The organism is Pseudomonas palleroniana (assembly GCF_022836895.1).
In the GTDB taxonomy this organism is placed as follows: domain Bacteria; phylum Pseudomonadota; class Gammaproteobacteria; order Pseudomonadales; family Pseudomonadaceae; genus Aquipseudomonas; species Aquipseudomonas palleroniana.
The window spans coordinates 5,682,553-5,738,620 of record NZ_CP092411.1 but is presented as its reverse complement, the minus strand read 5'-3'; the positions used below and the strand labels follow the sequence as shown (position 1 = coordinate 5,738,620).

Sequence of the window (56,068 nt, the reverse complement as noted above, 5' to 3'; positions counted from 1 at the left end):
CAGTGTGTTGAGCAGTTCGCCGGTGAGCTTGGACAGCGCCGGGAAGTCCGCGCTTTCCAGGCGCAGTTCGGCGCGCTCGCGCCAGCCGGTGATCTTCTGGTTCTTGCTGTCGTAGATCGGGTAGCTGTTGCGGCTGCCCTGGCGCAGGGTCACGCCCTTGACTTCGCGGGCCTGGCCCAGGGCGGTGTTCAGGGTCGTGGTGATTTCGGCAGCGAGTTTGGCGGGGTCGCTGTTTTGCGATTCGGTGTAGAGGGTGACGATCATCTTGTCGCGGGCAACCTCCTGGCTGGCCTCGGCGCGCAGGGAAATCTGGTTGTAGTTCAGCCCTTCGGCGGCCACGGCCGGAAGGCTGGCCAGGGTGGCGACACCGAGGGTGATAACAGCTGCACTGCGAGTCAAACGTGACATGTAAATTCCTTGAGAGAGTCGTGTTGGGATACTCGTGTTCGGTATGACTGTAGACGGCGGCGTCGGGTTCTTCGGGTTTACACATTCGCTACAAGTTGGGGAATGGCGACGAACGGTCATTTGCCCGGCCTGCGTCAAAGAGCCACAGATGCCGTGCCGGGCGGTCCGCTTCGTTTATACTCCTGCCGATCCGCCTGCTGCGCTCATCGGGAGAGCTCATGCTCGCCGCCGTAAAACTGACTTCCGCCACCCGCCAGAACCTCTGGCGCCTGACGTTCATTCGTACCTTGGTGCTGGCCGCCCAGGCCGGCTCGGTCGGGCTTGCCTACTGGTTCGACCTGCTGCCGTTGCCGTGGCTGCAATTGGCCGTGACGCTCGGTTTCTCCACGGTGCTGTGTGCGTTCACCGCGATCCGGTTGCGCACCACGTGGCCTGTGACCGAGCTTGAATACGCCCTGCAACTGGCCTGTGACCTGTTTATCCACAGTGTGTTGCTGTATTTCTCCGGCGGGTCCACCAACCCGTTCGTGTCGTATTACCTGGTGCCGCTGACCATTGCCGCCGTGACGTTGCCGTGGCGCTACTCGGTGGTGCTGTCGGGCATTGCGCTGACGCTCTACACCTTGTTGCTGGCACAGTTCTATCCGTTGCAAACCTTCCCCATCGCCCGGGAAAACCTGCAGATCTACGGCATGTGGCTGAGCTTTGCATTGTCCGCCGCGGTCATCACCTTCTTTGCGGCACGCATGGCCGAGGAGCTGCGCCGCCAGGAAGAACTGCGCGCCATTCGTCGTGAAGAGGGGCTGCGTGACCAGCAATTGCTGGCGGTCGCCACCCAGGCGGCCGGTGCGGCTCATGAGCTGGGCACGCCGCTGGCGACCATGAGCGTGCTGCTCAACGAGATGACCCAGGATCACCACGACCCCGCACTGCAAGAAGATCTCGGTGTGCTGCGCGAACAGGTCAAACAGTGCAAGCTGACCTTGCAACAACTGGTGCGCGCTGCCGAAGCCAATCGTCGCATGGCGGTGCAAATGCAGGATGTGACCCAGTGGCTCGACGAGGCTCTGAACCGCTGGCACTTGATGCGCCCCGAAGCCAGTTACCGTTTTCATCTGCTGGGGCAGGGCAGCGTACCGCGCCTGGCGCCACCGCCGGACCTGACCCAGGCGCTGCTCAATCTGTTGAACAATGCGGCCGACGCCTGCCCCGAGGGCTTGGGCGTACAGTTGGATTGGGATGCGGAAAACGTGACCATCAGCATTCGTGACCACGGTGCGGGCGTGCCGCTGGCCATTGCCGAGCAGATCGGCAAACCCTTCTTTACCACCAAGGGCAAAGGTTTCGGCCTGGGCCTGTTTTTGAGCAAGGCCAGCGTGACCCGCGCGGGCGGCTCAGTGAAGCTCTATAGTCATGAGGAAGGTGGCACGCTTACCGAGCTGCGCCTGCCGCGTGTCGCACGAGGAGATATCGATGAGTGACGAGATCCAAGTCGAAGGCGAAGAACTGCCACACCTGTTGCTGGTAGATGACGACGCTACCTTTACCCGCGTCATGGCGCGGGCCATGAGCCGTCGCGGTTTTCGCGTGAGCACCGCCGGTTCCGCCGAGGAGGGCCTGACCATTGCCCAGGCCGACCTGCCGGACTACGCCGCGCTCGACCTGAAAATGGACGGCGATTCCGGCCTGGTGCTGCTGCCCAAGCTGTTGGAACTCGACCCGGAAATGCGCGTGGTGATCCTCACCGGTTATTCCAGCATCGCCACCGCCGTCGAGGCGATCAAGCGCGGCGCCTGCAACTACCTGTGCAAACCGGCGGACGCCGACGACGTGCTGGCGGCCTTGCTCTCCGAGCACGCCGACCTCGACACCCTGGTGCCGGAAAACCCGATGTCGGTGGACCGTTTGCAGTGGGAGCACATCCAACGTGTGCTGACTGAGCACGAAGGCAATATTTCCGCCACTGCCCGCGCCCTGGGCATGCATCGCCGGACCCTGCAGCGCAAATTGCAGAAACGCCCGGTACGGCGCTGAACAAAGTCTGAACAATCTTCTTCAGGCTGCACGGAGCCCTGAACCGATCGTCTAAGATCGGTTCAAACGCCTGTCATTTTTTCCTACCGAGCCTGAACAATGAACCAGAACGCTGAGTATTGCGCGGTCAACGACGCGGTGCGTGGGCATTTTTTTCGCCGAACCTGGGCGATGATCACGCCCTATTGGCGCAGTGAAGAGAAGGGCAAGGCCTGGCTGTTGCTGGCTGCAGTTATCGGCCTGTCGCTGTTCAGCGTGGCCATCTCCGTGTGGATCAACCACTGGTACAAGGATTTCTATAACGCTCTGGAGAAGAAGGACACGGCAGCCTTCTGGCAATTGATCGGCTATTTCGGCGGCATCGCCGCCGTGGCGATTCTTGGCGCGGTGTATCGGCTGTACCTGACTCAGATGCTGACGATCCGCTGGCGTGCCTGGCTGACCGAAAAACACTTCGCACGTTGGCTCGCCGACAAGAACTACTACCAACTGGAGCAGGGCGGTTACACCGATAACCCGGACCAGCGGATTTCCGAAGACCTCAACAATTTCACCTCCAGCACCTTGAGCCTGGGCCTGGGCCTGCTGCGCAACGTGGTCAGCCTGGTGTCGTTCTCGATCATCCTGTGGGGGGTGTCGGGTAGTATCGAAGTGTTCGGCGTCACCATCCCCGGCTACATGTTCTGGTGTGCGCTGCTGTACGCCGCCGTCGGCAGCTGGTTGACGCATCTGATCGGCCGTCGCCTGATCGGCTTGAGCAACCAACAACAACGCCTCGAAGCGGACCTGCGTTTCTCCATGGTGCGCGTGCGCGAGAATGCCGAGAGCATCGCCTTGTACAACGGCGAGCCGAATGAAAATCAACGCTTGAGCGCGCGCTTCGGCAAGGTCTGGCATAACTTCTGGGACATCATGAAAGTGTCCAAGCGCCTGACCTTCTTCACCGCCGGTTACAGCCAGATTGCAATCATCTTCCCGTTTATTGTCGCCGCACCGCGCTACTTCGCCGGCAAAATCGAGCTGGGCGAGCTGATGCAAATCAACTCGGCGTTCGGCAATGTGCAAGAGAACTTCAGTTGGTTTATCAGCGCGTATTCGGAACTGGCGTCGTGGCGCGCCACCAGCGACCGTCTGCTGAGCTTCCACCAGGCGATGAGTGATAACGAGCAACGTACGCCCGCTATCGATGTACGCCCCGAAGGTGAACGCTTGGTGGTGAAGAACCTGGGCATGGACCTGGCCGATGGCCGTCACCTGCTCACTGATGCGGATATGACCGTGGAGCCTGGCCAGCGCGTCATGCTCAGCGGGCGTTCCGGCAGCGGTAAAAGTACGCTGTTGCGGGCCATGGGCCACCTGTGGCCGGCGGGCCACGGCAGCATTCTCCTGCCGGCCGCACGTTACTTGTTCTTGCCGCAAAAGCCCTATCTGCCGATTGGCACGCTCAAGGCCGTACTGAGTTATCCACAGGACGACAGCGTCTACTCGCCAGAACGTTATGCACAGGTGCTGCAAACCTGCCGCTTGCCGCATCTGGTCGACCGCCTTGATGAAGCCAACCACTGGCAGCGCATGCTTTCACCGGGTGAGCAGCAACGCCTGGCCTTTGCCCGCGCCTTGTTGTTCGCCCCGCAATGGCTGTACATGGACGAGGCGACCTCGGCCATGGATGAAGAGGATGAAGCGACGCTTTATCAAGCGCTGATCGATGAACTGCCGGGCCTGAGCATCGTCAGCGTCGGCCACCGCAGCAGCCTCAAGCGATTCCATGGGCGGCATGTGCGGATCGAGGCTGGCCAATTGCGGGAGCAGCAGCCCGCTTAAGGTTATGCGCGGTTCATGTGGGAGGGGCGGTGCGACGATTCGACTTGCTCCCGATAGCGGCATGTCAGTCACCGAATGCACTGACTGACACACTGCAATCGGGAGCAAGCCCCCTCCCACATGAGGGTGATGATAGCCAACAAAAAGCCCGGCTGATCATCGATCAGCCGGGCTTTTTGTGTGCTTGAAAAATGACTTATTTCTTCAAGCCATAATGCTCATCCAGCATGCCGGGAGCGTTCGGCGATTTTGGCGCGTAGTCCCGTGGCGGCTCCTGGTTTTCCCGTGGCGGGGTCAGGCGCTCGCGTGGGGCTTGCGGCGCATCGGAATGCAGCGCGGCCAGCAGACGCTGACGGGTGATGTCGTCGAGGGCCAGGCGGTTGGCGCCATCGGCGAGGTGATCCTGTACTTCCTGGTAGCTCTGGGTGAGCTTCTTGACCAGGGTCGCGGTGCTGTTGAAGTGGGTAACAACCTCGTTCTGATAACTGTCAAAACGTTCCTGAATGTCATCCAACTGACGCTGCGTGCGGTTAGGCGCGGCATTCGGCAGCAGGCGAGCAACCAGGAATCCAATGGCGACACCGGCAACCAGGGCGAGAGTCGGCAACAACCAAACTAAGAGCGAGTGTTCCACGAGTCCTTCCTCTATAAACGGCTTTGCTTTACGTTAACGGCTCGGACCTGCGCTGTATACCGCGATTAAGCTCGCAATGATGCCATGCACAGACTTTTAGCTAGACGAGTCGACCCTTTGAGAGGTCACGGAGTTCATCCTTGCTCATGCGTGAAACCCCCGTTTTGATCGATGGCCCGGCGGGTCAATTGGAAGCCTTGTACCTGGATCACCCCGAGCCACGTGGCCTGGCGCTGATCTGCCACCCCAACCCGGTGCAGGGTGGGACCATGCTCAATAAAGTCGTGTCGACCCTGCAACGCACAGCCCGCGATGCCGGTTTGATTACTTTGCGTTTCAATTACCGGGGTGTCGGTGCCAGTGCGGGCACCCACGACATGAGCACCGGTGAAGTGGATGATGCCGAAGCGGCCGCTGCCTGGCTGCGGGAAAAGCACCCGGACTTGCCGATCACGCTGCTCGGTTTTTCCTTCGGCGGCTATGTGGCCGCCAGCCTCGGTGGGCGCCTGGAAGCCAAGGGCGAAAAGCTGGCGCACTTGTTCATGGTGGCGGCTGCGGTGATGCGCCTGCGCGATACCGACCTGCTGCCGCTGGGCTGTCCGCTGACCCTGATCCAGCCGGAAACCGACGAAGTGGTCGACCCGCAGGTCGTCTATGACTGGTCCGCTGCCCTCAAACGCCCCCATGAGCTGCTGAAAGTGGCAGAATGCGGACACTTTTTTCATGGCAAGCTGACCGATCTCAAGGATCTGGTGCTGCCGCGCCTCTCGAATTGATAGCAGTCTGATAAGCGATTACCCATGACGACTCGTACCCGTATCCTCACCGGCATCACCACCACCGGCACGCCGCACCTGGGCAACTACGCCGGCGCGATCCGTCCGGCGATCCTCGCCAGCCAGGACGCCAATGCCGATTCCTTCTACTTCCTGGCCGACTACCACGCCCTGATCAAATGCGATGACCCGCAACGCATCCAGCGCTCGCGTATGGAAATCGCCGCGACCTGGCTGGCCGGCGGCCTGGATGTGAACCGGGTAACGTTCTACCGCCAGTCCGATATCCCTGAAATCCCCGAACTGACCTGGCTGCTCACCTGCGTCGCCGCCAAGGGCCTGCTCAACCGTGCCCACGCCTACAAGGCCTCGGTGGACAAGAACGTGGAAGCCGGCGAAGACCCGGATGCGGGCATCAGCATGGGCCTGTATAGCTACCCGGTACTGATGGCGGCGGACATCCTGATGTTCAACGCGCACAAGGTGCCGGTCGGCCGCGACCAGATCCAGCACGTGGAAATGGCCCGCGATATCGGCCAGCGCTTCAACCACCTGTTCGGCAACGGCAAAGAGTTCTTCACCATGCCCGAGGCGCTGATCGAAGAGAGCGTCGCCACCTTGCCGGGCCTGGATGGCCGCAAGATGTCCAAGAGCTACGACAACACCATCCCGTTGTTCACCAGCGCCAAGGACATGAAGGATGCGATCTCGCGCATCGTCACCGATTCCCGTGCCCCCGGCGAAGCCAAAGACCCGGACAACTCGCACCTGTTCACCCTGTACCAGGCGTTCGCCAGCAAGGCGCAGGAAGAAGAGTTCCGCGCTGAATTGCTGCAAGGGCTGGGCTGGGGCGAGGCGAAGAACCGTCTGTTCCAACTGCTGGATGGCCAGCTGGACGAAGCCCGTGAGCGTTACCATCAATTGATGTCGCGCCCGTCCGACATGGAAGACCTGCTGCTGATCGGCGCCAAGAAAGCCCGTGCCGTGGCGGCGCCATTCCTGGCTGAGTTGCGTGAAGCGGTGGGCCTGCGTTCGTTCGTCAATCAAGCGGCAGCGCCGGTGGCGGCCAAGAAGAAAGCTGCTAAAGCCGCGCGCTTCGTGAGCTTCCGTGAAGATGATGGTAGCTTCCGCTTCCGCCTGCTGGCCGCCGATGGCGAGCAACTGCTGCTGTCGCGCAACTTTGCCGACGGTAAAGCCGCTGGCGCGGTGACCAAGCAACTGCAAAGTGGCGACGCCCTGGACGTGCGCACCGAAGCCCTGGGTTTCAGCGTCTGGCTGGACGGCGTGGCCGTGGCCGACAGCGCCGAGTTCGCCGACGAACAGTCGCGCGATGCGGCCATCGCGGCCTTGCGCGTCGCGCTGACCCCCCTCGAGGATTAACCCGACCAAGGGTTGATTGCCATTATCCGGGGCCGTCGCTACAGTGACGGCCCGTTTTTGTTGCCTTGCTAACGAAATTATGACGCCCCTAGAACGATATCAAGCTGATCTGAAGCGCCCTGAATTCTTCCATGACGCAGCCCAGGAAACCGCGGTGCGTCATTTGCAGCGCCTGTACGACGACCTGCTCGCGGCCTCGCAAAGCAAGCCAGGGATGCTCAGCAAGCTGTTTGGCAAAAAAGACCGCACGCCGGTCAAGGGCCTGTACTTCTGGGGCGGCGTCGGCCGGGGCAAGACCTACCTGGTCGACACCTTCTTCGAAGCGCTACCGTTCAAGGAAAAGGTCCGTACCCACTTCCACCGCTTCATGAAGCGCGTGCACGAAGAGATGAAGACCCTGCCGGGCGAGAAGAACCCGCTGACCATCATCGCCAAGCGCTTCTCCGAAGAAGCGCGGGTGATCTGTTTCGATGAGTTCTTCGTCTCCGACATCACCGACGCCATGATCCTCGGCACCCTGATGGAAGAGTTGTTCAAGAACGGCGTGACCCTGGTCGCCACTTCGAACATCGTGCCCGACGGCCTGTACAAGGACGGCCTGCAACGTGCGCGCTTCCTGCCGGCCATCGCGCTGATCAAGCAGAACACCGAGATCGTCAACGTTGACAGTGGCGTCGACTACCGCCTGCGTCACCTTGAGCAAGCTGAGCTGTACCACTTCCCGCTGAACGAAGCGGCCCACGAGAGCCTGAAAAAGAGCTTCCGTGCGCTGACGCCGGAATGCACCCAGGCGGTGGAAAACGACAAGCTGATGATCGAGAACCGCGAAATCATCGCGCTGCGCACGTGCGATGACGTGGCCTGGTTCGACTTCCGCGCACTCTGCGATGGCCCGCGCAGCCAGAACGACTACATCGAGCTGGGCAAGATTTTCCATGCGGTGATCTTGAGTGGCGTGGAGCAGATGAGCGTCACCACCGACGACATCGCGCGGCGCTTTATCAACATGGTCGACGAGTTCTACGACCGTAACGTCAAGCTGATCATTTCGGCTGAGGTCGAGCTCAAGGACCTGTATACCGGTGGCCGCTTGAACTTCGAATTCCAGCGTACCTTGAGCCGCCTGCTGGAAATGCAGTCCCACGAATTCCTGTCGCGCGGACACAAACCTTAAGAACGCTATACACACACACAAACTGTGGGAGGGGGCTTGCTCCCGATAGCGGTGTATCAGTCAATCTATACAGTGACTGGCACCCAGCTATCGGGAGCAAGCCCCCTCCCACATTTGCCTTGTGCGTATCCTTGATTCAGGCCGCTTGCTGGAACTGCTGGCGATATTGGTTCGGCGACAGCTCCGTGTGCTGCCTGAACAACCGCGCAAAGAAACTCGCATCGTCGTAACCCACCTCGTAACTGATGGTCTTGATGCTCTTGCGGCTGCCCGAGAGTAGGCCTTTGGCCGTCTCGATTCGCAGGCGTTGCAGGTAATGCAGCGGCTTGTCACCGGTGGCGGTCTGGAAGCGGCGCATGAAGTTGCGGATGCTCATGCCGTGCTCCCTTGCGACATCTTCAAAGCGGAACTTGTCGGCGAAGTGTTCTTCGAGCCAATGCTGGATCTGCAGGATGATCACGTCCTGATGCAGCTTCTGCCCACCAAAACCGATGCGCCCCGGCGCGTAGCTGCGCTGCACTTCGTAGAGGATATCGCGGGCCACGGCTTGGGCGATGTTGGCGCCGCAGAAGCGTTCGATCAGGTAGATGTAGAGGTCGCACGCCGAGGTGGTGCCGCCGGCGCAATAGAGGTTGTCGGCGTCGGTGAGGTGTTTGTCCTGGTTGAGTTGGACCTTGGGGAAGCGCTCGCTGAAAGCGTTGAAGAAACGCCAGTAGGTGGTCGCCTCCTTGCCATCGAGCAGGCCGGCCTCAGCGAGCCAGAACACCCCGGTGGCTTCGCCGCAGAGCACGGCGCCGCGGGCATGTTGCTCGCGTAGCCAGGGCAGCACTTGCGGATAGCGGGTGCACAGGGCGTCGAAATCATCCCAGAAAGCCGGCAGCACAATGATGTCGGCGTTTTCCAGGCCGCCATCCACCGGCATGATCACGTCGCTGAAGCTGCGCACCGGTTGCCCGTCGGGGCTGACCAGGCGCGTTTCGAACGCTGGGGTCAGGCCCAGGCCCTGCTGTTTGCCATAGCGCAGGCTGGCGAGGTGGAAGAAATCCTTGGCTTGCATGAGGGTAGAAGCGAATACCCGATCAATGGCCAAAATGCTGACGCGCCGCAAGGGCGTGGAGATTTGGTTAGACATAATTTCATTTATTCTTATAGGGGAAAGTGGTCACCAGACGGCTGGATCGTCTTATTTTTTGTCGCATGTGTCCAGTGTCCCGTGACGCCATCGGGGCATAGTCTCTGGGGTCTCGTCCTTGTCCGACAATTCTTGCAGGTGACCCATGATTCCCAGAACCTTGTTCAGTCCCGAGCACGAACTCTTTCGCGAGAGCGTGCGCACCTTCCTCGAAAAAGAGGCGGCGCCATTCCACAGTCAATGGGAGAAGCAGGGCTATATCGACCGCAGCTTGTGGCGCAAGGCAGGGGAGGCAGGGATGCTGTGTTCCCATCTGCCGGAGACCTATGGCGGGCTGGGCGCGGACTTTCTCTACAGTGCGGTGGTGATCGAGGAGATCAGTCGCCTGGGGTTGACCGGCATCGGTTTCTCTCTGCATTCGGACATCGTCGCGCCCTACATCCTGCATTACGGCAGCGAGGTGCTGAAGCACAAATACCTGCCCCAATTGATCTCGGGCGAGATGGTCACGGCCATTGCGATGACCGAACCGGGTGCCGGTTCCGACCTGCAGGGGGTCAAGACCACAGCGGTTCTGGACGGCGATGAGTACGTGATCAATGGCTCCAAGACCTTCATCACCAACGGCTTCCTGGCCGAGTTGGTGATCGTCGTAGCCAAGACCGACCCCAAGGCCGGCGCCAAGGGCACCAGCCTGTTTCTGGTGGAGGCCGATACGCCTGGCTTTGACAAGGGCAAGCGTTTGGAGAAGGTGGGCATGAAGGCCCAGGATACGTCGGAGCTGTTTTTCCAGGACGTGCGCGTGCCCAGGGAAAACCTGCTGGGCCAGGCGGGCATGGGGTTCGCTTACTTGATGCAGGAGCTGCCCCAGGAGCGATTGACCGTGGCGATTGGCGCCCTGGCGTCCGCCGAGGCCGCGTTGGAATGGACCTTGGAATACACCCGTGAGCGCAAAGCCTTCGGCAAGGCCATTGCGGATTTCCAGAACACCCGCTTCAAACTGGCAGAGATGGCGACCGAGATTCAGATCGGCCGTGTATTCGTCGACAAGTGCATGGCGTTGCATCTGGAGGGCAAGCTTGATGTGCCTACGGCGGCGATGGCCAAGTACTGGGCGACCGACCTGCAATGCAAGGTGCTCGACGAATGCGTGCAGTTGCATGGTGGCTACGGTTTCATGTGGGAATACCCGATTGCACGGGCCTGGGCGGATGCGCGGGTGCAGCGGATCTATGCGGGGACCAACGAGATCATGAAGGAAATCATTGCGCGGGCGCTTTGAGGGTGTGGCGTCGTTGAGGGCCCCATCGGGAGCAAGCCCCCTCCAACATTTGAGTGTATTCACAGATCAAAATGTGGGAGGGGGCTTGCTCCCGATAGCAGTCTAAAGGTCAATCAAGGCGCAGGATTCGGATGATCCTTCTGAATCACCTCAATCCCTTCCAGCACCTCTTTGGACAGCTTCAGGTCAGCGCTGGCGATGTTGCTGTCCAGTTGCTCCAGCGACGTAGCCCCGATGATGTTGCTGGTCACGAACGGCTGCTGTGTCACGAACGCCAGCGCCATCTGCGCCGGGTCCAGGCCATGCTCGCGCGCCAGCGCCACATAACGGCTGCATGCCGCCTCCGACTGCGGGTTGAAGTAGCGGCTGAAACGGCTGTACTCGGTCAGGCGTGCCTTTGCCGGGCGTGCCCCGCCTTCGTACTTGCCGCTGAGCATGCCGAAGGCCAGGGGCGAGTAGGCCAGCAGGCCGCACTGTTCGCGAATGGCGACTTCGGCCAAGCCCACTTCGAAGCTGCGGTTGAGCAGGTTGTAGGGGTTCTGGATCGACACCGCACGGCTCCAGCCGCGCGCTTCGGCCAGGGCCAGGAACTTCATGGTGCCCCACGGGGTTTCGTTGGACAGGCCGATGTGGCGGATCTTGCCGGCCTTCACCTGTTCATCCAGTGCCTCGAGGGTTTCCTCAAGGGGGGTGAGGTCGTCTTCGTCCTTGTGCTTGTAGCTCAGTTGGCCGAAGAAATTGGTGCTGCGTTCCGGCCAGTGCAACTGGTAGAGGTCGATCCAGTCGGTCTGCAGGCGCTTGAGGCTGGCATCCAGCGCCAGGGCGATGTGCTTGCGGTTGTGGCGCAGGTAGCCGTCGCGGATGTAGTCGATGGTGTTGCCGGGGCCGGCGATCTTGCTGGCCAGGATCCAGTCAGCCCGGTCGCCGCGACTCTTGAAGTAGTTGCCGATGTAACGCTCGGTGGTGGCGTAGGTGTCGGCCTTGGGTGGCACCGGGTACATCTCGGCCGTATCGAGGAAGTTGATCCCCGCGGCCTTGGCTCGTTCGATCTGCGCAAATGCCTCTGCCTCGCTGTTCTGCTCGCCCCAGGTCATGGTGCCCAAGGCTATCGCGCTCACGTTCAGATCCGTACGGCCCAGCTGTCGATAATCCATCGGGTACTCCTTCAGGGAAAACAATCATAAAAGCAGGTTGAATTTTTTTTCGCAATCTGCATAATTGCCCACCTCTTTCTGCAGTGGAAGTGATGCGCCGCCTGCCGAAGAATCTTGCCGTTGAACGGACGCGCCGACCCGAGCCCCCGATAGCGTCTGTATCCGGCTGCCTTTGACCTTGTCAAAGTACGCACTATTCAGTAAGATCCGCCGTCTAATTTACAGGCGGCCCCTGAGGCTATTAAAGAATGACAACTTTTACTGCAAAACCGGAAACAGTTCAGCGCGACTGGTTTGTCGTCGACGCCGCTGGTCAGACCCTGGGTCGTCTGGCCACTGAAGTCGCCAGCCGTCTGCGTGGCAAGCACAAGCCTGAGTACACCCCGCACGTTGATACCGGTGACTACATCGTGATCATCAACGCTGAGCAGGTTCGTGTAACCGGCAACAAAGCAAGCGACAAAATGTACTACCGTCACTCCGGTTTCCCAGGCGGTATCAAGTCTTCCAACTTCGAAGGCCTGATTTCCAAGAAGCCTGAAGCCCCGATCGAAATCGCGGTCAAAGGCATGCTGCCGAAGGGCCCACTGGGTCGCGATATGTTTCGCAAGCTGAAAGTCTATGCGGGCGCAGCTCACCCTCATGCTGCTCAGCAGCCCCAAGAACTGAAGTTTTAACGGAATAGTTCATTATGTCGGCGACTCAAAATTACGGCACTGGCCGTCGCAAAACCGCAACCGCACGCGTTTTCCTGCGTCCGGGCACTGGTAACATCTCGATCAACAACCGCTCCCTGGACAACTTCTTCGGCCGCGAAACTGCCCGCATGGTAGTTCGTCAGCCGCTGGAACTGACCGAGACCGTTGAAAAGTTCGACATCTACGTCACCGTTATCGGTGGCGGTGTAAGTGGTCAAGCTGGCGCAATCCGCCACGGCATCACTCGCGCTCTGATGAGCTACGACGAAACCCTGCGTAGCGCTCTGCGCAAAGCTGGCTTCGTTACTCGCGATGCCCGTGAAGTTGAACGTAAGAAAGTCGGTCTGCGTAAAGCGCGTAAGCGTCCGCAGTACTCGAAGCGTTAATTCGCTTTACGTTCCACAAAAACGCCCAGTCTCCTCACGGAGCTGGGCGTTTTTTATTGCCTGCGATTTATGCAGAAATTTTACCGTGACAACTTGCCACATCCGTAGACCCCCTATACTACAAGGCTTGGAGAGGGAGCCCCGGGCAATTCCCTTGTCATACGTGGGGCTTTTCATTACCATCCGTCAAAATTTTTATAAGTAAAGATTCAACACTTAGTAGACGCCTGATTTAACAGGCCAAAAAGCTGATGGGAGAGGACTGAATGAGCAATGACGGCGTGAATGCAGGCCGGCGTCGCTTCTTGGTAGCAGCCACATCCGTGGTGGGTGCTGCAGGAGCGGTGGGGGCTGCGGTCCCGTTCGTGGGGTCATGGTTTCCCAGTGCCAAGGCGAAAGCCGCAGGTGCACCGGTGAAGGTGAATGTCAGCAAGATCGACCCAGGCCAGCAAATGATTGCTGAGTGGCGCGGTCAGCCAGTATTCATCGTTCGTCGTACCGAGGAAATCCTGGGGAATCTGAAAAAAATCGAAGGTCAACTGTCTGACCCCGACTCGAAGAATTCCGACCAACCCGCTTACGTCGATAAGGAAATCCGTTCGATCAAGCCAGAAATCCTGCTGCTGATCGGTATCTGCACCCACCTGGGCTGCTCGCCTACTTTCCGTCCTGAAGTTGCTCCCGCCGACCTTGGCAAAGACTGGGTAGGTGGCTACTTCTGCCCTTGCCACGGCTCTCACTACGACCTGGCCGGTCGCGTCTACAAGGCACAACCCGCACCCTTGAACCTGCCGGTTCCGCCCCATCACTACGAGACTGACAGTGTCATTGTCATTGGTGTCGACCAAGGGGAGAAAGCCTGATGAGCAAGTTCATGGATTGGGTGGATGCACGCTTCCCCGCGACTAAAATGTGGGAAGACCATCTCAGCAAATATTACGCACCAAAAAACTTCAACTTCTTCTACTTCTTCGGTTCCCTGGCACTGCTGGTGCTGGTCAACCAGATCGTCACCGGCGTCTGGCTGACGATGAGCTACACCCCGTCGGCGGAAGAGGCGTTCGCCTCCGTCGAGTACATCATGCGCGACGTCGAGTACGGCTCGATCCTGCGCCTGCTGCACTCCACCGGCGCATCGGCGTTCTTCATCGTTGTCTACCTGCACATGTTCCGTGGCCTGCTCTACGGTTCGTACCAGAAACCCCGCGAACTGGTCTGGGTCTTCGGCATGCTGATCTATCTGGCGCTGATGGCCGAAGCCTTCATGGGTTACTTGCTGCCTTGGGGCCAGATGTCGTACTGGGGAGCCCAGGTGATCATCTCGTTGTTCGGCGCGATCCCGGTGATCGGTAACGACCTGACCCAGTGGATTCGTGGTGACTACCTGATCTCCGGCATCACCCTGAACCGCTTCTTTGCTCTGCACGTCGTAGCCTTGCCGATTGTGATTCTCGGCCTGGTAGTACTGCACATCCTGGCGCTGCACGAAGTGGGCTCCAACAACCCCGATGGCGTGGATATCAAGAAGCACAAAGACGAAAATGGCGTACCGCTGGACGGCATTCCATTCCATCCGTACTACACGGTAAAAGATATTGTCGGTGTGGTCGTCTTCCTGTTTATCTTCTGCTCGATCGTGTTCTTTTTCCCGGAGATGGGCGGTTATTTCCTGGAGAAACCCAACTTCGAACAGGCCAACGCCTTCAAGACGCCTGAGCATATTGCGCCGGTCTGGTACTTCACGCCGTTCTACGCCATCTTGCGGGCGATCCCCGACAAACTGATGGGTGTCATGGCGATGGGGGCTTCGATCGCGCTGCTGTTCGTGCTGCCCTGGCTGGACCGAAGCCCGGTCAAGTCCATGCGCTACAAAGGCTGGCTGAGCAAAATCTGGCTGTGGATATTCTGCATCGCGTTCGTGATCCTGGGCGTACTCGGCGTATTGGCGCCAACCCCCGAGCGTACGCTGCTGTCGCAGATCTGCACCTTCCTGTACTTCGCCTACTTCATTCTGATGCCGTTCTACACCCGGCTCGAGAAGACCAAACCGGTTCCGGAAAGGGTGACTGGCTGATGAAAAAGTTATTCGTTGCTTTGATGCTTGCGGCGCTGCCGCTCCTGTCCTTCGCGGCCGAACATGGTCCTGAGCTGGAAAAAGTCGATATCGACGTGTCCGATAAGGCTGCCATGCAAGACGGCGCACGCACGTTCGCCAACTACTGCATGGGTTGCCACAGCGCCAAGTTCCAGCGGTACGAGCGCGTCGCCGACGACCTGGGCATTCCTCACGAAGTGATGCTCGACAAGCTGGTATTCACTGGCGCCAAGATTGGCGACCATATGAACATCGGGATGCAGCCGGCGGATGCCAAGGCCTGGTTCGGTGCGGCACCGCCCGATCTGACCCTGGTGGCCCGCGTGCGTGGGACTGACTGGCTGTATGGCTATCTGAGATCTTTCTACGAAGATCCGGCGCGCCCTTGGGGGGTGAACAACAAGGTGTTCCCGAACGTCGGCATGCCTAACGTTCTGGTAAGCCTGCAGGGCCGGCAAGTGGTAGGATGCAAGCAGGTTCAGGTCGTTGAAGACGGCAAGAAGCAATATGATCCGTTGACCGGTACGCCGTTGACCCACGAAGCGTGCGATCAACTGACCATCGTGCCCAAGACCGGTACGCTGAATGAAGAGCAGTTCGACGAGAAGGTCAAGAACCTGGTGACCTTCCTGGCCTACTCGGCCAACCCGGTCAAACTGCAGCACCAGCGTATCGGTACCTATGTATTGCTGTACCTGGCTTTCTTCTTTGTATTCGCTTATCTGCTCAAGCGCGAATACTGGAAGGATGTGCATTGATCCAACCGTAAGCAATTGCTGTTAATCTTGCGCGCCCAGCGGCATCTCTGAACATGTAGCAGTCTGGTTGAACCGGACGTTACGGAGATGCTCACTGGGCGCGCTCGTTTTTGAGCTTTCGATAATTTCAACAAGCGAGGAGGACCGCCATGGGCGTGACCAATCGGTTGGCCTGTTACTCCGACCCCGCCGACCACTATTCCCACCGAGTACGTATCGTGCTCGCCGAGAAGGGTGTCAGCGCAGAGATCATCAGTGTGGAGGCGGGCCGTCAGCCGCCGAAGCTGATCGAAGTGAACCCCTACGGCAGCTTGCCCACTCTGGTCGATCGTGACTTGGCGTTGTGGGAGTCGACTGTGGTGATGGAATACCTGGATGAGCGTTACCCGCATCCCCCTTTGCTGCCGGTGTACCCGGTGGCGCGTGCCAACAGCCGCCTGCTGATCCATCGGATCCAGCGTGACTGGTGCGGGTTGGTGGATCTGATTCTGGATTCGCGTACCAAAGAAGCCGCTCGGGTGCAGGCGCGTAAGGAATTGCGCGAGAGCCTGACCGGTGTTTCTCCGTTGTTCGCCGATAAACCTTTTTTCCTCAGTGAGGAACAAAGCTTGGTGGATTGCTGCCTATTACCGATACTCTGGCGCTTGCCGATTCTCGGTATCGAACTGCCGCGGCCGGCCAAGCCGTTGCTTGATTACATGGAGCGCCAGTTTGCGCGTGAGGCTTTCCAGGCGAGTCTGTCTGGTACCGAACGCGATATGCGCTAAGGCTTAAGGAGCCGCTGATGAACTCCAGTCGACCCTACCTGGTCCGCGCGCTCTATGAGTGGATTGTGGACAACGATTGCACCCCGCACATGCTGGTCAATTCCGAATTTCCTGCGGTTCAGGTACCGCAGGGTTTTGCCAGTGACGGGCAGATCGTCCTGAACGTATCACCCAGCGCCGTGCGCCACCTGCACATGGACAACGAGGCAGTCAGCTTCGAAGGGCGTTTCGGCGGCGTGCCACATACGCTGTACGTGCCTATTGGCGCCATCCTCGGGATTTACGCCCGGGAAAATGGCCAAGGCATGGTGTTTGATCTGGAGTCGTCTCTCGCAGATGACGAATCGATCGAAGGCGAAGATGGCGATGATGTGCCACCACCGGATACCGAGCCACCGCGCCCCAGCGGCCGGCCGAGTCTGAAAGTGGTGAAGTAATGGGTTGACCCTTGAGGTCTGCCTGGAAAATGCCTCGACCTGGGTCGGGGCATTTTTTTGCGCGGATGATAAAGATGAAAGTCGCGACAGGACGGTGATCGTACAACCACCATGGGCTATGATGCGTGCTCAAGTTCGCCGAAAAAGATGATTCATCATGGATAACGCCCACACCGCCCCTCGTCTTCCCCGCAAGCGCCGCAGCCTTGCCCAGGAACTGGTCACGGTGTTGTCCGAACAGATCCGCGACGGCCAGCTCAAGCGCGGTGATAAATTGCCCACCGAATCGGCGATCATGGATGCCCACGGGGTCAGTCGCACGGTCGTGCGCGAAGCGATCTCGCGATTGCAGGCCGCAGGGCAGGTGGAAACCCGTCACGGTATCGGCACTTTCGTGTTGGACACGCCAAGCCCCAGCGGCTTTCGGATTGACCCGGCCACGGTCGTGACCTTGCGTGATGTGCTGGCGATCCTGGAGCTGCGCATCAGCCTGGAGGTGGAGTCTGCCGGCCTGGCGGCGCTACGTCGCAGTGATGAGCAGTTGGCAGCCATGCGCGCCGCCCTCGACGCCTTGAATGAAAGCGCGGCTCATGCCGGTGATGCGGTGGCGTCCGACTTTGCATTCCACCTGGAAATTGCGCTGTCTACCGGCAACCGTTACTTCACCGACATCATGACCCACCTGGGCACCAGCATCATTCCGCGCACGCGGTTGAATTCGGCGCGCCTGGCCCATGATGACCAGCAGCACTACATGAGCCGCTTGAGTCGTGAGCACGAAGAAATCTATGAAGCGATTGCGCGGCAGGATTCGGATGCGGCGCGGGCGGCCATGCGGCTGCATCTGACCAACAGCCGGGAACGGCTGCGCCATGCCCATGAAGAGGCGCAGGCGCAGCGCGGTTAAGGGTCAGGCGGGCTGGTTGGGCTTATAGTCCTTGAGCAACAGGTAGGTGCTCCACCCCCACCAATCATTCGTCCAGTGCTTGTCGTTCAGGTCATTCACGTCCTTTCGGCGCAGCACCTTGTCTCCCTCCATCTTGAACAGCGGCGAGAAGTTATTCGCCGGGTTCTGCGCGGCATTCAGGTCCGGCACATACAGCGGTGCCTTGAAGTTGGCCGGGGAGGGCGCGACCCCACTGATAAACGTGTCGAAGATCTCATCCGCTGAAGCCTGTACCGCACGTTTGACCTGTACGCGATTGGCCGCGTCAATCGCATCGAAGTAGCGTTTGTCCCCATAGGCATGCCACTGATCGCCCATGGCATTGCGTACGTTGAGTCCGAATTTACTGTCTTCGTCATGCATGAAGCGACTGATCAGCGAACCCAGATCGCCCGGCGTCACCACGGCCGCCAATTGTTTGCGCGGTACACGCAAATGGCCGGCGGAGAACAGGTCGGTCAAAAAGTGATCGGCGAAACTGTTCATGGCATACGCCAGTTCCAATGCCTGGTCGGTACCGGTCTGATGGGCGACGACGGCTTGTTGAAGTGCCGCCGTGTGCCCCGCCAGATAGGCCGAAATCGCCCATTCGCCGAAGTGGTCGGCATTGTCCGCCGCCAATTTCAGGTAGCGCCCCAGCGGGATCAGCGCCGAAACCGCACTGCCGCCGCCGGTGATCCGGTTCCATTCTTCAGACAACGTATCACCCAGGGCGTCATAGGCTTCATGGGGTTGCTTACCGTCCTTGATGGCCTGGTTGACCGCGTTGATCTCCTTTTGCATCACCGCGAGAATTTTTTTGGCTTCTTCCCGCGAGGCCGGCAGCACGGCCAGCGAGTTAAACGCTGCCGTGAAGCGTTGCACACGGTCGGCAGGGGACGCGCCATCGCTGATGGGTTGGCCGGGGATGCCATAGAAGTCGCCGCCCAGGGCGATCACTTGGCCATATGTCAGCGCGAGGCCATTGGGCAGGTGCAACTCGACCTGGTGGGCGGGAATCGCCGGAGCGCCTTTGACGAAGCGCAACAAGGTGTCGTCGCCGATGGCGGTGTGTTCACCCCCTTCGAAGCGCAATGTCGGCGGGCTTTTTTCGGGTGCTGCGAGTTCAAGATCTGACATGTTAGCTCCTTGCTATGTCGTAGGAATCTTCCTTAATAACTGTATGTATATACAGTTAATTTGAGAATAGAGGAAAATTTTCCTACGTCAAGAAGGCGCGTCCAGACATCTCGCGCACTGCAGCCTGATGAATTGCGGTTGACGAATTTATTTATAGTTGTACGATGACGTACGACATCACGAAAACCAACAATACCTTTCACATGAAGTCTTTGCCCAGGGTGTTCGAATAATGAATCCACAAGAACTGAAGTCCATCCTTTCCCACGGTCTGCTGTCTTTTCCGGTGACCGATTTCAACGCCCAGGGTGACTTCCACCAGGCGGGCTACATCAAGCGCCTCGAATGGCTGGCCCCCTACGGTGCGACGGCGTTGTTCGCCGCCGGCGGTACCGGTGAGTTTTTCTCCCTGGCCGCCAGCGAATATTCCCAAGTGGTGAAAACCGCTGTTGATACCTGCGCCAGCAGCGTGCCAATCCTCGCCGGTGTGGGCGGTTCGACCCGCCAGGCGATCGAGTACGCCCAGGAAGCCGAACGCCTCGGCGCCAAAGGCTTGTTGCTGCTGCCGCACTACCTCACCGAAGCCAGCCAGGACGGGGTTGCCGCCCACGTTGAGGCGGTGTGTAAATCGGTCAAGATCGGCGTAGTGGTCTACAACCGCAACGTCTGCCGCCTGACTGCGCCATTGCTGGAGCGCCTGGCGGAACGTTGCCCGAACCTGATCGGCTACAAGGACGGCTTGGGTGACATCGAGTTGATGGTGTCGATCCGCCGTCGTCTGGGTGACCGATTCAGCTACCTCGGCGGCCTGCCGACTGCAGAGGTTTACGCCGCTGCCTACAAGGCCCTGGGCGTTCCGGTGTACTCCTCGGCGGTGTTCAACTTCATCCCGAAAACCGCGATGGACTTCTATCACGCGATTGCCAAGGACGATCACGCCACGGTCGCCAAAATCATCGACAATTTCTTCCTGCCTTACCTCGACATCCGTAACCGCAAGGCGGGTTATGCCGTGAGCATCGTCAAGGCCGGCGCCAAGATCGCTGGCTATGACGCAGGCCCGGTCCGTACCCCGTTGACCGACTTGCTGCCGGAAGAATACGAAGCCCTGGCGGCGCTGATCGACCAGCAAGGTCCGCAGTAACTTATCAACAAGGCCGCTGAGCAATCAGCGGCCTTTTGCGTCAGGAGAAGATTTGTGTCCCAAGCCAAGCGTTTTGAAAACTACATCAACGGCGAGTGGGTGGCCGGTACCGACTACTGCGTCAATCTCAACCCGTCGGAGTTGTCCGATGTCATCGGCGAATACGCCAAGGCTGACGTCGCCCAGGTCAACGCCGCTATCGATGCCGCCCGCGCCGCGTTCCCGGCCTGGTCGACGTCCGGTATCCAGGCGCGTCACGATGCGCTGGATAAAGTCGGCAGCGAAATCCTCGCCCGCCGTGAAGAACTCGGCACCCTGCTGGCCCGGGAAGAGGGCAAGACCCTGCCCGAAGCCATTGGCGAAGTGACGCGTGCAGGTAACATTTTCAAGTTTTTCGCCGGTGAATGCCTGCGCCTGTCCGGCGATTATGTGCCGTCGGTGCGCCCTGGCGTCCACGTTGAAGTGACCCGCGAAGCGCTGGGTGTGGTCGGCTTGATCACGCCGTGGAACTTCCCGATTGCCATCCCCGCCTGGAAAATCGCCCCGGCCCTGGCCTACGGTAACTGCGTGGTGATCAAGCCCGCCGAGCTGGTGCCGGGCTGTGCCTGGGCCCTGGCGGAAATCATTTCTCGCGCCGGTTTCCCGGCCGGTGTGTTCAACCTGGTGATGGGCAGCGGTCGTGTGGTCGGCGATGTGTTGGTCAACAGCCCGAAAGTCGATGGCATCAGCTTCACCGGCTCGGTGGGCGTGGGTCGTCAGATCGCCGTGAGCTGTGTGTCGCGCCAGGCCAAAGTGCAGTTGGAAATGGGCGGCAAGAACCCGCAGATCATCCTCGATGATGCCGACCTCAAGCAGGCTGTCGAGCTGTCGGTACAAAGTGCGTTCTACTCCACCGGCCAGCGTTGCACCGCATCCAGTCGCTTGATTGTCACGGCCGGCATCCACGACCGGTTCGTCGCGGCCATGGCCGAGCGCATGCGCTCTATCACTGTCGGTCACGCGCTGAAAAGCGGCACCGATATTGGCCCGGTCGTGTCCCAGGCCCAGTTGGACCAGGATCTGAAATACATCGACATCGGCCAAAGCGAAGGCGCTCGGCTGGTCAGTGGCGGCGGCCTGGTGACTTGTGACACCGAAGGCTACTACCTGGCGCCGACGCTGTTTGCCGACAGCGAAGCCGCCATGCGTATCAGTCGTGAGGAGATCTTCGGTCCGGTGGCCAACGTGGTCCGCGTGGCGGACTACGAGGCGGCGTTGGCGATGGCCAATGACACCGAATTCGGTTTGTCGGCCGGTATTGCCACCACGTCGCTGAAATACGCCAACCACTTCAAGCGCCACTCCCAGGCCGGGATGGTCATGGTCAACCTGCCGACCGCGGGTGTGGATTACCACGTGCCGTTCGGTGGCCGTAAGGGCTCGTCCTATGGTTCGCGTGAGCAAGGTCGTTATGCACAAGAGTTCTACACCGTGGTGAAAACCAGCTACATCGGGTCGTAGGACGCGCCCGTCGTAGGAGCCGGTTGCCTGCCGGCTCCTACCTTCAACACAGAAATGATTACCCGCAAAAAAAATAATTAGTGGGAGTACTTCTTCATGCAAGCGACCAAGCCGACCCACGTCCGCTATTTGATCCTGCTCATGCTGTTTCTGGTGACGACGATCAACTATGCCGACCGGGCCACTATCGCCATCGCAGGCTCCAGCCTGCAAAAAGACCTCGGTATCGACGCGGTCACCCTCGGTTACATCTTCTCCGCATTCGGTTGGGCCTACGTGGCTGGGCAAATTCCCGGTGGCTGGTTGCTGGACCGGTTCGGCTCAAAAAAAATCTATGCCTTGAGCATCTTCACCTGGTCTTTGTTCACCGTGCTGCAAGGCTATGTCGGTGAGTTCGGGGTTTCCACCGCAGTGGTCGCGTTGTTCATGCTGCGCTTTCTGGTGGGCCTGGCTGAGGCACCGTCGTTTCCCGGAAATGCGCGTATTGTCGCAGCGTGGTTTCCTACGGCGGAGCGCGGTACGGCGTCGGCGATCTTCAACTCGGCGCAGTACTTCGCCACCGTGCTGTTTGCGCCGCTGATGGGCTGGATCGTCTTCACCTTCGGCTGGCAGCACGTGTTTATCGTGATGGGCGTGATCGGCATTCTGTTTTCGCTGATCTGGCTCAAAGTGATCCACAGCCCGCGCCAGCACCCGATGATCAACGAAGCCGAGTTCAATCACATCGCGGCCAATGGTGCGATGGTCGATATGGATCAGGATAAAGGCAAAGGCAAGAAAACCGACGGTCCGAAGTGGAATTACATCCGCCAGTTACTGACCAATCGCATGATGCTCGGCGTGTACCTGGGCCAATATTGCATAAACGGCATCACGTACTTCTTCCTCACCTGGTTCCCGGTGTACCTGGTGCAGGACCGTGGCATGACCATCCTCAAGGCCGGCTTCATTGCGTCGTTGCCGGCGATCTGCGGGTTTATCGGCGGCGTGCTCGGTGGGGTGATTTCCGATTACCTGCTGCGCAGGGGCCATTCGCTGACCTTCGCGCGCAAGGCGCCGATCATTGGCGGGCTGTTGATTTCCAGCAGTATCGTGGCCTGCAACTACGTGGATATCGAATGGGTGGTGGTGGGCTTCATGGCCCTGGCGTTCTTCGGCAAGGGCGTTGGCGCACTGGGGTGGGCGGTGGTGTCCGACACCTCGCCGAAACAGATCGCCGGCCTCAGTGGCGGCTTGTTCAATACCTTCGGTAACCTCGCGTCGATCACCACGCCGATCGTCATCGGTTACATCATCAGCACCACCGGCTCGTTCAAGTGGGCCCTGGTGTTTGTCGGCGCCAACGCGCTGGTGGCGGTGTTCAGCTACCTGGTCATCGTTGGCCCGATCAAGCGTGTAGTACTCAAAGAGCCTCCAAGCAAGGGGCCTGAGCTGACCCATCTGTCCGAAGCGCATTCCTGAGGGGCCGTGTGATGCAATTGATTGAACATGCCGATTCGCCACGCTCGATTCGTTTGCACGAGCGCGACAACGTGGTGATCGTGGTCAACGATCAGGGGGTACCGGCCGGGACCGAGTTTGCGGACGGCCTGGTGACGCTGGAGTTTATTCCCCAGAGCCACAAGGTGACCCTGGAAGATATTCCCGAAGGCGGTCGGATCATTCGCTATGGCCAGACCATCGGGTATGCCTTGGCGCCGATTCCACGTGGCAGTTGGGTGCAGGAAGATCAACTGCGCATGCCCACCGCGCCACCGCTGGACAGCTTGCCGCTGTCCACCGAGGTCCCGCAAACCCAGGCGCCGTTGGAGGGCTTTACGTTCGAGGGCTATCGCAACGCCGATGGTACCGTGGGGACGCGCAATATCCTCGGTATCACCACCACGGTGCAGTGCGTCACGGGCGTGCTGGATCATGCGGTCAAGCGCATCAAGGACGAATTGCTGCCCAAGTATCCGCACGTTGACGACGTGGTGGCGCTCACCCACAGCTACGGCTGCGGCGTGGCGATCACCGCGACGGATGCCTATATCCCGATCCGCACGGTGCGCAACCTGGCACGCAACCCCAACCTGGGGGGCGAAGCGCTGGTGATCAGCCTGGGTTGCGAGAAATTGCAGGCCGGGCAAGTGATGCATGAGCACGACAGTTCCGTCGACCTGAGCGAGCCGTGGTTGTACCGCCTGCAGGACGCCAGCCACGGCTTCACTGAAATGATCGAGCAGATCATGGCGCTGGCCGAAACCCGATTGAAGAGGCTCGACCAGCGTCGTCGTGAAACCGTGCCGGCCTCTGAGCTGATCCTGGGGATGCAATGCGGGGGCAGTGATGCGTTTTCCGGCATCACCGCCAACCCGGCGCTGGGGTACGCTTCGGACTTACTGTTGCGGGCCGGGGCGACGGTGATGTTTTCCGAAGTGACTGAAGTCCGAGACGCCATCTACCTGCTGACTTCTCGCGCACAGAGCGAGGACGTTGCTCGGGAGCTGGTCAGGGAAATGGACTGGTACGACCGTTACCTGGCCAAGGGCGAGGCGGATCGCAGCGCCAATACCACGCCAGGCAATAAGAAGGGCGGGTTGTCGAACATTGTCGAGAAGTCTTTGGGGTCTATCGTCAAATCCGGCAGCAGTGCGATCAACGGCGTGCTTGGCCCCGGCGAGCGATTCAAGGGCAAGGGTCTGATTTTTTGCGCCACGCCGGCTAGTGATTTTGTGTGTGGCACCTTGCAACTGGCGGCGGGAATGAACCTGCATGTGTTCACCACCGGGCGTGGCACGCCGTATGGGCTGGCGATGGCGCCCGTGGTGAAAGTGTCGACGCGCACGGAGTTGGCGCAGCGCTGGCCGGATCTCATCGATATCGACGCCGGGCGCATTGCCACAGGGCGCGCGAGTATCGAGGAATTGGGCTGGGAGTTGTTTCACTTCTACCTGGACGTGGCCAGCGGCAAGAAGCAGACGTGGGCCGAACGGCATAAGCTGCATAACGACATCACCCTGTTCAATCCTGCGCCTATCACCTGAACTTGCCTTGTAGTGAGCGGGCTTGCCCCGCGCTGGGCGGCAAAGCCGCCCCAATCGCCGCGGTGTTTCAGAAAGACCGAAGCGCTTGGGATTAGGGCCGCTTCGCAGCCCATCGGGAGCAAGCCCCCTCCCACAGTGACAGCGTTAAGCCTTGACTGGCTGGTATTAGGGCGTGCCTCGCCCTCAACCCAGGCGCCTCGGTCTTTCTGAAGCGTCTTGGGAGGGCTCGTTGGGGCGGCTGCGCCACCCAGCGCGGGGCGAGCCCGCTCACTACAACCGGACGGGGTGGCCTGTGGTGGCTTATCATTGGCTACCTGACGACGTCGACCAAGGTTCTCCCCGGCATGCTGGCTATTTTCTTCACCACCCTCACCATCACGGCGCCGGTGTTTGCCATGCTGTTCCTTGGTGTGCTGCTCAAGCGCATCAACTGGATCAACGACAACTTTATCCACACTGCCTCGTCCCTGGTGTTCAACGTCACCATGCCGGCGCTGCTGTTCCTGGGCATCCTGCATGCCGATCTGCATTCGGCGCTCAAGCCGGGTTTGCTGATCTACTTTGCCGTTGCCACCTTGCTCAGCTTTGCATTGGCCTGGGGTTGGGCGATTGTTCGTTGCCCGCGTGAAGACCGGGGCATTTATACCCAGGGTGCGTTTCGCGGCAATAACGGGGTCATCGGCCTGGCGCTGGCAGCCAGCATGTACGGTGACTACGGCATTTCCCTGGGCGCTATCCTCGCGGCGTTGGTGATCCTGTTCTACAACACGCTGTCGACCATCGTGCTGGCGGTGTATAGCCCGGTGATCAAGTCCGACCCGTGGAGTATCTGCAAAAGTGTGCTGGCCAACCCGTTGATCATCAGCGTGATTGCGGCCGCGCCGTTTGCGATGTTCAAGATCGGCCTGCCGGGTTGGCTGGAGTCTTGCGCCCGGTATTTGGCGGACATGACCCTGCCGCTGGCGTTGATCTGCATCGGTGGCACCTTGTCGCTGGCAGCGCTGCGCAAGAGTGGCAACATGGCGCTCAGCGCCAGCCTGGTAAAAATGCTCGGCTTGCCGCTGGTGGCGACGCTAGGCGCCTGGTTGCTGGGCTTCCGGGGGCCGGAGCTGGGCATTCTGTTTCTGTACTTCGGCGCGCCGACGGCCGCTGCGAGTTTCGTGATGGCCAGGGCGGCCGAGGGCAATCATGAACTGGCGGCGGCGATTATCGTGATCACCACGCTGATGGCGGCGGTGACCACGAATATCGGGATCTTTGTGTTGCAGGCAGGCGGCTGGATCTAACCTTCCTTCTGGTAGCTGTCGATGACTTCCTGGGCCGCACGAAACGCATCGATCGCCGCCGGCACCCCGGCATACACCGCGCAATGCAGCAGCGCTTCGCGAATTTCTTCGACGGTGCAGCCATTATTCAGTGCGCCCCGCACATGGCCTTTGAGCTCCTGCGGGCATTTGAGCGCGGTCAGGGCGGCAAGGGTGATCAGGCTGCGCGTCTTCAGGGGCAAGCCTTCGCGATTCCACACGCTGCCCCACGCGTGCTCGTTGACGAAATCCTGCAACGGTTGGGTAAATTCGGTGGCATTGCCCAGGGCGCGTTCGACGAACGCGTCGCCCATGACTTGGCGACGCATTTCAACCCCGGGCTTTTTCTGATCGGTCATTGCGATTCCCTCTTGTGTTGACGACGCCAGGCCCGTAGCGATGTGAACAACAGCAACGCCACCAGCACCGGCAGGACGTAGTACAGCATCAATTGTTCGAGCTTATTGGCCAGGGGCATGCCGGTGGTGAACGCCATCACATGCATGCCATACGCAAGGTACAGCCCCAGCAGAACGAGGCCTTCGGCGCGAGTGACGCGGTAACCGGTATAGAACACCGGCAAGCACAGGGTGATTGCGCCGAGCATCACCGGCAGGTCGAAGTCCAGGGCGTTGGGTGACACCGACAGTGGCGACGGTGCGATCAACGCCGTAAAACCCAGTACGCCCAGCAGGTTGAACAAATTGCTGCCAATCACGTTGCCCACGGCTATTTCCCGCTCGCCACGCAGGGCTGCAATCAACGAGGTGGCCAGGCACGGCAGAGAAGTACCGACGCCGATCAGCGTGAGGCCGATGATGCGTTCCGACAGGCCCAGGTCACCGGCCACATCCACCGCCGCGCCCAGCAGCAAATGCCCGGCCAGCACCAGCACCAGGAACCCGCCCAGCATCAGCAATACGCTACTCAGCCAAGGCGCTTTGGCCACGGTATCCCGTGTACGTGGGCGGCGTGAGTGGCGGGTCTGGTAATGCAACAGGCCCAGATAGCCCGCCAGGGCGGCGAGCAACAGCAGGCCATCGAAGGGTGTCAGCGCTTCGTTGGCTGCCAGGGCAAAGACCAGCAGCCCGGCGAGGATCATGACCGGGATGTCCAGGCGAACCAATTGTCGTGACACTCGCAATGGAATGACCAGGGCGGACAAACCCAGGGTCACCAGGATGTTGAAGATGCTGCTGCCGATCACGCTGCCCACGGCAATATCGGTGTTGCCGGCCACGGTGGCTTGCAGGCTGACAGTCATCTGCGGCGCGCTGCTGCCGAAGGCGACGATACTCAAGCCGATGATCAGCGGCCGTACCTTGAGGCTGGCGGCCAGGCGCACGGCGGCACGCACCAGGATTTCGGCACCGACGATCAGCAGCAGCAGGCCGCTGACCAGTTCGGCCAGGCTCCAGGGCGAGAGTGCGTTCAATCCGAAAATACTCAAGGCGGCCTCGATCAGTTGCTCATGGCTTGCACGCGAACCCGTGCGGTGCCGCTGCCCAGCATACCCAGTTGCTCGGCTGCTTTGCGCGACAGATCGATCAAGCGCCCCCGGGTATGCGGGCCACGGTCATTCACGCGTACCACCACGGATCTGTTGTTTGCGAGGTTGGTCACCCTGACCCGGGTGCCGAAGGGCAGGCGCCGGTGGGCGGCCGTCAGGGCGTTCTGGTTGAAGGGTTCACCGCTGGCGGTTCTTTTGCCATGGTGCTTGGCACCGTAATAGGAGGCGGTGCCGGTTTCGTCGTAGCCGTTGGGGTCAATGAGGCCGCTGGCGCAACCGGTCAACAGGGAGAACAGGGCCAGGAGGCCGAATAGACGCTTCATTTCCAGGTATCCCCCTATCAAATGTGGGAGGGGGCTGGCCCCCGATAGCGGTGAGTCAGTCTATAAAATTGCTGACTGGCACACCCTCATCGGGGGCAAGCCCCCTCCTACAGGAGACCGAGCTCACCCGGTCTCTTCGTCGCTGTCAGCCTTCGAGCTTGCTTTTCAGCAGTTCGTTCACCTGTTGCGGGTTGGCCTTGCCTTTGGATGCTTTCATCGCCTGACCGACAAAGAAGCCGAACATCTTGCCGCGTTTGGCTTCGTCGGCCGCACGGTATTGTTCGACCTGCTCGGCGTTGGCCGCGAGCATTTCGTCGAGAACGGCGGAAATCGCACCGCTGTCGGTCACTTGCTTGAGGCCGCGCTGCTCGATGATCTCGTCGGCGCTGCCTTCGCCTGCGGCCATGGCTTCAAACACGGTCTTGGCGATTTTGCCGGAGATCGTGTTGTCCTTGATACGAAGCAGCATGCCGCCCAGTTGCTCGGCTGTGACTGGGGCTTCGTCGATTTCCAGGCCCTGTTTGTTCAACAGGCTGCCCAGCTCGACCATCACCCAGTTGGCCGCCAGTTTGGCGTCGCCGGCGATGCTCAGCACTTTTTCGAAGTAGTTGGCTTGTTCGCGGCTGGACGCCAGTACGCTGGCATCGTAGACCGACAGGCCGAACTGCTCCTGGAAGCGCTCGCGTTTCTGCTGCGGCAGTTCCGGCAGGGTGCTGCGGATGTCATTGAGGAACGAGTCCTCCAGCACGACCGGCAACAGGTCCGGGTCGGGGAAGTAACGGTAGTCGTTGGCTTCCTCCTTGCTGCGCATGGCGCGGGTTTCGTCTTTGTTCGGGTCGTACAGGCGGGTCTGCTGGATGACCTTGCCGCCGTCTTCGATCAGTTCGATCTGGCGACGCACTTCGCTGTTGATCGCCTTTTCGATGAAGCGGAACGAGTTGACGTTCTTGATCTCGCAGCGGGTGCCGAATTCGACCTGGCCCTTTGGGCGGACCGACACGTTGCAGTCGCAACGCAGCGAACCTTCGGCCATGTTGCCGTCGCAGATGCCCAGGTAGCGCACCAGTGCGTGGATCGTCTTGACGTAGGCTACGGCTTCCTTGGCGCTGCGCATGTCCGGCTCGGACACGATCTCCAGCAGCGGCGTGCCGGCACGGTTCAAGTCGATGCCGGTAGCCCCCGGGAATTCTTCATGCAGGCTTTTGCCGGCGTCTTCTTCCAGGTGGGCGCGGGTTACACCGACACGTTTGATCGTGCCGTCTTCCAGGGGAATGTCCAGGTGGCCCTTGCCGACGATCGGCAGTTCCATCTGGCTGATCTGGTAGCCCTTGGGCAGGTCCGGGTAGAAGTAGTTCTTGCGCGCGAACACGTTGTGCTGGCCGATCTGGGCGTCAATCGCCAGGCCGAACATCACCGCCATGCGCACCGCTTCCTGGTTCAGCACCGGCAGCACGCCGGGCATGCCCAGATCAACCAGGCTGGCCTGGGTGTTGGGCTCTGAGCCGAACGTGGTGGCGCTACCGGAGAAAATCTTCGATTGGGTGGCGAGCTGGGTATGAATCTCCAGCCCGATCACAACTTCCCATTGCATAGTGTTCTCCTCAGAAGCCGGTAGGGGTGCGAGTGTGCCAGTCAGTGTTCAACTGGTACTGGTGCGCCACATTGAGCAGGCGGCCTTCCTGGAAATACGGTGCGAGCAATTGCACGCCCACCGGCAGGCCGTCGACGAAACCGGCCGGCATGGACAGGCCAGGCAAGCCCGCGAGGTTGGCGGTGATGGTGTAGAAGTCTTCCAGATACTCGGCGATCGGGTCGTTGTTCTTGGCGCCGATCTTCCAGGCCGGGTTAGGCGTGGTTGGGCCGAGAATCACGTCGACTTCATTAAAGGCGCTCATGAAGTCGTTCTTGATCAGGCGACGGATTTTTTGCGCCTTGAGGTAGTACGCATCGTAGTAACCAGCCGACAGCGCGTAGGCACCCACCATGATCCGGCGTTGTACTTCCACGCCAAAGCCTTCGCCACGCGAGCGCTTGTACAGGTCGGTCAGGTCTTTCGGGTTTTCGCAGCGGTAGCCGAAGCGCACACCGTCGAAACGCGACAGGTTGGAGGAGGCTTCCGCCGGGGCGATCACGTAGTAGGCCGGAATCGCGTGCTGGTTGTTCGGCAGGCTGATTTCCTTGATCACGGCGCCGAGCTTTTCCAGCTCCTTGATGCTGTTGTGCACAAGCTCGTTGATACGTGGGTCGAGGCCTGCGCTGAAGTACTCCTTCGGCACGCCGATACGCAGGCCCTTGATCGACGTATTCAGGCTGGCGCTGTAGTCCGGCACTGGCTCATCGATGCTGGTGGAGTCCTGTTTATCGAAGCCTGCCATGCCTTGTAACAAAATTGCGCAGTCTTCCGCGGTCCGAGCCAGCGGGCCGCCCTGATCCAGGCTGGACGCGTACGCGATCATGCCCCAACGGGAAACACGACCGTAGGTCGGCTTCAGGCCAGTGAGGTTGGTGAACGCGGCAGGCTGGCGGATCGAACCGCCGGTGTCGGTGGCGGTGGCGGCCGGCAGGAAACGTGCGGCGACGGCCGCAGCCGAGCCCCCGGACGAGCCGCCGGGCACATGCTCCAGGTTCCACGGGTTTTTCACTGCGCCGTAGTAGCTCGACTCGTTGGCCGAGCCCATGGCGAATTCGTCCATGTTGGTCTTGCCCAGGGTTACGGCCCCGGCGGCGGCCAGCTTGGCGACTACGGTGGCGTTGTAGGGCGCCTTGAAGTTGTCGAGCATCTTCGAGCCGCAGCTGGTGCGAATGCCCTGGGTGCAGAACAGGTCTTTGTGGGCGATCGGTGCGCCCAGCAGTGCGCCTTGTTCACCGTTGGCGCGACGCTCGTCGGCGGCCTTGGCCTGGCTCAAGGCCAGTTCCTCGGTGAGGCTGATGAAGCTGTTGACCTTGGGATCGTGCTCGGCGATGCGCGCCAGCAGGGTCTTGGTCAGCTCTTCGGAAGAAAACTTTTTGTCGGCGAGACCGCGGGCGATCTCGGCCAGAGTCATGTGATGCATGAAAGGCTCTTTCCCTTTAGTCGATGACTTTCGGAACCAGATACAGGCCGTTTTCGACCGCTGGCGCGATGGACTGGTAAGCCTCGCGGTTATTGCGCTCGGTCACGACGTCTGCGCGCAGGCGCTGGCTGGCTTCCAGCGGGTGAGCCAGGGGCTCGATACCGTCGGTATCCACGGCCTGCATTTGGTCAACCAGCCCGAGAATGCTGTTCAGGGCTGCGGTGGTCTGTGGAAGATCGGCGTCATTCAGGCCAAGCGAGGCCAGATGCGCGATTTTTTCCACGTCGGAGCGTTCAAGCGCCATGGGATTCTCCAGTGGAAAACAGAACGGAGGGCGTCCGTGTGTTAGATTGTCGGAACACTACCGCATTTCTACGGTCATATGGCCGCGATTGTGGGGGTTGGTGCACAGAAAGTCGGCCAATTTAGCACATTGGCGCCTTGCCCAAAATCCCTGTCGTTGTTAGAGTTTGCCGCACTTTTTTACCCACGCGTTGCCTAGGGTCCCTTTCCCATGTTCAAGAAACTGCGTGGCATGTTTTCCAGCGATCTTTCCATTGACCTGGGCACTGCCAACACCCTTATTTACGTGCGCGAGCGCGGTATCGTCCTGAATGAGCCATCGGTTGTGGCTATTCGGACCCATGGTAATCAGAAAAGTGTCGTTGCCGTCGGCACCGAGGCCAAGCGCATGCTCGGCCGTACACCAGGCAATATTGCTGCCATTCGTCCGATGAAGGACGGCGTGATCGCCGACTTCAGCGTCTGCGAGAAGATGCTGCAGTACTTCATCAACAAGGTTCACGAAAACAGTTTTCTGCAGCCCAGCCCTCGCGTGCTGATCTGCGTTCCATGCAAGTCCACCCAGGTGGAGCGTCGTGCCATCCGTGAATCGGCCCTGGGGGCCGGTGCCCGCGAAGTGTTCCTGATCGAAGAGCCTATGGCTGCCGCTATCGGCGCCGGCCTGCCGGTTGAGGAAGCGCGCGGTTCGATGGTGGTCGATATCGGTGGTGGTACCACTGAAATCGCCCTGATTTCCCTGAACGGTGTGGTGTATGCCGAATCCGTGCGCGTAGGCGGCGACCGCTTCGACGAAGCGATCATCACTTATGTACGTCGCAACTACGGCAGCCTGATCGGTGAATCCACCGCCGAGCGCATCAAGCAGGAAATCGGTACCGCTTACCCGGGCGGCGAAGTGCGCGAAGTCGATGTTCGCGGCCGTAACCTGGCCGAAGGCGTTCCACGTGCCTTCACCCTGAACTCCAACGAAGTGCTGGAAGCTCTGCAAGAGTCCCTTGCCACTATCGTTCAGGCAGTGAAAAGCGCCCTGGAGCAATCGCCGCCGGAGTTGGCTTCCGATATCGCCGAGCGTGGCCTGGTGCTGACCGGTGGTGGCGCGTTGTTGCGTGACCTCGACAAGTTGCTGGCCCAGGAAACCGGTCTGCCGGTGATCGTCGCCGAAGACCCGCTGACCTGCGTTGCCCGCGGTGGTGGCCGTGCACTGGAAATGATGGATAAACACACCATGGACCTGCTCTCCAGCGAATAAGATCGCCAGGATGGTTCATGCTTCGTCGGCAGGCAGCACTTTGCAGTGCTGCCTGTTGGCGTTTATCTTCTTCAATCTGCATCCAGGCCGGTTAGATGCCGTATGAATAAAGAGAACATTTGCCTGGGAGGAGCGGCTTATTAAACCGCTTTTCGCCAAAGGCCCCTCATTGGGCGTGCGCTTATTGGTGCTGGTCGTGCTTTCGGTCGCGCTGATGGTGGTCGATGCCCGCTTTGCGCTGCTCAAGCCTGTGCGTAGCCAGATGTCGCTGGTGCTGATGCAGACCTACTGGATCACCGACCTGCCGCAACGTCTCTACCAGGGCGTGGCCAGCCAATTCGGCAGCCGCACCGAGCTGGTTGCCGAGAACGAAAAACTCAAGACTGAAAACCTGCTGCTGCAGGGGCGCCTGCAAAAGCTCGCGGCCCTTACCGAGCAGAACGTTCGGCTGCGCGAGTTGCTCAATTCTTCCGCACTGGTCAACGAGAAGGTCGAAGTGGCCGAGTTGATCGGCATGGACCCCAACCCGTTTACCCATCGCATCATCATCAACAAGGGTGAGCGCGACGGTGTGGTCCTTGGCCAGCCGGTGCTCGATGCCCGTGGCTTGATGGGCCAGGTGGTTGAGCTGATGCCCTACACCTCGCGGGTATTGTTGCTGACCGACACGACCCACAGCATCCCGGTGCAGGTCAACCGTAATGGCTTGCGTGCAATCGCCAGCGGCACCGGCAATCCGGAGCGCCTGGAACTGAGGCATGTGGCCGATACCGCCGACATCAAGGAAGGCGACCTGCTGGTCAGCTCCGGTCTCGGCCAGCGGTTCCCCGCCGGCTACCCGGTGGCGACGGTCAAGGAAGTGATCCACGATTCCGGCCAGCCGTTCGCCATTGTTCGCGCCGTGCCGACCGCCGCCCTCAACCGTAGCCGTTACCTGCTGCTGGTCTTCAGTGACAACCGCACGCCGGAAGAGCGCGCCAATGACGCCGCGCAGGCCCAAGAGGCGGAAGACAAGCAAAACGGTACGGCGCCGATCATTCCGGCGACGGTGCCGAAGCCCGCGTTCGTAGGGCCGCCTGCGCCGGCAGCCGCTCCGGCGGCGCCCGTAGCAACCCCGGCCAAGCCGGCCGCCCACAGTGCGCGGCCAGCCAAACCGGCAGCAGCTAAACCACCGGCCGCGACGCCAGCCGCCAGGCCGGCGGCAACCACCCCGGCAACTACGCGGCAGAGGGAGGAATAATGGCCGGTACTCATTCGCGCAATGGCTGGATCGTCTGGCTAACCTTTGCCATCGGTTTGCTGCTCAGCGTGTCGCCACTGCCGCAATTCATGGAGATCCTGCGCCCACTGTGGCTGGCATTGCTGCTGGCCTTCTGGTCGCTGAACCTGCCGCACAAAGTGGGCATGGTCACTGCGATGTTTCTGGGCTTGGCGGAAGATGTGCTCTATGGCACTTTGCTTGGGCAGAACGCGTTGATCCTGACCCTGATTACCTTTCTGGTGCTGTCGTTGCAACAGCGCCTGCGCATGTTTCCGATGTGGCAGCAGTGCCTGGTGATCCTGGTGATCTTCGGCCTGGCGCAGTTGGTGCAACTATGGCTCAGCGCCTTGACCGGTAACCGCCAGCCAACCCTGGCATTGGTGTTACCGGCTCTGGTCAGTGCGCTACTGTGGCCCTGGATCAGTTTCGGCCTGCGCGGCCTGCGTCGTCGTTATAAAATCAATTGAATGGATTGCGAGGCTCTGCCTGGTTATCGAACTCTACAGGGAGAGTCTTGAATGAATTCGCTTTATCTGGCCTCGGGCTCTGCGAGGCGACGTGAACTGCTGACCCAGATCGGTGTGCCTTTCACCGTGGTCAGCGCCGCCATTGATGAAACCCCTCTTGCAAACGAACCCGCCGTTGCCTATGTCGAGCGTCTTGCGCGTGGCAAGGCCATGGCAGGTTTTGCTGCGCTTGAACATTCTTCCGGCGCTTGTGTGTTGGGTGCCGACACGGCTGTGATCGTCGACGGTCAGATCCTCGGTAAGCCGGTGGATCAAGCCGATGCGCTGGCGATGTTGCTGGCGCTTTCTGATCGCGAGCATGAAGTCCTCACCGCGATTGCTGTTACTGATGGGCTGCGCTGCGTAACCCAATGTGTAAGCAGCCGTGTACGTTTTCGCGGGGTTTCTGTCGAAGAGGCTACAACTTACTGGCACAGTGGCGAACCTCAGGACAAGGCGGGGGGCTATGCTATTCAAGGGTTGGGTTCGGTATTTGTGACCGGTCTCAATGGCAGTTATTCCGCCGTGGTCGGCTTGCCGGTGTGCGAAACCGCGCAACTGCTTGGCCAATTCGGCATACCCTGTTGGCAAAACCTCACCGTGCGCTGATCGCTTGACTCCAGCGCCCAGCCTTAAGCGATCGGCCACTATTGTGAAAACGCCTGAACGAGACCCAGCCATGAGTGAAGAGATTCTGATCAATATCACGCCGATGGAATCGCGCGTGGCGGTGGTAGAGAACGGTGTTCTGCAAGAAGTGCATGTCGAGCGCACCCAGAAGCGCGGGATCGTCGGCAATATCTATAAAGGCAAAGTGGTGCGCGTGTTACCGGGGATGCAGGCAGCGTTCGTCGATATCGGCCTGGACCGTGCTGCGTTTATCCATGCCTCGGAAATTTCCCTGCGTGAAGGCCCGGCGGTGGAAAGCATCAGTGCTCTGGTGCATGAAGGGCAGAGCCTGGTCGTGCAAGTCACCAAGGACCCCATCGGCTCCAAGGGCGCACGCCTGACCACCCAGCTATCGATTCCATCACGCTACCTGGTGTACATGCCCCGTACTGCCCATGTCGGCATCTCGCTGAAAATCGAAGACGAAGCCGAGCGTGAGCGCCTGAAAAAGGTCGTCAGTGATTGTGTGGCCGCTGAGGGCATCAAGGAAGCGGGTGGTTTTATCCTGCGCACGGCCGCTGAAGGCGCCGGCGCGGATGAGATCCTGATGGACATCCGTTACCTGCGGCGTTTGTGGGACCAGATAGGCGCGCAGATCAAGACCGTTGGCGCACCGAGCGTCATCTATGAAGACCTGGGCCTGGCGCTGCGCACCCTGCGCGACCTGGTCAGCCCAAAGATAGAGAAAATTCGCATCGACTCGCGGGAAACCTTCCAGCGCACCACGCAGTTTGTTGCCGAACTGATGCCGGAAATTGCCGATCGCCTGGAACACTACCCTGGCGAACGTCCAATCTTTGACCTGTATGGCGTCGAAGATGAAATTCAGAAAGCCCTGGAGCGCAAGGTGCCACTCAAGTCCGGAGGCTATCTTGTGGTAGACCCGGCAGAAGCCATGACCACCATCGACGTGAATACGGGCGCGTTCGTAGGGCACCGCAACCTGGAAGAAACCATCTTCAAGACCAACCTCGAAGCGGCTACGGCGATTGCCCGCCAACTGCGCCTGCGCAACCTCGGTGGCATCATCATCATCGACTTCATCGACATGGAAGACGAAGAGCACCAGCGTCAGGTGTTGCGCACGCTGGAGAAGCAACTGGAGCGCGATCACGCCAAGACCAATATCATTGGTATCACCGAGCTTGGCCTGGTGCAGATGACCCGCAAGCGTACCCGTGAAAGCCTTGAGCAGGTGCTGTGCGAGCCTTGCAGCAGTTGCCAGGGGCGCGGCAAGTTGAAGACCCCAGAAACGGTTTGCTACGAGATTTTCCGGGAAATCTTACGGGAGGCGCGAGCCTACCAGGCCGAAGGCTATAGAGTGCTCGCCAACCAGAAAGTGGTCGATCGATTGCTGGATGAGGAGTCCGGTAACGTCGCGGAGCTGGAAGGTTTTATCGGGCGCACCATCCGTTTTCAGGTTGAAACCATGTATTCCCAGGAACAATACGACGTGGTGCTGCTCTGATCCCCATTCGCTTTCTTTCCGTGAGACCGGCAGGCCATGATCTGCCGTCCGCCAACTGCCTTGAGGGTCGCCTGACATGGAGCGTCTGATACGCTTTTTTGCCGCTTTGACCCGTTGGGGCCTGGGCCTCTGTGCGCTGCTGCTGGTAATGGCGGCGGTATACGTGAGCCTGGGTCGTGAACTGACGCCGCTGGTGGCCGAATACCGTGCGCAAGTTGAGGCCAAGGCCCAGGCCGCGGTTGACATGCCCCTGCACATTGGCAGCCTCGAGGGGCGCTGGAGTGGCTTCGCCCCGGTATTGCTGGCCCACGACGTGATGGTCGGTGAGGGCAGCAGCGCCCTGCGCCTGGATCAGGTCGAAGTGGTGCCGGATATCTGGGCCAGCCTGATGGCCCTTGAAGTGCGCATCGCCCATCTGCAAGTCAGTGGGCTGCAATTGAGCGTCAAGGAAGACAAGGACGGTCACTGGGCCTTGCAAGGTCTGCCGGTACGGGATGAACAGCCACTGGACCCCGGGCAGTTGTTGACGCGCATGCAAATGGTCAAGCGCGTGTCGCTGTTGGATAGCCAGGTCACCCTCCAGCCGTTCGATCAGGCGCCGCTGACCATGACTTACGTCGGCTTGAGCCTGCACACCGGCATGACTCGGCAACGTTTGGATGCACGCTTGACGTTGCCTGACGGTCAACCGCTTGCCGTCAGCCTGCGCAGCCGCATTCGCGCCAGCCAATGGCAAGACGCAGAAGTCGAAGCCTATCTCAGCCTGCCCCAGAGCGACTGGGCCAAATGGATTCCCGCGAAGTTGACCCGGCAATGGAAGCTCACGCAGTTCCAGGCCGGCGGTGAGTTCTGGTTGAGCTGGGGCAAAGGTACTGTCCAAAGTGCTGCTGTGCGTCTCAATTCTGCGCAAGTGAAGGGCAGCTATGCCGATCGCAAGCCTGTGCATATCGAAAATCTGGCCCTGACCGCTTATCTGCAACGCAGTGATAGCGGCCTTAAGGTGCTGTTCGATTCGCTCGCGATGAACCTGGGCGATACCCGCTGGGAATCGCACATGCAATTGCAGCAAACCCTGGCCACGGACAAGGACCAGGAGGTCTGGAAGCTCCAGGCCGATCGCCTCGATCTGACGCCTATCACCCCCTTGTTGAATGCCTTGGCGCCGTTGCCGGAAGGCTTCGCCAAGACCCTGGAGCATCTGAAGGCCACGGGGGTACTGCGTAATGTACTGGTGGATCTGCGCCCCCAGGACACCACCGACCAGAAAGTCAGCTTCGCCGCCAACCTTGAGCGCATCGGCTTTGATGCTTATTTCGGTGCGCCGGCCGCGCGTAACGTGTCCGGTAGTATCAGCGGCGACCTGGGCCATGGCGAATTGCGCATGGACAGCAAGGACTTTTCCCTGCATCTGGACCCGATCTTCGCCAAGCCTTGGCAGTACATCCAGGCCAATGCGCGACTGACCTGGAAGCTGGATAAAGAAGGCTTCACCCTGATAGCGCCTTACATCAAGGTGCTGGGCGAGGAAGGCAAAATCGCTGCCGACTTCCTGATTCGCCTGCATTTCGACCATAACCAGGAAGACTACATGGACCTGCGGGTCGGCATGGTTGATGGTGATGGTCGCTTCACCCCCAAGTATCTGCCCGCCGTACTCAGCCCGTCGCTGGATGAGTGGTTGCGCACAGCGATTCTCAAAGGGGCGGTTGACCAGGGTTTCTTCCAGTACCAGGGCTCGCTGAACCACGACGCGCTGCCGGCTTCGCGCAATATCAGCCTGTTCTTCAAGGTGCATGATGCCGAGTTGGCGTTCCAGCCGGGCTGGCCTCATGTGGGCAAGGTCGACGGTGAAGTGTTCGTCGAGGAGAGCGGTGTGCGTATTCTGGCCAGCAAGGGCCAGTTGCTCGACACCAAGGTCAAGGATGTCTATGTCAATATTCCCCACGCGCCTGCCGGCCAGGACAGTCACCTGCTGCTGACCGGAGGGTTTGCCGGTGGCCTGGGTGATGGTCTGAAAATCCTTCAGGAAGCGCCGATAGGCACAGCCTCGACCTTCGCCGGTTGGAAAGGCGAGGGCGATCTGCAAGGCAGCCTGGACCTGGATGTTCCGTTGGCCAAGGGGACCGACCCCAAGATCGTGGTGGACTTCAAGACCGACAAGGCCCGCCTGCAACTGGCCGAGCCGCCACTGGACCTGACCCAGCTCAAGGGTGACTTCCGCTTCGACAGCGCCAAGGGCCTGAGCGGCCAGAACATTTCGGCGCAGGCGTTCGACCGTCCCATCACTGCGCAGATTGTTGCTGATGGCAAGCCCGGCAATATCAGCACCCGCGTGACCGCCAAAGGCCAGGTCACGGTGAAGCGTCTGACGGATTGGTTGAAGATCAGCCAGCCATTACCGGTTTCCGGCGACATACCTTACCAACTGCAGCTGACCCTGGATGGCGCTGACAGCCAACTCATGGTCAGCTCCAATATGAAGGGCGTTGCAGTAGATTTGCCCGCCCCCTTTGGCATGCCTGCCAGCCAGGGGCGTGACAGCGTCTTTCGCATGACTTTGCAAGGTGCCGAGCGCCGCTATTGGTTCAGTTACGGCGAGTTGGCGAGTTTCACCTTTGCGGCGCCACCCGACAAGCTCAATGACGGTCGTGGCGAGTTGTTCCTCGGCGATGGCAACGCGTTATTGCCCGGGAACAAAGGCCTGCGCATTCGCGGGGTGCTGTCGGAACTGGATATCGACCCATGGAAAAAACTGGTTAACCGTTACGCGGGCAACGATCCGGGCGGCAGTGCCAAGCAACTGCTCAGTGGTGCCGATTTCAAGGTGGGCAAGCTGACCGGCCTTGGCTCCCAGTTGGATCAAGTCAGCCTGCAGCTCGACCGCAAGCCTGCTGCGTGGGGCTTGCAGCTCGACAGCCAGCAGGCCAAAGGCACGGTGAACCTGCCGGACGCCAAGGGCGCGCCGATTGCGATCAACCTGCAGTACGTGAAATTGCCTGCGGTGGACCCAACGGTACAGGCGGACGAAAACGCTCCTGACCCGCTGGCTGATATTGATCCCAAGGATATTCCGGCACTGGATATCGCCATCGATAAGCTGTTCCAGGGGCCGGACCTCGTGGGGGCCTGGTCGCTGAAGATCCGGCCGACCGCCAAGGGCCTGGCGTTTACCGACCTGGATCTGGGCCTCAAGGGCATGCTGCTCAAGGGCGCCGGTGGCTGGGAAGGTGCGCCAGGGGCCAGTTACAGTTGGTACAAAGGGCGCCTGGATGGCAAGAATATCGCCGATGTGCTGAAGGGCTGGGGCTTTGCGCCAACCGTGACCAGCGAGGACTTCCACCTGGACGTGGATGGCCGTTGGCCGGGTTCACCGGCGTGGGTCGGGCCCAAGCGCTTCTCCGGCAGCCTCGATGCCTCGTTCCGTAAAGGTCAGTTTGTGGAAGTGGAGGGCGGCGCCCAGGCGTTGCGGGTGTTCGGCCTGTTGAACTTCAACTCCATCGGTCGTCGTTTGCGCCTGGACTTCTCGGACCTGCTCGGCAAGGGCTTGAGCTATGACCGAGTCAAGGGGTTGCTGGCGGCCAGTGACGGAGTCTTCGTGACCCGTGAGCCGATCACCATGACCGGGCCGTCGACCAATCTGGAACTCAACGGCACCCTGGACCTGGTGGCTGACCGCGTGGACGCCAAGTTGCTGGTGACTTTGCCTGTGACCAACAACCTGCCCATTGCGGCGCTGATTGTCGGGGCGCCGGCCATTGGGGGGGCGTTGTTTCTGATCGACAAATTGATCGGTGACCGTGTTTCGCGCTTCGCCAGCGTGCAATACAAAGTGGAAGGGCCTTGGAAAGACCCGAAAATCACGTTCGACAAACCATTTGAAAAACCAAACTGAGAGACTGTGGAGTAGCATGGCCCTATGCCAATCATGGAGTGTGGGCCCATGTCCTTTGCGGTAATTCAAATGGTCAGCCAGAGCGATGTGCTGGCCAACCTGATCCAGGCCCGGCGCTTGCTGGAACAAGCGGCGATGGGCGGTGCGACGCTTGCCGTGCTGCCGGAAAACTTCGCGGCCATGGGGCGTCGTGATGTGGCCGATATCGGTCGCGCCGAGGCCTCGGGTGAAGGCCCGATCCTGCCGTGGTTGAAACAGACAGCCCGCGACCTCACCTTATGGATAGTGGCCGGTACATTGCCATTGCCACCCGAGGGCCAGCCGAATGCCAAGCCCAACGCCTGCTCGCTGCTGATCGACGATCAGGGCCAGATCGTCGCCCGTTACGACAAGCTGCACTTGTTCGATGTCGATGTCGCCGATGCCCGTGGTCGTTATCGGGAGTCTGACGACTATGCTTTCGGTGGCAAAGTGGTGGTGGCGGATACACCGGTGGGTCGACTGGGGCTGACCGTGTGTTATGACCTGCGTTTCCCCGAGCTGTACAGTGAGTTGCGCGCAGCGGGCGCAGAGCTGATCAGCGCACCCTCGGCTTTTACTGCGGTGACGGGAGCGGCGCATTGGGACGTATTGATTCGCGCACGCGCCATCGAGACCCAATGCTACGTGCTGGCGGCCGCACAAGGCGGCGTGCACCCCGGGCCGCGGGAAACCTTTGGACATGCGGCGATTATCGACCCTTGGGGGCGAGTGCTGGCACAACAGGATCAAGGCGAAGCGGTGTTGTTGGCCGAGCGCGATAGCAGTGAACAGGCGTCGATACGGGCGCGCATGCCGGTGGTGAACCATCGGCGCTTTTTCTCGCAGGGCGCCCAGCGGCCTGCTTCAGAATGATGAATTTAAGGCCAAACCTATGAGCGAGTTGTTGTCCTCAGTCAGTGAACACCTCCTGGCACCCGGTGGCGTGACCATCGAAAGCTTGCAAACCGTGCTGGGCGATCTGGCCGGGCCGGGCATCGACGCCGCCGACCTGTATTTCCAGGGGCAGATTTCCGAGTCGTGGGCTCTTGAAGACGGCATCGTCAAGGAAGGCAGCTTTAACCTGGACCAAGGGGTCGGCGTGCGCGCGCAATCGGGTGAGAAGACCGGTTTTGCCTACAGCAACGCAATCACCCTGGAAGCCCTGGGCCTGGCGGCCCGTGCGGCGCGTTCGATCTCTCGTGCCGGTCAAAACGGCACGGTACAGGCGTTCAGCACCCAGGATGTGGCGCAGCTCTACGCACCGGATAACCCTTTGGAAGTCATCAGTCGTGCAGAAAAGGTTGAGCTGCTCAAGCGTGTCGACGCGGCCACCCGAGCCCTGGACCCGCGCATTCAGCAGGTGACCGTGAGCATGGCCGGTGTGTGGGAGCGCGTCCTGGTGGCGTCCACCGATGGTGGGCTGGCGGCGGATGTGCGGCCGTTGGTACGTTTCAATGTCAGCGTGATCGTCGAGCAGAACGGCCGTCGCGAGCGCGGCGGCCATGGCGGCGGCGGGCGTACCGACTACCGCTATTTCCTGGCTGACGACCGTGCCATGGGCTACGCCCGGGAAGCGCTGCGCCAAGCATTGGTCAACCTGGAGGCCATTCCGGCACCAGCGGGGACTTTGCCGGTGGTACTGGGTTCGGGTTGGTCCGGGGTTTTGCTGCACGAAGCGGTGGGCCATGGGCTGGAAGGCGACTTCAACCGTAAGGGTAGCTCCGCCTACAGCGGACGCATGGGCGAGAGGGTGGCTTCCAAACTATGCACCATCGTCGATGACGGCACCCTGGCCGGCCGCCGTGGCTCGCTGAGTGTTGATGATGAAGGTACACCGACCGAGTGCACCACCCTGATCGAGAACGGCGTACTCAAAGGCTATATGCAAGACAAACTCAACGCGCGCCTGATGGGTGTGGCACGTACCGGCAACGGCCGCCGCGAATCCTATGCGCACCTGCCGATGCCGCGCATGACCAATACCTACATGCTGGGAGGCGAAAGCGACCCGGCGGAAATCATCGCTTCGGTGAAACGCGGGATCTACTGCGCCAACCTTGGCGGCGGCCAGGTGGATATCACCAGCGGCAAGTTTGTGTTTTCCACCAGCGAGGCGTATCTGATCGAGGACGGCAAGATTACCGCGCCGGTCAAGGGGGCGACGTTGATTGGTAACGGGCCGGAGGCCATGAGCAAGGTGTCGATGGTCGGTAATGACCTGTCGCTGGACAGTGGCGTTGGTACGTGCGGGAAGGACGGGCAGTCGGTGCCGGTGGGTGTCGGCCAGCCAACGCTGAAAATTGATGCGATTACCGTCGGGGGTACGGGGTCGTAAGCCGGGGAGCTTCGGGTGGCGAAGGTCGCCACCCGGGGAAGAGGATCAGCGCAGGCCGCGCTGCGTCTCGTCCAGCTCACGGATGTACTTGAAGATTTTACGGCTGGTGGCCGGCGCCTTGTTGTGCGCCAGTTCGTGTTGGGCCTGACGGATCAGGGAACGCAGTTGCTGGCGATCCGCTTCCGGGTAGTCCACCACGAATTTCTCCAGCACGGCGTCGTCGCCCGATATCAGGCGGTCACGCCAACGTTCCAGGTTATGGAAGCGTTCGTTGTACTGGCGAGTGGAGGCATCGGTTTGATCAAGCAAGGCCAGAATCGCGTCAGTATCCTGATCGCGCATCAGCCTGCCGATAAACGCGATATGCCGTTTACGCGCGATATTCGCGGTGTGCTTGGGCGCATCCGCCAGCGCCCGGCGCATTTCGTCGGTCAGTGGCAGCTTCGCAATCAAGTCTTTCTTGAGCGTTGTAAGGCGCTCGCCCAAGTCAACCAGAGCATGCAGCTCGCGTTTGACCTGGGATTTGCTTTTCTCCCCATCGAGGGAGTCGTCGTAAGAATCAACCATGGTGGCAGTCCGCAAAGAAACGCCGCCATGATAACCAGTCGGGGGCCGCTTGTCCGGCCCGGTCGCTCGATGGCCTTAACCGAAAGCAGAATTTGAGTGGAGAAAACCATGAGTGCAGCCCAAAGCGTCGGTCCGCAAGCTTTACCGGCACTGCAGGAACAAGTCGAGCAGATCCTTGCCGAGGCCAAGCGCCAGGGGGCCAGCGCCTGTGAGGTGGCGGTGTCGCTGGAGCAAGGGCTGTCTACGTCGGTGCGTCAGCGCGAAGTGGAAACCGTCGAGTTCAACCGCGACCAGGGTTTTGGTATTACTTTGTATGTGGGGCAACGCAAGGGCTCGGCCAGCACGTCGGCCAGCGGCCCGGAGGCGATTCGCGAGACCGTCGCGGCTGCCTTGGCCATCGCCAAGCACACCTCTGAAGATGAAAGCTCGGGGTTGGCCGACAAAGCGTTGATGGCTAAGGACTTGAAGGATTTCGACCTGTTCCATGCCTGGGATATCACGCCTGAGCAAGCGATCGAGCAGGCGCTGAAGTGCGAAGCGGCTGCGTTTGACGCTGATGCCCGCATCAAGAACGCCGATGGCACCACCTTGAGTACGCATCAGGGCTGCCGCGTTTACGGTAACAGCCACGGTTTTATCGGTGGTTACGCGTCCACCCGTCATAGTTTGAGCTGCGTGATGATCGCCGAAGCCAATGGCCAGATGCAGCGTGATTACTGGTACGACGTGAATCGCCAGGGCGATCTGCTGGCGGACCCGGTCAGCATCGGCCAGCGCGCTGCACAACGCGCCGCCAGCCGCCTGGGTGCGCGCCCGGTGCCCACCTGTGAAGTGCCGGTGCTGTTTTCGGCGGAACTGGCTGGGGGGTTGTTCAGCAGTTTCCTGGGGGCGATTTCCGGCGGCAACCTGTACCGCAAGTCCTCGTTCCTTGAAGGCGCAATCGGCCAGAAGTTGTTCCCTGAGTGGATGACCATCGACGAGCGCCCTCACCTGATGCGTGCCATGGGCAGTTCGGCGTTCGACGGTGATGGCCTGGCGACGTATGCCAAGCCGTTTGTCGAGAAGGGCGAGCTGGTGTCCTACGTGCTGGGCACTTACGCCGGGCGCAAGCTTGGCTTGCCGAGTACTGCCAACTCCGGTGGCGTGCATAACCTCTTTGTGACTCACGGTGCCGAAGACCAGGCTGCCTTGCTGCGTCGTATGGGCCGGGGCCTGCTGGTGACCGAGTTGATGGGCCATGGTTTGAATATGGTGACGGGTGATTACTCTCGAGGCGCGGCGGGTTTCTGGGTGGAAAACGGTGAGATTCAGTTTGCCGTCCAGGAAGTGACCATTGCCGGCAATATGCGTGACATGTTCAAGCAGATCGTGGCAGTGGGTAATGACTTGGAGCTGCGCAGCAACATTCGCACGGGGTCGGTACTGATCGAGCGGATGACCGTCGCCGGCAGCTGATCACACAGCGCTTCATAAAAAAGCACGCCATCCCGAAGATGGCGTGCTTTTTTTTGGCTATGTAAAAGTCGAACTGAATTTCTCGTCTTGTTTTGATTCTTAATATCATTTAATAATGAATATCATTATCGAGCGAGTGTAGATCATGAGTTCTGTCCTGCATGAGGATCCGTACCTGGAAAGCTGGCGCTGGATGAGCCGTCAGATCCGCTGCGGCCTTGATCCCAATGAGCCTCGCCTGATCGAACATTACCTCAACGAAGGCCGATACCTGGCGTGCTGCACTGCGACCCATCCGTGGACGATCGCCGAAACCTCATTCCGTCTCTTGATCGACACCGCCAGTGATATCGCCTTGCCATGGCACTGGCGATCCCTGTGCCTGGATCAGGCATGGCGCCCATTGCGTGACCTGGAAAAACTCTCCCGCTGCGCCTGCCGCCTCAAGCGCTGGCAGACCTTTGCCTGGCAGTTGGCGACCTGCCAATTGCTGCCATCACTTTCTCACTCTGACCTGGTGCAAGGATCTAACGATGAGTAACACCCGTATCGAACGCGACAGCATGGGCGAACTTCAAGTACCTGCCGACGCGCTGTATGGCGCGCAGACCCAGCGCGCGGTGAACAATTTCCCAATCAGTCACCAGCGCATGCCGGCGCAATTCATTCGAGCCTTGATCCTGGCCAAGGTGGCTGCCGCCAAGGTCAATGTCGACCTCAAACAGATCAGCGAAGCACAGGGCAAGGCCATCGTCGATGCCGCCCAAGGCTTGCTCGAAGGTGATTTCATGCCGCACTTCCCGGTGGATATCTTCCAGACCGGGTCCGGCACCAGTTCCAACATGAATGCCAATGAAGTGATTGCAACTCTGGCCACCCGCTTGCTCGGTGAGGTAGTCAACCCCAACGATCATGTCAACTGCGGCCAGAGCAGCAACGACATCATCCCGACCACTATCCATGTCAGCGCCGCGTTGGTGCTGCATGAGCAAACGTTGCCAGCCCTGCTGCATCTGGTTCAGGTGATCGAGCAAAAGGCCGAAGCCGTCCATCCCTTCATCAAGACCGGCCGCACCCACCTGATGGACGCCATGCCGGTGCGCATGAGCCAGGTGCTCAACGGCTGGGCGCAGCAACTCAAGGCCAATATCGGGCATTTGCAGGACTTGCTGCCAAGCTTGCAGGCCCTGGCTCAAGGAGGCACGGCTGTCGGCACCGGGATCAACGCACACCCGGAGTTCGCTGCACGTTTCAGCCAGCAACTGAGTGGTTTGACCGGCGTGAAATTCACGCCAGGCAAGAACCTGTTTGCCCTGATCGGCTCCCAGGACACTGCCGTCGCCGTTTCCGGTCAATTGAAAGCCACCGCCGTCTCACTGATGAAAATCGCCAACGACCTGCGCTGGATGAACTCCGGTCCCCTCGCCGGGCTTGGCGAAATCGAGCTGGAAGGGCTGCAGCCGGGCTCCTCGATCATGCCGGGCAAGGTCAACCCGGTGATCCCGGAGGCGACCGCCATGGTGGCCGCGCAAGTGATTGGCAATGACTCGGTGATTACCGTCGCCGGCCAGTCGGGCAACTTCGAGCTGAACGTGATGCTGCCGATCATCGCCCAGAACCTGCTCAGCAGCCTTGAATTGCTGGCCAATTCCAGCCGATTGCTGGCGGACAAGGCTATCGCCAGCTTCAAGGTCAATGAGGCCAAGCTCAAGGAAGCGCTGTCGCGCAATCCGATCCTGGTCACCGCGCTCAACCCGATCATTGGTTACCAGAAGGCCGCCGAAATCGCCAAAAAAGCCTATCAACAAGGGCGACCGGTGATTGACGTAGCCCTTGAACACACTGACTTGCCCCGTAGTCAGCTGGAAATGCTGCTGGACCCGGTAAAACTCACGGCCGGCGGCGTGTAATCAACGACTCTGCTTTGGAGGCTCACCATGGAGCACTGGAAACGCACGATCGAACGCGCCAATCGCTGCTTTATGCAGGGTGAGTTGGTCGACGCCCGCGAGGCCTATTTGCAAGCGCTGGCCCTGGCTCAAGTGCTGTTTGAGCGCTGGGCGGATGCCGAAGAAGCAGTGGCGGCCTGCGTCATTTCCCATCACAACCTGGCGGACCTGCACCTGCGCCTGAACCAGCCGGAAGAAAGCGCGGAATACCTCTGCGCCATTCACCAACGCCTGTTGCAGACCCTGCAGGATCCGCGTCTGAGCCCGCAGTTGCGCGAGGCGGCGCTGCGCCAGAGCAGCAAGACCTATGTCGAGTTGTTGAATTTCATCAGCGATCACGGTGAATACCCACGTACTCATCGCTTGTTGGGCGGCGCTGCGACGCAACCGGATGCGTCGACCCGCAACAACCCTTATTACGGAGCGCATTGATATGACCTACACCTTGCCTGCCTTGCCTTATGCCTACGATGCCCTCGAGCCGCATATCGATGCACAGACCATGGAAATTCACTACACCAAGCATCACCAGACTTATATCAACAACCTCAACGCGGCGGTTGACGGGACTGAGTTCGCGGGCTGGCCGGTAGAGAAACTGGTGTCCAGCGTCCAGCAATTGCCTGAAACACTGCGCGCGGCAGTGATCAATCAGGGCGGCGGTCATGCCAACCACTCGCTGTTCTGGGCAGTGATGTCACCCAAGGGCGGCGGCCAGCCCGAGGGCGTGCTGGGCCGGGCTATCGACGAGCAATTGGGCGGCTTTGAGCGTTTCAAGGAAGCCTTTACCAAAGCCGCGCTGACCCGTTTCGGCAGTGGCTGGGCCTGGCTCAGTATCACTCCAGGCAAGACCCTGGTGGTGGAGAGCAGCGGCAATCAGGACAGCCCGTTGATGAGCGGCAATACGCCGATCCTCGGGCTGGATGTCTGGGAGCACGCCTACTACCTGCAGTATCAGAACCGTCGCCCGGAATACATCAATGCCTTCTACAGCGTCATCAACTGGCCGGAAGTCGCCGCTCGTTATCAGGCTGCCTTGGCCTGACCCTCACCTCCCTAAAACAAGATCCAAGGGTGACCAATGGGCACTGAAACACTGACGATCGGCAGCGGGCGCCTGTTTCGCTATGCGTTTGGCTCGCTGCTGCTATTGGCAGGTACTGCGTTGCTGGTAGCCCATGGGCTGGCCTGGTTGGGCCTGGAACCACGCATTCTGCGTGCCCTGCAGGGCGGGGCGATCTGTGCGCTTGGCACGGCGTTGGGGGCGGTCCCGGTGCTGGTGATTCGGCGCATGCCGGTCGCGCTGAGCGATTCCCTGCTGGGATTTGGTGCGGGGGTGATGTTGGCGGCGACCGCGTTCTCGTTGGTCGTGCCGGGTATCTCTGCCGCCCAGAACCTCGGGTTATCGCCCTGGGGCGCGAGCGGATTGATCAGCTTCGGCATCATGCTGGGTGCTTTCTGGCTGTATCTGGTTGATCGCAAGGTTTCTGGTGCCAGCCCCGAAATATTGGTGGGGACACCGGACAAGCCGGTAATCCCGCCGCGTATCTGGCTATTTGTGTTCGCGATCATTGCCCACAACATTCCGGAAGGTATGGCGGTGGGCGTCTCCGCTGGGGGTGGCGTACCCGATGCCGACAGTTTGGCCATGGGCATTGCCCTGCAGGACGTGCCTGAAGGTCTGGTGATAGCGCTGGTATTAGCGGGGGCAGGGATGTCACGGTTCAAGGCATTCTTGATCGGTGCTGCATCCGGGTTGGTCGAGCCTGTCTTTGCCGTGCTTTGCGCATGGCTGGTAAGCCTGGCCGAGGTGCTGTTGCCATTGGGGATGGCGTTGGCCGCCGGTGCGATGTTGCTGGTGGTAACCCATGAAGTGATCCCCGAATCGAGGCGCAATGGTCACGAAAAGCTCGCCAGCCTGGGGCTGTGTATCGGGTTTTGCCTGATGATGGTCATGGATACTGCGTTGGGGTGAAGCCGTTTCAGCTCCACGCAGTTTTCAACGGGTGGGTTTACTCACCCTCATCAAAGTAGTTGTTGATCAACTTCACCAAGGCGTCCATCGCTTCCTGTTCCTGCTCGCCTTCCGTCTTCAGGTGGATCCGGGTGCCCTTGCCGGCAGCCAGCATCATCATGGCCATGATGCTTTTGCCATCGACCATCGATTCCGGGGTGCGGCCGGCGCGAATCTGACAGGGGAACTGCCCGGCAACGCCGACGAATTTGGCGGAAGCCCGGGCGTGCAAGCCGAGCTTGTTGATGATTTCAATTTCCAGAGCGGGCATCGCGGGGGTGTTCCTTTCAGCTAAGGTCGCGGTGGCGAACCTGGACGTTCTTGAGGGTGTGTTGCAAAACCTGGCCCAGTCGTTCGGTCAAATAGACAGAGCGGTGATGGCCGCCGGTGCAACCAATGGCAATCGTGACATAGGCCCGATTGCTCGCGGCGAAGCGCGGCAACCATTTGAGCAGGTAAGTAGAGATATCCTGGAACATATCCTCTACATCCGGCTGTGCTGCAAGGTAGTCGATAACGGGTTGATCCAGCCCGGACTGGTCGCGCAGCTCTGGCTTCCAGTAGGGGTTAGGCAAGCAGCGGACATCGAACACCAGGTCGGCATCCACCGGCATGCCGCGCTTGAAGCCGAACGACTCCACGAGAAACGCGGTGCCGGGCTCGGGCTGGTTCAACAGGCGCAGCTTGATCGCGTCGCGTAGTTGGTACAGGTTGAGGCTGGTGGTGTTGATCTTCAGGTCGGCGAGGTCAATGATTGGCCCCAGCAACGTGGTTTCGTCCTCAATGGCTTCAGCCAGAGATCGATGTGGGCTGCTGAGCGGATGACGTCGACGGGTTTCCGAGAAGCGTTTGAGCAGCGTCTCTTCGTCGGCATCCAGATACAGCACGTCGCAATGAATGTGCTTGGCGCGTACTTCCTCGAGCAACTCCGGGAAGCGGGAGAGGTGGCTGGGCAGGTTGCGGGCGTCAATCGATACGGCCACCAACGGCTGCGCCAGTTCGGTATGGATCAACGCACGTTCCGCCAATTCAGGCAGCAGACCGGCGGGTAAGTTGTCGATGCAATAAAAACCGCTGTCCTCAAGAACATTGAGAGCGGTGCTTTTACCTGAGCCGGAACGGCCGCTGACGATGATCAAACGCATGATTACTGCCCGTTTTGTTCATCCAGGACAACCTGATAGAGCGCCTCGTTGCTGCTGGCGCTGCGTAGTTTGTCGCGTACTTCCTTGCGGTCGAGCATGCTGGCGATCTGCCGAAGCAGTTCCAGGTGTGCGTCGGTGGCGGCCTGTGGGACCAGTAGCACGAACAGCAGGTCGACCGGGGCGCCGTCGATGGCGTCGAAATCGATGGGCGCTTCCAAGTGCAGCAGGGCGCTCACGGGCGCTTCACAACCTTTGAGGCGGCAGTGCGGAATGGCGATGCCATTGCCAAAACCGGTAGAGCCGAGTTTTTCACGGGCAACCAGCGCCTCGAAGACATCCTGCATCTCCAGATCCGGCACTTCGCGGCTGATCAGGTTGGCAATTTGTTCGAGGGCTTTTTTCTTGCTGCCGCCCGGCACGTTCACAAGGGAACGGCCGGGGGTCAGGATGGTTTCAAGTCGGATCATGGGAGGGGCGTTAGCGACCTGTACCTTGCATCAGGTGCAGATTCTTTTCCTTATGCTTTATGAGTTGGCGGTCGAGCTTGTCGTAGAGCGAGTCGATCGCCGCGTACATGTCTTCATGTTCCGCATTGGCGACGAGCTTGGCATTCGGTACGTGCAGGGTGGCCTCGATTTTCTGCTTGAGCTTATCGACCTCCATGATGACCTGCACGTTGGTGATCTTGTCAAAATGCCCCGCAAGCTTGTTCAGCTTGCTTTCGGTGTATTCACGCAGGGGTTTGGTGACTTCCAGCTGGTGTCCACTGATGTTGACTTGCATACAGCTTCTCCTTCGTTGCCAGTGCATAAAGCGGCAGGCCGGGGTGCCTGCCACTGGAACGCTGTGGCCCGCCCGTCACATCAAACGCTTACGCTCGCTGGAAGGCGCGATCCCGAGGGACTCGCGGTACTTGGCGACGGTTCGACGGGCGACCTGAATGCCTTGTGCCTCCAGTAAACCAGCGATCTTACTGTCACTCAATGGCTTTTTCTGATTTTCCGCGGCAACCAGTTTTTTGATGATCGCGCGGATTGCCGTGGACGAGCATTCGCCGCCTTCGGAGGTGCTGACGTGGCTTGAGAAAAAGTATTTCAACTCATAAATACCCCGGGGGGTATGCATGAATTTTTGCGTGGTTACCCGGGAGATCGTCGACTCGTGCATGCCCACTGCTTCGGCGATATCGTGCAGCACAAGCGGTTTCATCGCTTCGTCGCCATACTCCAGGAAGCCGCGCTGATGCTCGACGATCTGGGTGGCCACTTTCATCAGGGTTTCGTTGCGGCTTTGCAGGCTCTTGATGAACCAGCGGGCTTCCTGCAGTTGGTTGCGCATGAAGGTGTTGTCGGCGCTGGTGTCGGCGCGGCGCACAAAGCCTGCATATTGCGGGTTGACTCGCAGGCGCGGCACCGACTCCTGGTTCAGCTCGACGAGCCAGCGCTCATTGTCCTTGCGCACGATTACGTCGGGCACGACATACTCGGCTTCGCTGGACTCGATCTGTGAGCCTGGGCGCGGGTTGAGGCTCTGTACCAGCTCGATCACCTGGCGCAGGTCGTCTTCCTTGAGCTTCATGCGGCGCATCAACTGGCTGTAGTCGCGGCTGCCCAGCAGGTCGATATAGTCGGTCACCAGGCGCTGGGCTTCGACCAGCCAAGGGGTCTTGGCGGGCAGCTGGCGCAATTGCAACAGCAGGCATTCGCTGAGTGTACGGGCACCGATGCCGGCGGGCTCGAACTGCTGGATGCGGTGCAGGACGGCTTCGATTTCGTCCAGTTCGATGTCCAGTTCCGGGTCGAATGCCTCGAGGATTTCATCAAGGGTTTCGTCCAGGTAGCCCTGGTTGTTGATGCAGTCGATCAGTGTTACGGCGATCAGGCGGTCGGTGTCGGACATCGGCGCCAGGTTCAACTGCCACAACAGATGGCTTTGCAGGCTCTCGCCGGCGGACGTGCGGGTGGTGAAGTCCCACTCGTCATCGTCGCTGCTGGGCAGGCTGCTGGCGCTGGTCTGGTAGACGTCTTCCCAGGCGGTATCCACGGGAAGCTCGTTGGGGATGCGTTCGTTCCATTCGCCGTCCTCGAGGTTGTCCACCGTAGGGGCGGTTTCCTGATAGGAGGGTTCCTGCACGTCGGAGTTGGGTTTTTGCTCGATGTTGTCGGCCAGCGGGTCCGTATTATCGAAGTCGTCGCCGTCTTCCTGGCGTTCGAGCATCGGATTGGACTCCAGGGCCTCCTGGATTTCCTGTTGCAGGTCCAGGGTCGACAATTGGAGCAGGCGGATGGCCTGTTGCAGCTGCGGTGTCATCGTCAGCTGCTGGCCCATTCTCAGGACTAGCGATGGTTTCATGGCAGGGGCTTAACACCTTATTCGCCGGCGCATTGCGCCATCCACGACAGGGCGCGTGAGCGCCAAACATAAGCAAATTATATGCCTGATATCGGGGGCTTTGCCTAGAGCGCGGTAACAATAAAAAGCCTGAGGTTTTTATTGACTACCGCGCGCATTGGCAATAGCCGTGACACCGCGGTGTTTACAAGCGGAACTCGTGGCCCAGGTACACTTCCTTGACCAGTTCGTTGGCCAGAATGGTCGCGGAGTCACCTTCGGCGATCAGTTGGCCATCGTTGACGATATAGGCGGTTTCACAGATATCCAGCGTCTCGCGAACGTTGTGATCGGTGATCAGTACGCCGATGCCCTTGGCCTTGAGGTGGTGGATGATCTGTTTGATGTCGCCAACCGAGATCGGGTCGACGCCGGCAAAGGGTTCGTCCAGCAGGATGAACTTCGGTGCGGTGGCCAGGGCGCGGGCGATCTCCACTCGGCGACGCTCACCACCGGACAGGCTCATGCCGAGGTTGTCGCGAATGTGGTTGATGTGGAATTCCTGCAGCAGGCTTTCCAGCTCTTTGCGGCGGCCATCACGGTCGAGTTCCTTGCGGGTCTCCAGGATCGCCATGATGTTGTCGGCCACCGACAGTTTGCGGAAGATCGACGCTTCCTGCGGAAGATAGCCGATGCCGGCCCGAGCACGACCGTGCATGGGCTGGTGGCTGACATCCAGGTCGTCGATCAGCACGCGACCCTGATCCGCCTGGACCAGGCCGACGATCATATAGAAGCAAGTGGTCTTGCCGGCACCGTTGGGGCCGAGCAAACCGACGATCTGGCCACTGTCGATCGACAAGCTGACGTCGCGCACGACCTGACGGCTTTTATAGGCCTTGGCCAGATGCTGGGCTTTCAGGGTTGCCATTACTCGGCCTTCTTCTTCGGCTGGATAACCATGTCGACACGCGGACGAGGTGCGCTGACCTTGTTGCCATTGGCGCGACCGGCGTTGGCGATCTGTTTCACGGTGTCATAGGTGATTTTTTCACCTTCCGTGGAGTTGCCGTCGGTGCTGATCACTTTGGCCTGGTCGATCAAAATGATGCGGTTTTGCTGGGCGTGGTACTGGATGGTCTTGCCGTAGCCCTTCATCGGTCCCGGATCGGTCGCGGCTTGCTTCTGCTCGAAGTAAGCCAGGTTGCCCACCGAGGTCACCACGTCGATGTCGCCAGCGGGGGTGCGAGTGAGCGTCACCGTGTTGCCGGTGATTTTCATCGAGCCCTGGGTAATGATCACATCGCCCGTGTAGGTAGCAATGCCTTTCTTGTCGTCCAATTGGGCATCGTTGGCCTGGATGTGGATCGGTTGCTGGCTATCGTTCGGCAGAGCCCAGGCGCTCACGCTTCCCAGTGCTGCGCCCAGACCGAGCAAAATAGGGAGGGTTTTAACGAGCCTCATACTGTCCTCTTACGTTCGATAGCAGGTGTATCCTGCTTTCTTTCAAATACGCTTTCATTCCCTTGCCAGTCGATACACCGCCAGCGCCGTCGATTCTAACGTCTTGCTCGGTCTGCGCATATTGCTGTTGTGGGAATACGGTCATGCGACTGCTGGTGATGATGGTGTCGCGCTTCTGTTCGTCGGTGCGCGCAATGCGCACCGAATCGATCAACTCTACCTGGGTGCCGTCCGGGTTGACTTCGCCGCGCAGGCTCGTGACATGCCAAGGGAACTCGGTGCCACGGTACAGGTTCATGTCCGGGTTGGTCAGCAAAGTGACCTCGGACGCTTTCAAATGTTCGACCTTGTCCGCCGTCATCTCGTACTGCACCTTGCCGTCGGGCAGGAACTGCACGCTGTAGGCGTTGGTTGCGTAATAGTCGATAGCGCCTGCATCAACCTGCACGACAGGTTTGTCGAGGAAGCGCTCCGGGCTGATATTCCAGTAGCCCACCGCCAGGAAGATCGCGGCGATGACTCCGAATAACAGGAAGTTGCGAATCTTTTTGCTCAGCATAAAACGCTCTATAGGTAGGCGGCGTGGGCCGCTTCAAGACTGCCCTGGGCGCGCAGGATCAATTCGCAGAACTCGCGGGCGGCACCTTCACCGCCACGGGCAGTGGTGACGCCATGCGCGTGTTCACGCACAAAAGCTGCGGCGTTCGCGACGGCCATGCCCAGGCCCACCCGGCGAATGACCGGCAGGTCGGGCAGGTCATCGCCCAAGTAGGCGACCTGCTCATAGCTTAGGTTGAGTTGGCCAAGAAGCTCGTCCAGAACCACCAGTTTATCCTCACGGCCCTGATAGAGGTGAGGAATCCCCAGGTTTTGTGCGCGGCGTTCCACAACGGGTGTCTTTCGACCGCTGATAATCGCGGTTTGCACGCCCGCGGCCATCAACATTTTGATGCCTTGGCCATCAAGCGTGTTGAAAGTCTTGAATTCGCTGCCATCCTCGAGGAAATACAGGCGGCCATCGGTCAGCACGCCATCGACGTCGAAAATCGCCAGTTTGATGTTCTTTCCGCGTTGCAGCAGGTCGTCGGTCATTTACATCACTCCCGCACGCAGTAAGTCGTGCATGTTCAACGCGCCAATCGGGCGGTCGTCGCTGTCGACTACCACCAGCGCGCCGATCTTGTGGTCTTCCATGATCTTCAGGGCTTCGGCCGCGAGCATTTCCGGGCGGGCCGTCTTGCCGTGGGGCGTCATCACCGCATCGATGGTTGCGGTGTGGATATCAATGGTACGGTCCAGGGTTCGGCGCAGGTCGCCGTCGGTGAAGACTCCGGCCAGGCGTCCGTCGGTCTCCAGGATCACGGTCATGCCCAGGCCCTTGCGGGTCATCTCCATCAACGCGTCCTTGAGCAACGTGCCGCGTTGGACGTGGGGCAGTTCATCGCCGGCATGCATGACGTTTTCCACCTTCAGCAGCAGGCGACGGCCCAGGGCGCCGCCCGGGTGGGAGAACGCGAAGTCTTCAGCGGTAAAGCCGCGAGCCTCCAGCAGCGCTACGGCCAGGGCGTCGCCCATGACCAGGGCCGCGGTGGTCGAAGAGGTCGGAGCCAGGTTCAGTGGGCAGGCTTCATGGGCCACATGCACGTTCAAGTTGACTTCGGCAGCCTTGGCCAGCGTCGATTCCGGGTTGCCGGTGAGGCTGATCATCTTGATGCCCAGGCGCTTGATCAGCGGCAGCAAGGTCACGATTTCGTTGGTGGTGCCGGAGTTGGACAGCGCCAGGATGATGTCATCCTTGGTGATCATGCCCATGTCGCCATGGCTGGCTTCGGCCGGATGTACAAAAAACGCGGTGGTGCCGGTGCTTGCCAGTGTGGCGGCAATCTTGTTGCCGACATGGCCGGATTTGCCCATGCCGACCACGACAACGCGGCCCTTACTGGCCAGGATCATCTCGCAGGCACGCACGAAATCCGCGTCGATATGGGCCAGTAAACCTTCTACGGCTTCCAGTTCGAGGCGAATGGTACGTTGTGCGGATTGAATGAGGTCGCTGGATTGGCTCATGTCTGAAGTCGTATAGCCTGACGAAAAGTCGGCGATTATAGCGGTAATGATCAATTCCCTCACGCAAGTTCGTCAGGCTTTATTCGTTGAGCGCTTGAGATTCGTGCTCAGCAACGTTTTTTCCCTGTCGTGAATCTGAACAAGCGCTGTTCCGGCCTTGGGGGCGCTGTACCAGCAGTGATATAGTTCGCCGCCAGTTCGGTCCGCTCAGCCCATGTGGATAATTATTGCGCAGGCGTTGCTAACGAAAGTCGCATACCGGGTGTCTGAGTGAAAGGCTGCATCCCAAGGAGATTAGATGAGTGCCGATAACGCCTACGCGGTCGAGCTGAAGGGCCTTACCTTCAAGCGCGGGACGCGCAGCATCTTCAATAACGTCGATATTCGCATTCCCCGTGGCAAGGTCACGGGAATCATGGGGCCTTCCGGCTGTGGCAAAACCACCTTATTGCGCCTGATGGGCATGCAATTGCGCCCCAGTGCCGGTGAAGTGTGGGTCAATGGCCAG

The 56,068-nt window shown here is 59.9% G+C and carries 57 protein-coding genes (2 of these 57 running past the window's edge); 35 read left to right on the top strand and 22 right to left on the bottom strand.

Features of this window, described 5'->3' with window-relative positions; all coding sequences use genetic code 11:
* Positions 1-408: the 5' portion of an SIMPL domain-containing protein gene (locus MJP36_RS25820; protein WP_060754904.1), read on the bottom strand. It extends 306 nt beyond the left edge of the window; 408 of the gene's 714 nt are visible here — the first part of the coding sequence; the start codon lies at positions 406-408; its stop codon lies off the left edge, out of view.
* A 218-nt stretch (positions 409-626) separates the two neighbouring features.
* Between MJP36_RS25820 and MJP36_RS25815 the strand changes: the two genes are divergently transcribed.
* The 3 genes from MJP36_RS25815 (at position 627) to MJP36_RS25805 (ending at position 4,266) form a co-directional block, all read left to right on the top strand.
* Positions 627-1,889, top strand: a complete 1,263-nt coding sequence (locus MJP36_RS25815; RefSeq protein ID WP_090366785.1) for an ATP-binding protein — start codon at positions 627-629, stop codon at positions 1,887-1,889.
* The gene (locus tag MJP36_RS25810; protein WP_003171731.1) at positions 1,882-2,442 is read left to right on the top strand and encodes a response regulator transcription factor; all 561 of its coding nucleotides are present in this window, start codon (positions 1,882-1,884) and stop codon (positions 2,440-2,442) included. The genes MJP36_RS25815 and MJP36_RS25810 overlap by 8 nt, the downstream gene beginning before the upstream one ends.
* 99 nt (positions 2,443-2,541) lie before the next feature.
* On the top strand, positions 2,542-4,266 hold the full coding sequence (locus MJP36_RS25805; RefSeq protein WP_244384344.1) for an ABC transporter ATP-binding protein/permease: 1,725 nt from the start codon (positions 2,542-2,544) through the stop codon (positions 4,264-4,266).
* Positions 4,267-4,462: 196 nt separating this feature from the next.
* Here MJP36_RS25805 and MJP36_RS25800 read toward each other — a convergent pair whose 3' ends face one another.
* Complete coding sequence (locus MJP36_RS25800; RefSeq protein WP_060754907.1) at positions 4,463-4,900, bottom strand: Z-ring associated ZapG family protein; 438 nt, start codon at positions 4,898-4,900, stop codon at positions 4,463-4,465.
* Between the two features lie 146 nt (positions 4,901-5,046).
* Here MJP36_RS25800 and MJP36_RS25795 point away from each other — a divergent pair, with 146 nt between their 5' ends.
* The 3 genes from MJP36_RS25795 to zapE all read left to right on the top strand — a co-directional run bounded on the left by MJP36_RS25795 (position 5,047) and on the right by zapE (position 8,230).
* Positions 5,047-5,676: an alpha/beta hydrolase gene (locus MJP36_RS25795; RefSeq protein WP_060754908.1), complete on the top strand. Its 630-nt coding sequence runs from the start codon at positions 5,047-5,049 to the stop codon at positions 5,674-5,676.
* A gap of 24 nt (positions 5,677-5,700) precedes the next feature.
* Entirely contained in the window at positions 5,701-7,056 is a 1,356-nt protein-coding gene (locus MJP36_RS25790; RefSeq protein WP_244384340.1) for a tryptophan--tRNA ligase, read from the top strand.
* A gap of 79 nt (positions 7,057-7,135) precedes the next feature.
* Entirely contained in the window at positions 7,136-8,230 is a 1,095-nt protein-coding gene (zapE, locus tag MJP36_RS25785) for a cell division protein ZapE (protein ID WP_060754910.1), read from the top strand.
* A gap of 136 nt (positions 8,231-8,366) precedes the next feature.
* On the opposite strand, the gene MJP36_RS25780 is transcribed toward zapE, so the two are convergent.
* Positions 8,367-9,287, bottom strand: coding sequence for a GlxA family transcriptional regulator (locus tag MJP36_RS25780; RefSeq protein WP_174554048.1), 921 nt, complete (start codon positions 9,285-9,287; stop codon positions 8,367-8,369).
* A gap of 220 nt (positions 9,288-9,507) precedes the next feature.
* On the opposite strand from MJP36_RS25780, the gene MJP36_RS25775 reads away from it, so the two are divergent.
* The gene (locus MJP36_RS25775) at positions 9,508-10,644 is read left to right on the top strand and encodes an acyl-CoA dehydrogenase family protein (RefSeq protein ID WP_244384336.1); all 1,137 of its coding nucleotides are present in this window, start codon (positions 9,508-9,510) and stop codon (positions 10,642-10,644) included.
* 113 nt (positions 10,645-10,757) lie between these two features.
* On the opposite strand, the gene MJP36_RS25770 is transcribed toward MJP36_RS25775, so the two are convergent.
* On the bottom strand, positions 10,758-11,798 hold the full coding sequence (locus MJP36_RS25770; protein WP_244384334.1) for an NADP(H)-dependent aldo-keto reductase: 1,041 nt from the start codon (positions 11,796-11,798) through the stop codon (positions 10,758-10,760).
* Positions 11,799-12,046: 248 nt separating this feature from the next.
* Between MJP36_RS25770 and rplM the strand changes: the two genes are divergently transcribed.
* From rplM to MJP36_RS25730, 8 genes are all read left to right on the top strand, one after another.
* Positions 12,047-12,475, top strand: a complete 429-nt coding sequence (rplM, locus tag MJP36_RS25765; RefSeq protein ID WP_060754914.1) for a 50S ribosomal protein L13 — start codon at positions 12,047-12,049, stop codon at positions 12,473-12,475.
* A gap of 14 nt (positions 12,476-12,489) precedes the next feature.
* Positions 12,490-12,882 (top strand): 30S ribosomal protein S9, encoded by a 393-nt coding sequence (rpsI, locus tag MJP36_RS25760; protein WP_016971570.1) that lies wholly within the window; start codon positions 12,490-12,492, stop codon positions 12,880-12,882.
* 266 nt (positions 12,883-13,148) lie between these two features.
* Positions 13,149-13,745, top strand: a complete 597-nt coding sequence (gene petA / locus MJP36_RS25755) for a ubiquinol-cytochrome c reductase iron-sulfur subunit (RefSeq protein WP_060754915.1) — start codon at positions 13,149-13,151, stop codon at positions 13,743-13,745.
* The gene (locus tag MJP36_RS25750) at positions 13,745-14,956 is read left to right on the top strand and encodes a cytochrome b (protein WP_060754916.1); all 1,212 of its coding nucleotides are present in this window, start codon (positions 13,745-13,747) and stop codon (positions 14,954-14,956) included. Before petA ends, MJP36_RS25750 begins: the two co-directional genes overlap by 1 nt.
* A complete protein-coding gene (locus tag MJP36_RS25745) occupies positions 14,956-15,735 on the top strand; it encodes a cytochrome c1 (RefSeq protein WP_060754917.1) in 780 nt (259 codons plus the stop codon). Before MJP36_RS25750 ends, MJP36_RS25745 begins: the two co-directional genes overlap by 1 nt.
* 149 nt (positions 15,736-15,884) lie before the next feature.
* Complete coding sequence (locus tag MJP36_RS25740) at positions 15,885-16,502, top strand: glutathione S-transferase N-terminal domain-containing protein (protein WP_161548270.1); 618 nt, start codon at positions 15,885-15,887, stop codon at positions 16,500-16,502.
* Between the two features lie 17 nt (positions 16,503-16,519).
* Entirely contained in the window at positions 16,520-16,939 is a 420-nt protein-coding gene (locus tag MJP36_RS25735) for a ClpXP protease specificity-enhancing factor (RefSeq protein ID WP_060754919.1), read from the top strand.
* Positions 16,940-17,096: 157 nt separating this feature from the next.
* Positions 17,097-17,846 carry a FadR/GntR family transcriptional regulator gene (locus MJP36_RS25730; protein ID WP_060754920.1) on the top strand — a complete coding sequence of 250 codons (750 nt, stop codon included), beginning with the start codon at positions 17,097-17,099 and terminating at the stop codon, positions 17,844-17,846.
* A 3-nt stretch (positions 17,847-17,849) separates the two neighbouring features.
* Here the strand turns inward: MJP36_RS25730 and MJP36_RS25725 are convergent, their stop codons facing one another.
* Positions 17,850-19,004, bottom strand: a complete 1,155-nt coding sequence (locus MJP36_RS25725) for a phospholipase (RefSeq protein ID WP_244384332.1) — start codon at positions 19,002-19,004, stop codon at positions 17,850-17,852.
* 232 nt (positions 19,005-19,236) lie between these two features.
* Between MJP36_RS25725 and kdgD the strand changes: the two genes are divergently transcribed.
* From kdgD to MJP36_RS25700, 5 genes are all read left to right on the top strand, one after another.
* Complete coding sequence (kdgD, locus tag MJP36_RS25720; protein ID WP_060754922.1) at positions 19,237-20,148, top strand: 5-dehydro-4-deoxyglucarate dehydratase; 912 nt, start codon at positions 19,237-19,239, stop codon at positions 20,146-20,148.
* A 54-nt stretch (positions 20,149-20,202) separates the two neighbouring features.
* Positions 20,203-21,648, top strand: a complete 1,446-nt coding sequence (locus MJP36_RS25715) for an aldehyde dehydrogenase family protein (RefSeq protein WP_205345123.1) — start codon at positions 20,203-20,205, stop codon at positions 21,646-21,648.
* A gap of 96 nt (positions 21,649-21,744) precedes the next feature.
* Positions 21,745-23,109, top strand: a complete 1,365-nt coding sequence (locus MJP36_RS25710; protein WP_161548266.1) for an MFS transporter — start codon at positions 21,745-21,747, stop codon at positions 23,107-23,109.
* An 11-nt stretch (positions 23,110-23,120) separates the two neighbouring features.
* On the top strand, positions 23,121-24,674 hold the full coding sequence (garD, locus tag MJP36_RS25705; protein WP_244384331.1) for a galactarate dehydratase: 1,554 nt from the start codon (positions 23,121-23,123) through the stop codon (positions 24,672-24,674).
* Between the two features lie 344 nt (positions 24,675-25,018).
* Positions 25,019-25,960, top strand: coding sequence for an AEC family transporter (locus tag MJP36_RS25700; RefSeq protein WP_060754926.1), 942 nt, complete (start codon positions 25,019-25,021; stop codon positions 25,958-25,960).
* Here the strand turns inward: MJP36_RS25700 and MJP36_RS25695 are convergent.
* The 6 genes from MJP36_RS25695 to gatC form a co-directional block, all read right to left on the bottom strand.
* Positions 25,957-26,337, bottom strand: coding sequence for a carboxymuconolactone decarboxylase family protein (locus MJP36_RS25695; RefSeq protein ID WP_060754927.1), 381 nt, complete (start codon positions 26,335-26,337; stop codon positions 25,957-25,959). The genes MJP36_RS25700 and MJP36_RS25695 overlap by 4 nt on opposite strands.
* A complete protein-coding gene (locus MJP36_RS25690) occupies positions 26,334-27,389 on the bottom strand; it encodes a calcium/sodium antiporter (RefSeq protein ID WP_244385665.1) in 1,056 nt (351 codons plus the stop codon). The genes MJP36_RS25695 and MJP36_RS25690 overlap by 4 nt, the downstream gene beginning before the upstream one ends.
* 50 nt (positions 27,390-27,439) lie before the next feature.
* Entirely contained in the window at positions 27,440-27,811 is a 372-nt protein-coding gene (locus MJP36_RS25685) for a septal ring lytic transglycosylase RlpA family protein (protein ID WP_060754929.1), read from the bottom strand.
* A gap of 145 nt (positions 27,812-27,956) precedes the next feature.
* Positions 27,957-29,402: an Asp-tRNA(Asn)/Glu-tRNA(Gln) amidotransferase subunit GatB gene (gene gatB, locus MJP36_RS25680; RefSeq protein ID WP_060754930.1), complete on the bottom strand. Its 1,446-nt coding sequence runs from the start codon at positions 29,400-29,402 to the stop codon at positions 27,957-27,959.
* 10 nt (positions 29,403-29,412) lie between these two features.
* Positions 29,413-30,864, bottom strand: a complete 1,452-nt coding sequence (gene gatA / locus MJP36_RS25675; protein WP_060754931.1) for an Asp-tRNA(Asn)/Glu-tRNA(Gln) amidotransferase subunit GatA — start codon at positions 30,862-30,864, stop codon at positions 29,413-29,415.
* A gap of 16 nt (positions 30,865-30,880) precedes the next feature.
* A complete protein-coding gene (gene gatC / locus MJP36_RS25670; RefSeq protein WP_005784804.1) occupies positions 30,881-31,168 on the bottom strand; it encodes an Asp-tRNA(Asn)/Glu-tRNA(Gln) amidotransferase subunit GatC in 288 nt (95 codons plus the stop codon).
* A gap of 210 nt (positions 31,169-31,378) precedes the next feature.
* Between gatC and mreB the strand changes: the two genes are divergently transcribed.
* The 8 genes from mreB (at position 31,379) to tldD (ending at position 42,568) form a co-directional block, all read left to right on the top strand.
* Positions 31,379-32,416 (top strand): rod shape-determining protein MreB, encoded by a 1,038-nt coding sequence (mreB, locus tag MJP36_RS25665; RefSeq protein WP_002555108.1) that lies wholly within the window; start codon positions 31,379-31,381, stop codon positions 32,414-32,416.
* Between the two features lie 169 nt (positions 32,417-32,585).
* Entirely contained in the window at positions 32,586-33,656 is a 1,071-nt protein-coding gene (gene mreC / locus MJP36_RS25660; RefSeq protein ID WP_060754932.1) for a rod shape-determining protein MreC, read from the top strand.
* Positions 33,656-34,144 carry a rod shape-determining protein MreD gene (gene mreD / locus MJP36_RS25655; protein WP_003171788.1) on the top strand — a complete coding sequence of 163 codons (489 nt, stop codon included), beginning with the start codon at positions 33,656-33,658 and terminating at the stop codon, positions 34,142-34,144. The genes mreC and mreD overlap by 1 nt, the downstream gene beginning before the upstream one ends.
* 51 nt (positions 34,145-34,195) lie before the next feature.
* Positions 34,196-34,792 (top strand): Maf family protein, encoded by a 597-nt coding sequence (locus MJP36_RS25650; RefSeq protein ID WP_090366764.1) that lies wholly within the window; start codon positions 34,196-34,198, stop codon positions 34,790-34,792.
* Positions 34,793-34,862: 70 nt separating this feature from the next.
* A complete protein-coding gene (gene rng, locus MJP36_RS25645; RefSeq protein ID WP_010567681.1) occupies positions 34,863-36,320 on the top strand; it encodes a ribonuclease G in 1,458 nt (485 codons plus the stop codon).
* Positions 36,321-36,396: 76 nt separating this feature from the next.
* Entirely contained in the window at positions 36,397-40,212 is a 3,816-nt protein-coding gene (locus tag MJP36_RS25640) for a YhdP family protein (protein WP_244384330.1), read from the top strand.
* Positions 40,213-40,260: 48 nt separating this feature from the next.
* Positions 40,261-41,106 carry a carbon-nitrogen hydrolase family protein gene (locus MJP36_RS25635; RefSeq protein ID WP_244384329.1) on the top strand — a complete coding sequence of 282 codons (846 nt, stop codon included), beginning with the start codon at positions 40,261-40,263 and terminating at the stop codon, positions 41,104-41,106.
* A 19-nt stretch (positions 41,107-41,125) separates the two neighbouring features.
* On the top strand, positions 41,126-42,568 hold the full coding sequence (gene tldD / locus MJP36_RS25630; RefSeq protein WP_060754936.1) for a metalloprotease TldD: 1,443 nt from the start codon (positions 41,126-41,128) through the stop codon (positions 42,566-42,568).
* Between the two features lie 45 nt (positions 42,569-42,613).
* Here the strand turns inward: tldD and yjgA are convergent, their stop codons facing one another.
* Entirely contained in the window at positions 42,614-43,135 is a 522-nt protein-coding gene (gene yjgA / locus MJP36_RS25625; protein WP_060754937.1) for a ribosome biogenesis factor YjgA, read from the bottom strand.
* 108 nt (positions 43,136-43,243) lie between these two features.
* Here yjgA and pmbA point away from each other — a divergent pair, with 108 nt between their 5' ends.
* The 6 genes from pmbA to MJP36_RS25595 all read left to right on the top strand — a co-directional run bounded on the left by pmbA (position 43,244) and on the right by MJP36_RS25595 (position 48,514).
* The gene (gene pmbA / locus MJP36_RS25620) at positions 43,244-44,590 is read left to right on the top strand and encodes a metalloprotease PmbA (protein WP_060754938.1); all 1,347 of its coding nucleotides are present in this window, start codon (positions 43,244-43,246) and stop codon (positions 44,588-44,590) included.
* Between the two features lie 145 nt (positions 44,591-44,735).
* A complete protein-coding gene (locus MJP36_RS25615; RefSeq protein ID WP_060754939.1) occupies positions 44,736-45,131 on the top strand; it encodes a hypothetical protein in 396 nt (131 codons plus the stop codon).
* Complete coding sequence (locus tag MJP36_RS25610) at positions 45,124-46,500, top strand: class II fumarate hydratase (protein WP_244384327.1); 1,377 nt, start codon at positions 45,124-45,126, stop codon at positions 46,498-46,500. The genes MJP36_RS25615 and MJP36_RS25610 overlap by 8 nt, the downstream gene beginning before the upstream one ends.
* Before the next feature lie 27 nt (positions 46,501-46,527).
* The gene (locus MJP36_RS25605) at positions 46,528-46,971 is read left to right on the top strand and encodes a hypothetical protein (protein ID WP_060754941.1); all 444 of its coding nucleotides are present in this window, start codon (positions 46,528-46,530) and stop codon (positions 46,969-46,971) included.
* A 1-nt stretch (position 46,972) separates the two neighbouring features.
* On the top strand, positions 46,973-47,584 hold the full coding sequence (locus tag MJP36_RS25600) for a superoxide dismutase (protein ID WP_244384326.1): 612 nt from the start codon (positions 46,973-46,975) through the stop codon (positions 47,582-47,584).
* A 36-nt stretch (positions 47,585-47,620) separates the two neighbouring features.
* Complete coding sequence (locus tag MJP36_RS25595) at positions 47,621-48,514, top strand: ZIP family metal transporter (protein ID WP_244384325.1); 894 nt, start codon at positions 47,621-47,623, stop codon at positions 48,512-48,514.
* A gap of 37 nt (positions 48,515-48,551) precedes the next feature.
* Here MJP36_RS25595 and MJP36_RS25590 read toward each other — a convergent pair whose 3' ends face one another.
* The 10 genes from MJP36_RS25590 to MJP36_RS25545 form a co-directional block, all read right to left on the bottom strand.
* Positions 48,552-48,824, bottom strand: coding sequence for an HPr family phosphocarrier protein (locus MJP36_RS25590; protein WP_060754944.1), 273 nt, complete (start codon positions 48,822-48,824; stop codon positions 48,552-48,554).
* Positions 48,825-48,840: 16 nt separating this feature from the next.
* Positions 48,841-49,698, bottom strand: coding sequence for an RNase adapter RapZ (gene rapZ / locus MJP36_RS25585; RefSeq protein WP_244384324.1), 858 nt, complete (start codon positions 49,696-49,698; stop codon positions 48,841-48,843).
* 2 nt (positions 49,699-49,700) lie between these two features.
* Positions 49,701-50,165: a PTS IIA-like nitrogen regulatory protein PtsN gene (gene ptsN, locus MJP36_RS25580; RefSeq protein ID WP_090366748.1), complete on the bottom strand. Its 465-nt coding sequence runs from the start codon at positions 50,163-50,165 to the stop codon at positions 49,701-49,703.
* 10 nt (positions 50,166-50,175) lie between these two features.
* Positions 50,176-50,481: a ribosome hibernation-promoting factor, HPF/YfiA family gene (hpf, locus tag MJP36_RS25575; protein ID WP_003171804.1), complete on the bottom strand. Its 306-nt coding sequence runs from the start codon at positions 50,479-50,481 to the stop codon at positions 50,176-50,178.
* Between the two features lie 75 nt (positions 50,482-50,556).
* Positions 50,557-52,050 (bottom strand): RNA polymerase factor sigma-54, encoded by a 1,494-nt coding sequence (locus MJP36_RS25570; protein WP_060754947.1) that lies wholly within the window; start codon positions 52,048-52,050, stop codon positions 50,557-50,559.
* A 184-nt stretch (positions 52,051-52,234) separates the two neighbouring features.
* Positions 52,235-52,960, bottom strand: coding sequence for an LPS export ABC transporter ATP-binding protein (gene lptB / locus MJP36_RS25565; RefSeq protein ID WP_003171806.1), 726 nt, complete (start codon positions 52,958-52,960; stop codon positions 52,235-52,237).
* Entirely contained in the window at positions 52,960-53,493 is a 534-nt protein-coding gene (gene lptA / locus MJP36_RS25560; RefSeq protein ID WP_244384323.1) for a lipopolysaccharide transport periplasmic protein LptA, read from the bottom strand. Before lptA ends, lptB begins: the two co-directional genes overlap by 1 nt.
* Positions 53,480-54,052, bottom strand: a complete 573-nt coding sequence (gene lptC / locus MJP36_RS25555; protein WP_060754949.1) for an LPS export ABC transporter periplasmic protein LptC — start codon at positions 54,050-54,052, stop codon at positions 53,480-53,482. The genes lptA and lptC overlap by 14 nt, the downstream gene beginning before the upstream one ends.
* Before the next feature lie 8 nt (positions 54,053-54,060).
* Positions 54,061-54,585: a KdsC family phosphatase gene (locus MJP36_RS25550; RefSeq protein ID WP_090366741.1), complete on the bottom strand. Its 525-nt coding sequence runs from the start codon at positions 54,583-54,585 to the stop codon at positions 54,061-54,063.
* The gene (locus MJP36_RS25545; RefSeq protein WP_060754951.1) at positions 54,586-55,560 is read right to left on the bottom strand and encodes a KpsF/GutQ family sugar-phosphate isomerase; all 975 of its coding nucleotides are present in this window, start codon (positions 55,558-55,560) and stop codon (positions 54,586-54,588) included.
* A gap of 298 nt (positions 55,561-55,858) precedes the next feature.
* On the opposite strand from MJP36_RS25545, the gene MJP36_RS25540 reads away from it, so the two are divergent.
* Positions 55,859-56,068, top strand: the 5' end (the start) of a protein-coding gene (locus MJP36_RS25540) for an ATP-binding cassette domain-containing protein (RefSeq protein ID WP_003171811.1). Its footprint extends 600 nt past the window's final position; only the first 210 of its 810 coding nucleotides appear in the window; the start codon lies at positions 55,859-55,861; its stop codon lies beyond the right edge, outside the window.

Coding starts and splice junctions, on each gene's coding strand:
- MJP36_RS25545 (WP_060754951.1), bottom strand. CDS start 55,560: ATGAGCCAATCCAGCGACCTCATTCAATCCGCACAACGTACCATTCGC.
- tldD (WP_060754936.1), top strand. CDS start 41,126: ATGAGCGAGTTGTTGTCCTCAGTCAGTGAACACCTCCTGGCACCCGGT.
- MJP36_RS25610 (WP_244384327.1), top strand. CDS start 45,124: ATGAGTAACACCCGTATCGAACGCGACAGCATGGGCGAACTTCAAGTA.
- pmbA (WP_060754938.1), top strand. CDS start 43,244: ATGAGTGCAGCCCAAAGCGTCGGTCCGCAAGCTTTACCGGCACTGCAG.
- rpsI (WP_016971570.1), top strand. CDS start 12,490: ATGTCGGCGACTCAAAATTACGGCACTGGCCGTCGCAAAACCGCAACC.
- MJP36_RS25775 (WP_244384336.1), top strand. CDS start 9,508: ATGATTCCCAGAACCTTGTTCAGTCCCGAGCACGAACTCTTTCGCGAG.
- MJP36_RS25735 (WP_060754919.1), top strand. CDS start 16,520: ATGAACTCCAGTCGACCCTACCTGGTCCGCGCGCTCTATGAGTGGATT.
- rng (WP_010567681.1), top strand. CDS start 34,863: ATGAGTGAAGAGATTCTGATCAATATCACGCCGATGGAATCGCGCGTG.
- rapZ (WP_244384324.1), bottom strand. CDS start 49,698: ATGCGTTTGATCATCGTCAGCGGCCGTTCCGGCTCAGGTAAAAGCACC.
- MJP36_RS25815 (WP_090366785.1), top strand. CDS start 627: ATGCTCGCCGCCGTAAAACTGACTTCCGCCACCCGCCAGAACCTCTGG.
- MJP36_RS25685 (WP_060754929.1), bottom strand. CDS start 27,811: ATGAAGCGTCTATTCGGCCTCCTGGCCCTGTTCTCCCTGTTGACCGGT.
- MJP36_RS25740 (WP_161548270.1), top strand. CDS start 15,885: ATGGGCGTGACCAATCGGTTGGCCTGTTACTCCGACCCCGCCGACCAC.
- MJP36_RS25570 (WP_060754947.1), bottom strand. CDS start 52,050: ATGAAACCATCGCTAGTCCTGAGAATGGGCCAGCAGCTGACGATGACA.
- gatC (WP_005784804.1), bottom strand. CDS start 31,168: ATGGCGCTTGAACGCTCCGACGTGGAAAAAATCGCGCATCTGGCCTCG.
- MJP36_RS25590 (WP_060754944.1), bottom strand. CDS start 48,824: ATGCCCGCTCTGGAAATTGAAATCATCAACAAGCTCGGCTTGCACGCC.
- MJP36_RS25710 (WP_161548266.1), top strand. CDS start 21,745: ATGCAAGCGACCAAGCCGACCCACGTCCGCTATTTGATCCTGCTCATG.
- MJP36_RS25615 (WP_060754939.1), top strand. CDS start 44,736: ATGAGTTCTGTCCTGCATGAGGATCCGTACCTGGAAAGCTGGCGCTGG.
- MJP36_RS25695 (WP_060754927.1), bottom strand. CDS start 26,337: ATGACCGATCAGAAAAAGCCCGGGGTTGAAATGCGTCGCCAAGTCATG.
- zapE (WP_060754910.1), top strand. CDS start 7,136: ATGACGCCCCTAGAACGATATCAAGCTGATCTGAAGCGCCCTGAATTC.
- ptsN (WP_090366748.1), bottom strand. CDS start 50,165: ATGATCCGACTTGAAACCATCCTGACCCCCGGCCGTTCCCTTGTGAAC.
- rplM (WP_060754914.1), top strand. CDS start 12,047: ATGACAACTTTTACTGCAAAACCGGAAACAGTTCAGCGCGACTGGTTT.
- hpf (WP_003171804.1), bottom strand. CDS start 50,481: ATGCAAGTCAACATCAGTGGACACCAGCTGGAAGTCACCAAACCCCTG.
- kdgD (WP_060754922.1), top strand. CDS start 19,237: ATGAATCCACAAGAACTGAAGTCCATCCTTTCCCACGGTCTGCTGTCT.
- MJP36_RS25650 (WP_090366764.1), top strand. CDS start 34,196: ATGAATTCGCTTTATCTGGCCTCGGGCTCTGCGAGGCGACGTGAACTG.
- yjgA (WP_060754937.1), bottom strand. CDS start 43,135: ATGGTTGATTCTTACGACGACTCCCTCGATGGGGAGAAAAGCAAATCC.
- MJP36_RS25725 (WP_244384332.1), bottom strand. CDS start 19,004: ATGTCAGATCTTGAACTCGCAGCACCCGAAAAAAGCCCGCCGACATTG.
- MJP36_RS25730 (WP_060754920.1), top strand. CDS start 17,097: ATGGATAACGCCCACACCGCCCCTCGTCTTCCCCGCAAGCGCCGCAGC.
- mreD (WP_003171788.1), top strand. CDS start 33,656: ATGGCCGGTACTCATTCGCGCAATGGCTGGATCGTCTGGCTAACCTTT.
- MJP36_RS25640 (WP_244384330.1), top strand. CDS start 36,397: ATGGAGCGTCTGATACGCTTTTTTGCCGCTTTGACCCGTTGGGGCCTG.
- MJP36_RS25550 (WP_090366741.1), bottom strand. CDS start 54,585: ATGACCGACGACCTGCTGCAACGCGGAAAGAACATCAAACTGGCGATT.
- MJP36_RS25795 (WP_060754908.1), top strand. CDS start 5,047: ATGCGTGAAACCCCCGTTTTGATCGATGGCCCGGCGGGTCAATTGGAA.
- MJP36_RS25810 (WP_003171731.1), top strand. CDS start 1,882: ATGAGTGACGAGATCCAAGTCGAAGGCGAAGAACTGCCACACCTGTTG.
- lptA (WP_244384323.1), bottom strand. CDS start 53,493: ATGAGGCTCGTTAAAACCCTCCCTATTTTGCTCGGTCTGGGCGCAGCA.
- MJP36_RS25595 (WP_244384325.1), top strand. CDS start 47,621: ATGGGCACTGAAACACTGACGATCGGCAGCGGGCGCCTGTTTCGCTAT.
- MJP36_RS25780 (WP_174554048.1), bottom strand. CDS start 9,287: ATGCAAGCCAAGGATTTCTTCCACCTCGCCAGCCTGCGCTATGGCAAA.
- MJP36_RS25700 (WP_060754926.1), top strand. CDS start 25,019: ATGCTGGCTATTTTCTTCACCACCCTCACCATCACGGCGCCGGTGTTT.
- gatB (WP_060754930.1), bottom strand. CDS start 29,402: ATGCAATGGGAAGTTGTGATCGGGCTGGAGATTCATACCCAGCTCGCC.
- gatA (WP_060754931.1), bottom strand. CDS start 30,864: ATGCATCACATGACTCTGGCCGAGATCGCCCGCGGTCTCGCCGACAAA.
- MJP36_RS25805 (WP_244384344.1), top strand. CDS start 2,542: ATGAACCAGAACGCTGAGTATTGCGCGGTCAACGACGCGGTGCGTGGG.
- MJP36_RS25635 (WP_244384329.1), top strand. CDS start 40,261: ATGTCCTTTGCGGTAATTCAAATGGTCAGCCAGAGCGATGTGCTGGCC.
- petA (WP_060754915.1), top strand. CDS start 13,149: ATGAGCAATGACGGCGTGAATGCAGGCCGGCGTCGCTTCTTGGTAGCA.
- MJP36_RS25745 (WP_060754917.1), top strand. CDS start 14,956: ATGAAAAAGTTATTCGTTGCTTTGATGCTTGCGGCGCTGCCGCTCCTG.
- MJP36_RS25605 (WP_060754941.1), top strand. CDS start 46,528: ATGGAGCACTGGAAACGCACGATCGAACGCGCCAATCGCTGCTTTATG.
- garD (WP_244384331.1), top strand. CDS start 23,121: ATGCAATTGATTGAACATGCCGATTCGCCACGCTCGATTCGTTTGCAC.
- lptB (WP_003171806.1), bottom strand. CDS start 52,960: ATGGCAACCCTGAAAGCCCAGCATCTGGCCAAGGCCTATAAAAGCCGT.
- MJP36_RS25600 (WP_244384326.1), top strand. CDS start 46,973: ATGACCTACACCTTGCCTGCCTTGCCTTATGCCTACGATGCCCTCGAG.
- MJP36_RS25790 (WP_244384340.1), top strand. CDS start 5,701: ATGACGACTCGTACCCGTATCCTCACCGGCATCACCACCACCGGCACG.
- mreB (WP_002555108.1), top strand. CDS start 31,379: ATGTTCAAGAAACTGCGTGGCATGTTTTCCAGCGATCTTTCCATTGAC.
- MJP36_RS25770 (WP_244384334.1), bottom strand. CDS start 11,798: ATGGATTATCGACAGCTGGGCCGTACGGATCTGAACGTGAGCGCGATA.
- lptC (WP_060754949.1), bottom strand. CDS start 54,052: ATGCTGAGCAAAAAGATTCGCAACTTCCTGTTATTCGGAGTCATCGCC.
- MJP36_RS25750 (WP_060754916.1), top strand. CDS start 13,745: ATGAGCAAGTTCATGGATTGGGTGGATGCACGCTTCCCCGCGACTAAA.